Source organism: Streptomyces sp. NPDC020958 (assembly GCF_055562175.1).
Genome location: NZ_JBVHFU010000002.1, coordinates 856,077 through 911,272, shown reverse-complemented (window position 1 = coordinate 911,272; position 55,196 = coordinate 856,077). Strand labels below are relative to the sequence as shown.

Below are 55,196 nucleotides of genomic sequence, written 5' to 3'. Positions count from 1 at the left end.
GGCGGCGGGTTCGGCGGCGGTGGCGGCGGTGGCTTCGGCCCCGGCCGGCAGGCCGCGAAGACCCTGGAGGTCGCCCTGACGGCCCCGGTCAGCGTGACGACGATCGTCCTCGCGGTGGCCCTCGCGGTGGCCGGCGGACTGATCGCGGGCGCGTTCGGAGGCTGGCGCGCGTCACGGCTCCGTCCTGCGGACGCACTGCGGCGCGTCGAGTAGCCGACGTGCCCCGCAAGGGGCGCGGGGAACTGCGCGAACAACCCCCACCGGTCCGCAGCCGACAACCGGCCGCCCCACCCCAGTACCTTCAGGAGCCCCCATGTACGAACTCAGAAACGTCACCAAGCTCTACGCACGCGGCAAGGACCCCGTCCGCGCCCTCGACGGCATCGACCTGACCATCGCCGACGGCGACCGCCTGGTCATCCAGGGCCCCACCGGCGGCGGCAAGTCCACCCTCCTGCAGATGCTCGGCGGCCTGGACCGCCCCACCTCCGGCGAAGTCGTCCTCGACGGCACCGACTTGGCCAAGCTCTCCGAGGCGAAGCTCACCTCGGTCCGCAGCGCGAACATCGGCTTCGTCTTCCAGTCCTTCAACCTGATCCCGACCCTCACCGCCCAGGAGAACGTCGAGACCGCACTCGTCCCCCTCGGCGTCAGGACCAAGGACCGCCGGGAACGCGCCGCCGAGGCGCTCACGTCCGTCGGTCTCGGCGAACGCCTCGGCCACCTCCCCGGCGAGATGTCCGGCGGCCAGCAGCAGCGCGTCGCCATCGCCCGGGCCCTCGTCAAGCAGCCCAAGGTGCTGCTCGCCGACGAGCCGACCGGCAACCTCGACGAGGGCATGCGCGACGAGATCATGGACGTACTGGAGCGCATGTGGAAGGAGCACGGGCTGACCTTCATCATGGTCACCCACGACTCCGCGATCGCGAAGAAGGCCCCGCGCCTCGCGACCATCCGCAAGGGCAGGATCACCGTCAAGGAGAACGCCGGCGCATAACACCGAACACCCGCGTACAACCGCGCGATTGTGTAACGGTGTCCGCCCCGGCCGGTAACAAATCTCTCGCTCGCTTCTTACCGCTCTCTCATCTCTTGAGCCCCCTGATCACCCCCCGGCATACTCCGTGTCCGGGGGGTTGACGTATGTGCGTACGAGACTGCCCCCGACCGGGTGAACGGAGAATTCGCCCGGCACACCGTCTCCCAGGGGGAGTCTTGCGCAGACAAGTGAAAAGAGCCGCGGCGGCCACGGTGGCCACGGCGGCAGCCGTCGCCCTCGCCGCGGGCATGACCAGCCCGGCGTCGGCGAAGCCGGAACAGCGCCCGGCAGCGGCCGTCGCCGCGGCCCGCGCCTCGCTCGCCGGCAAGCAGCACGTCACCCTGATCACCAGTGACCGCGTCACCCTCGACGCCAAGGGCCGCGTGGTCGGCCTGGAGCGGGCGAAGGGGCGCGAGCACATACCGTTCCGGATCAGCAAGGTCGACGGGCACACCCTCGTCGTGCCCGGTGACGCCGTCCGACTGGTGGCCTCCGGAAAGCTGGACCAACGGCTCTTCGACGTCACCGAGTTGAACAAGGCCGCCACCCGCAGGGCGCAGAAGAACGGCCTGAAGGTCATCGTCGGCTACAGCGGTGCCGCCACCACGGCCAAGGCCGACGTCCGGGACGCGGGCACCCTGCGGCACAGCCTCAAGGCGCTCAACGCGGACGCCGTGCAGACCCCGGTCAAGGAAACGCCCGAGCTGTGGGACGCGGTCACCAACGGCGACAAGGCCGCCGCCGGCATCGCGCACGTCTGGCTCGACGGCGTCCGCAAGGCCGCCCTCGACAAGTCCGTGCCGCAGATCGGCGCCCCCGCGGCGTGGGCGGCCGGCTACAACGGCAAGGGCGTGAAGATCGCCGTCCTCGACACCGGTGTGGACACCACCCACCCGGACCTGAAGGACCAGGTGATCGCCTCCAAGAACTTCACCACGGCCGCCGACGCCTCGGACCACTTCGGCCACGGCACGCACGTCGCGTCCATCGCGGCCGGCACCGGCGCCAAGTCGCACGGCAAGTACACGGGTGTCGCACCCGGCGCCAAGATCCTCAACGGCAAGGTCCTCGACGACACCGGCTCCGGTGACGACTCCGGGATCCTCGCCGGCATGGAGTGGGCGGCGGCCGAGGGCGCCGACGTCGTCAACCTCAGCCTCGGCGGCTACGACTCCCCGGAGATCGACCCGCTGGAGGCGGAGGTCAACAAGCTCTCCGCGGAGAAGAACATCCTGTTCGCGATCGCCGCGGGCAACGAGGGCCCCCAGTCGATCGGTTCGCCCGGCAGCGCGGCCGCCGCGCTCACCGTCGGCGCCGTCGACGGCAACGACAAGCTCGCCGACTTCTCCTCCACGGGACCCGCGGCCGACGGCTCCATCAAGCCGGACGTCACCGCCCCGGGCGTCGACATCACCGCCGCCGCGGCCAAGGGCAGCGTCATCGACCAGGAGGTCGGCGAGAACCCGCCCGGCTACCTGACCATCTCCGGGACGTCGATGGCCACCCCGCACGTCGCGGGCGCCGCCGCGATCCTCAAGCAGGAGCACCCCGACTGGGGCTACCAGGAGCTGAAGTCGGCCCTGACCGGCTCCGCGAAGGGCGGCAAGTACACGCCGTTCCAGCAGGGTTCGGGCCGGATCGCCGTCGACAAGGCGATCAAGCAGACCGTGCTCGCCGAGCCGTCGTCGGTCAACTTCGGTGTGCAGCAGTGGCCGCACACCGACGACACCCCGGTCACCAAGCAGCTGACCTACCGCAACGTCGGCACCAAGGACGTCACCCTCAGCCTCACCTCGTCCGCCATCGACCCCAAGGGTGCGGCGGCCCCGGCCGGCTTCTTCACGCTGGGCGCGAGCAAGGTGACCGTCCCGGCGGGCGGCACGGCCTCGGTCGGCGTCACCGTCAACACCAAGCTGGGCGGCACCCTCGACGGCGCCTACTCGGCGTACGTGACGGCGACCGGCGGCGGCCAGAGCGTCCGCACGGCGGCCGCGGTCCAGCGCGAGGTGCAGTCGTACAGCGTCACGGTCAAGCACATCGGACGGGACGGCAAACCGGCCGGGCTCTACAACACGAGTCTGCTGGGCTACTCGGGCCTCGGCAACGGCAGCGGGATCAACGTGCCGGTTTCCGAATCCGGGACCGCCACCTTCCGGGTGCCCAAGGGCACGTACCTGCTCGACGCCTGGATCGCCAAGGACTTCACCACCTTCGACGGCGGCCTCGACTGGCTGGTCCAGCCGAAGCTGAGCGTCACCAAGGACCTCACGGTCACCGTCGACGCCCGCACCACCAAGGCGTCCGACATCACCGTGCCGGACGCGGCGGCCACGTCGAACTTCGCGACGGTCGACTACATGTACGACCCGGCGGGCATCGGCATCGGGGCCGGCTTCGACACCTTCGACAAGATCAGGACCGCTGGTCTGGGACCGGACGTCAGCGGCCTGACGCAGACCTGGAGCGGCCAGTTCGTCAAGGGCGGCGGCGAGGAGTACGACGTCGCCACCAGCGCCCAGGTCAAGAGGTTCCAGGGCGGCAAGGTCCGGCACTTCAAGGCCGGCGAGCTGGCCACGGTGCAGAACACCCTCGGCGCCTCCGTCCCCGGCAAGACCGGATCGGTCAGCCCCTGGGGGGTCGTCGGCGACGACATCGTCATCGGCCTCGGGGTGGAGCAGAAGCTGCCCGCCACCCGCACCTTCCACGTCTCCACCGTCGACGGCGCCCAGTGGGCCTTCGACGCCCAGCAGTACAGCGGACACGACGCGCAGGGTCTGCCGATCGCCGACGCCGGCTACACACAGGACGACATGCAGGCGTACCAGGCGGGCCGGACCTACCGGAACACCTTCAACACCGCCGTCTTCGGGCCGCACCTCACCTCCCAGTACGGCCTGTACCGCGACGGCAACCAGATCTTCGGCGTGATCCCGCTGTTCTCCGACAGCGCGAAGCACCCGGGGTCCTCCGACTTCCTGTCGGTGAACACCACCCTGTACCGCAACGGCACCAAGGTGGGCTCCAACAAGGACCCGCTGTTCGGCGACGGCGTGTTCAACGTGCCGTCCGGTGACGCCGAGTACAGGCTGACCACCTCGGTCATCCGCTCGGTCAAGGTCGCCGCCGCCTCCACCCGGATCGACGCGAGCTGGACCTTCCACTCGAAGAAGCCGGGCAGCAACACCCCGTTGGCCCAGCTCCCCGCCTCCACGGTCCACTTCGGCGCCACGACCGGCCTCGACAGCCGCGTCGCCGCCGGGAAGACGGTCACCTTCCCGGTCACCGTCGAGGGCTCGGCCGCCGGCCGCAACCTGAAGTCCCTGGTGGTCTACGTGTCGTACGACTACGGCAAGACCTGGAAGAAGCTGACGGTCAGCCACGGCAGGATCACCGTCAAGAACCCGGCCAAGGGCAAGGCCATCTCGTTCCACGCCAAGATCGCCGACAAGAAGGGCAACAAGTCGACGATCTCCATCTACAACGCGTACTACGCGAAGTGAGCGCGTCGGTCGCCGAGTAGGACCACAGCGAGCGGCCCGTCGGAAGCGCGGCTTCCGGCGGGCCGTTCCCCCTGTCCCGGCCGGTCAGGCCCGGGGCGCGACCCGGTTCGCGTCCGTGCCCCAGCTGGCCAGCAGCCGCAGTGCCTCCGCCGACGCCGAGCCCGGTTCCGCGTGGTAGGTGACCAGCGCCTGGTCCTGGTCGCCGGCCATCCGGAACGACTCGTAGTGCAGGGACAGCCCGCCCACCAGCGGATGGTGCATCCGCTTCACCCCGTACGACTTCTCCTTGACGTCGTGTGTTGCCCACAGCCGCCGGAACTCCTCGCTCTTCACCGAGAGTTCGCCCACCAGCGCGGACAGCCGGGTGTCGTCCGGATAGCAGCCCGCGTCCATCCGCAGCTGGCACACGATGTCGATGGCCTTCTGCTCCCACTCCACGAACAGATCACGGTAGTCGGGACGCAGGAACGTCAGCCGCGCCCAGTTGCGCTCCGCGGCGGGCAGCTCCGCCCAGTCGCCGAAGACCGCCGCCGCCATCCGGTTCCACGCCAGGATCTCCGAGCGCCGCCCCACGATGTACGCCGGTACGCCCTCCATCGCGTCCAGCAGCTGCGCCAGCGGTGCCCGCACCTGCTGCGGCCGTCCCGACGCCTTCTTCTTGTGCTGCTTGCCCTTGGCGAGGTGGATGAGGTGCGCGTGCTCGGCGTCGGAGAGCCGCAGCGCGCGGGCGATGGAGTCCAGCACCTCCGCCGAAACGTTCCGCCCGTTGCCCTGTTCGAGGCGTGTGTAGTACGCCACCGACACCCCGGCCAGCTGCGCCAGCTCCTCCCGCCTGAGCCCCGGCACCCTGCGGTGCCGCCCGTAGTCCGGCAGTCCCACGTCCGAGGGGCGCAGCCGGGCCCGCCGGGTGCGCAGGAACTCACTGAGCTCGGCCCGCCGGTCCAGGGGCACGGCGGGGGAGGCGGGGGGCAGGGACTGGTCTTCCATACATCCAGTATTCACGGACGTACGCACCGGAACCTGACCCCGCCAGTGGTAGGCACGGCAGACGTACGCAGAGGCGGGGGATGGGTGACGGACGTAGCGTGGTGGAGGCTGGCAGCGTGCCTGGGACGTGACAGGGCACCCGGGCGCGAAGACATCCTTAGGAGAACCCCCCTCATGACCACTGTTGCTGCTTACGCCGCCCCCGCCGCCAAGGCTCCGCTGGAGCGGACCACGATCGAGCGGCGCGCGGTCGGTGAATTCGATGTCCTCATCGACGTCGAGTTCGCCGGTATCTGCCACTCCGACATCCACCAGGCCCGCGAGGGCTGGGGTACGGCGATCTTCCCGATGGTGCCCGGTCACGAGATCGCGGGCGTCGTCTCCGAGGTCGGCCCGGGTGTCACCAAGTACGCGGTGGGCGACCGGGTGGGCGTCGGCTGCATGGTCGACTCCTGCCGCGAGTGCGACAACTGCAAGGCCGGCCTCCAGCAGTACTGCACCGGCGGCGGCCCCACCTTCACGTACAACGGCGTCGGCAAGGACGGGCAGCCCACCTACGGCGGTTACTCGCAGAAGATCGTCGTCGACGAGAACTACGTCGTCCGCATCCCCGACGGCCTCGCGCTCGACGTCGCCGCCCCCCTCCTGTGCGCCGGCATCACCACGTACTCCCCGCTGAAGCACTGGAACGCCGGTCCCGGCAAGAAGGTCGCGGTCGTCGGTCTCGGCGGCCTGGGCCACATGGGCGTGAAGATCGCCGCCGCGCTCGGCGCCGAGGTCACCGTGCTCTCCCAGTCCCTCCGCAAGAAGGACGACGGCCTGAAGCTGGGCGCCACGCACTACCACGCGACCAGCGACCCGAAGACCTTCGAGGACCTCAAGGGCACCTTCGACATCATCCTCAACACCGTCTCGGCGCCGCTGGACTTCGACGCCTACCTGTCGCTGCTGCGCACCGACGGCGCCATGGTGAACGTGGGCATCCCGGAGGAGCCGGTCCAGATCCTCCTCTCCTCCGTCTTCGGCAACCGCCGCAGCCTGAGCAGCTCCGGCATCGGCGGTATCCCGGAGACCCAGGAGATGCTCGACTTCTGCGCCGAGCACAACCTGGGCGCCGAGATCGAGCTCATCCGCGCCGACCAGATCAACGAGGCCTACGAGCGGGTCGTGAACAGCGACGTCCGCTACCGCTTCGTGATCGACACGGCGACCATCTGAGTCAGCGCTCCCGACCGCCGACCGGGCCACCTGGTCGGCGGTCAGTCATGAAGGCAAGGGCCTCGACGGTGCCGGGAGTACGTTGGACAGGAGGAGGTGTCACGATGACCGTGAACCTGAACCACACCATCGTCGCTGCCCATGACAAGCGCGCGTCGGCCAGGTTCCTCGCCGACGTCCTCGGACTGCACGTCAGCCCGGACTACGGCCCGTTCGTCCCGGTCACCCTGCCGAACGGCGTCACCCTCGACTACATGGACGCGCCGGGGAGCATCCCGACGCAGCACTACGCCTTCCTGGTCTCCGAAGACGACTTCGACGAGATCTTCAGCCGCATCCGCGAGGCCGGCCTCGACTACTGGGCTGACCCGTCCCACAGCCGTCCCGGCGAGATCAACACCAACGACGGCGGCCGCGGCACCTACTTCGACGACCCCAACGGCCACCGCCTGGAAATCCTCACCAGGCCCTACGGCGGCGGCTGAGTCCCCCGGCAGCTCAGGCGCGCAGCCCCTTGAGGCCGTCCTGCGCTGCCATGACCAGTTCGATGCCGCGATTGTCGGCGGCGGGTTCGCGCATCTGGTTCGTCACGTAGGCCATCGCCAGCCGTTCGCCCGGGTCCACCCAGACCAGGGCACCGCCCCAGCCGCCCCAGCCCAGGGCGTCGCCGAACAGGCCGTAGCCGAGGCCGTACCGGCACGGCATGCCGAGGACCCGGTCCGTACCCTCGAACTGCACTCGGCGCGCCCGCTCGCAGCCCTCCGGGGACAGCACCCGCACCCCGCCGACGGTTCCTCCGCAGGCGAGCAGGGACTGGACGAGGGCGACCGAGCGGGCGTTGCCGAAGCCGCTCGCCGCCGGGATCTGGGCCCGCCGCCAGGCGATGCTGTTGCCGTCCCGGAGGCGGAGCGCGGTGGCGGCGGAGGGGGACGTCGCGTCGCGGCCCGGCGAACCGGCCGTGTAGTCCTCGTCCCGGCCCGGCGGCGGCACGGTGAGCGCGACCCGCCGGTCGTGCTCCGCGCCCAGCCCGATGTGGAAGTCCGCACCGAGCGGCCCCGCCACCTCGGCGGCGAAGAACTCACCCACGCTCCGCCCGGTGATCCGGCGCACCACCTCACCCACCAGGAACCCCTGGGTGAGCGAGTGGTACCCGGCCGCGGTGCCCGGCTCCCACTGCGGGGCCTGACCGGCGAGCCGCGCCGTGGCGGACGCCCAGTCGTACAGCTCCTCGACCGGTCCCTCCCAGTCGGGCAGGCCGGCGGTGTGCGACAGCAGATGCCGTACCAGCACGTTCTCCTTGCCGGCCGCGGCGAACTCGGGCCAGTGGCGGGCGACCGGCGCGTCCGGGTCCAGTTCGCCCCGGTCGATCAGCACGAGCGCGGACAGCGCGGTCATCGTCTTGGTCACGGAGTACACGTTGACGATCGTGTCCCGTTCCCACGGCCGGGCCCGCCCGCCGTCGGCGAACCCGCCCCACACGTCCACCACGGCCTGCCCGTCCACGAAGACCGCGACGGCACCTCCCGCGTCCCCCGCGTCCAGCAGTCCGGACAGCAGGTCCGGCACAGCGGCGAACAGTTCGTCGTACGAGCCCTGGATGTCGGCCATGCCCGCCATTCAGCACCCTCGGCCGGACCGGGGCAACCTGTTTTTCCCGTCCCGGCGCGGGGTGCGCTTCCTTCGCCGCCGGGACGGTGGAATCGTCCGGAACCCTCGAGTGTTGAGGGGGGTGGTTGACCCAGCTGAGAGAAATTGGAGGGGCCGCGATGGCTGCGCAGACGCAGAGGGCCGTGCTGGCGGGCGGATGCTTCTGGGGGATGCAGGACCTGATCCGCCGGCTCCCGGGCGTGACGGCGACCCGGGTCGGCTACACCGGGGGTGACGTGCCGAACGCGACGTACCGGAACCACGGCACGCACGCGGAGGCCATCGAGATCCTCTTCGATCCCGAGCAGACGGACTACCGCGCGATCCTGGAGTTCTTCTTCCAGATCCACGACCCGAGCACCAGGAACCGCCAGGGCAACGACATCGGACTCAGCTACCGCTCGGCGATCTACTACACGGACGACGAGCAGAAGCGGATCGCCGAGGACACGATCGCGGACGTGGACGCCTCCGGGCTGTGGCCCGGCAAGGTCGTCACCGAGGTCGAGCCGGTGGGGCCGTTCTGGGAGGCGGAGCCCGAGCACCAGGACTACCTGGAGCGTTACCCGGACGGCTACACCTGCCACTTCCCCCGCCCCGGCTGGCGCCTGCCGGCCCGCGCGGAGGGCTGAGCACCCACCCCGCGCACGTGGTGTCCTGACCGGCTGCGACACTTCCGTCATGGACACCACACCGGAGCGGATCAGTGCCCGGACCGCGGCCGCGTGGACGGTCGCGCTCGCGGTCCTCGGCGGTATCACCGGTTTCGTGTGGGAGGGGCCGTTCCTGGCCGTCACCTGCGCCCTCTCCCTCGGGGGCGGTGGCGCTCTGGGGTCGGTCCTGTCCCGTCGGCACATGATCGCGACCATTCGGGAGGGCCAGGGCAGGGCCGCCGCGCTCGGATACGCCGACGGGATCGCCGACATGATGCTGCTCGGGATATCGGCGTACCGGGCCGCCGTCTTCCCGCTGTCGGGACCCGACGCGGTGGACGCGGCCGAGCGCCTGGCCCGCCGCACCGCCGCCTACCGCCTCACGGCCGCCGAGGGGCTGCCCCACGGGATCCGCACGGCCGCCGCCACCGCCCTCGCGGCGATCGACGACCGGCGCGACGACGAGAGCCGGTCCGCCCTGGCGGACCTCATGAAAGCCGTCCGGGAACCGCGCCGGGAGGTGTGAGGCGCACGCCGCTCGCGGCGGGCGTCAGAGGCGGCTGTACTCGTCGATGTCCTCGGTGAACTCCTCGATCGTGTGCGGGGTGAGGGTCGGCCGGGTGTCGCCGATGGCGGTCAGGTAGTCCTCGGTGGTGGCCGCTCGTCCCTGGCGGTGCGCGACCTCGTACTCGAACGCCGCCTGGGCGCCCTTGCGGGCGGCGTACTCGATGTCGGCGGGGGTGAACAGCTCGCTGGCCGCGACCAGCCGGCCGACGTCCACCGAATCGGCCGAGCCCCTGAGATAGCGGGCCCAGATCGCCGCGCGGGCGGTGGGGTCCGGCGGGCCGATGGGAATGACGTAGTCGAACCGGCCCGGTCGCAGGAACGCCGCGTCCAGGGAGCGCACCGAGTTGGTGGCGCAGGCCAGCAGTCGCGCGTCGTGCTCGCGGAAGACGGGGATGAGCTTGAGCAGTTCGTTGGTCACCCCGTGTCCGGGGTCGACCGCCTTCCCGGAGCGCGCCCCGGCGATCTCCTCCACCTCGTCGATGAAGAGCAGCACGGAATCCAGTTCCGCGAGGTCCGCGAAGGCCTCCCGCAGCGCGACGGCCAGTCCCCCGTCCGTGTCGGCCGCCAGCCGGGACGGGAAGAGCTCCACGAACGGCCAGCCGAGCCGCGAGGCCACCGCCTTGGCGAAACTGGTCTTTCCGGTGCCGGGCGGACCGAACAGGATGATCGACTTGGGCGGGGCGACGCCGTAGCGGTCCGCCAGCGCCGGTTCGGTCAGCGGCAGCACCACCCGGCGTTCGACGATCTGCTTCTCCCGTTCCATGCCGGCCATCGCGTCCCAGAGCCCGTCGGGCAGCATGCGGCCGCCCACCGCCGCGAGGACGTCGGCGCCCGCGGCACCGGGCGGTTCCAGCTTCTCGTAGTAGGTCAGGTCGGTCCGGGACCGGTAGCCGGAGTTCTCCAGTGCCTTCGTCCCGGCGGCTCCGGCCGGCAGCAGGGCGCTGACGTGGCGCACCCCCAGACTCCGCAGGCGGCGCTCCAGCTCGGCGAGCAGAGCGCTGCCGATCCCGCGCTCGCGCCATCGTGCGGCGAGCGCCACCAGCAGGATCCAGCCCCGCTTGGCGTGGGCCTGCGCCACGGCCATGCCCACCAGTTGGTCACCGACCACCGCGACCACCGCCGTCTGACCGGCCTTGGCCGCGGCCATCACCTCGGAGACCGGGAACACCCGCTGCTCGTCGGCCTGGCGGCTCTGGTCCCAGATCTGGATGGCCTGGTCGAGATCGTCGTCGTGATAGTCACGCAGATGCCAAGCGGGCATCGGCACCACCTCACCCGGCGCGGGGGTCCCATTGTTCCCCAGGGGGTGCCTCACGGCACGTCGGTGGCCCTCAGCTCCGCAACGTCGCCGGGCTCCCGCCGTTCGCCTCGTAGCCCGCCACCGCCAGCGCGCGGTAGAGGGCGAACTCGGCGGCCGGGTCCGCCGACAGCGTCCACGGCAGGGCCCCCACGTGCCCGTCGACGCGTATCAACTCGTCCATGGCTTCCGACCAGCGCTCGGAGCGCACCAGGAAGAAGACCAGCAGGTGCCGGACATGGGCGAGCATGGGGTCGTCCTGCCGGGCGGCGTGCGCGGCGTGCAGGGCGCCGTGCACCGCCTTGGTGACGACCTCGCTCTGGTAGAAGCTCGCCACCAGGTTGACCTCGGGCAGGTGCTCGAAGACGGCGAACAGCGGCAGCGCGGCCAGCAGCGAGCCCCGCGGGGCACGGGCGGCGGCGGCCTCGGCGAAGGAGTACGCCAGCTCGCGGGAACCGTGCCACTTCTCGCACCAGTAGTGCAGCGCCGCCAGGTGCGCCCCCATGTGCGCGGGCGCGCGGTCCAGGATCTTCAGCCACAGCTTCTCGAACTCGGCCTGCGAGTAGTTCAGCCCGCGGGCCACCGACAGCTCGATGACGTACGGCACCGGGTCACCGGGGGACAGCAGCGCCGCCTGCCCGCAGGCGTCCCTGGCCTCCTCCATGATGATCCGGAAGTCGTCGGTGCCCGGAGTCGACGTCCGCCACGCCTGCTGCACCAGGAACTCGGCGTGCACGGCGGCGCCGCCCGCGTCCTTGGGCTGCTCGGCCCGCCACACCCGCAGCCACTGCCCACCCGGTGTCTCGTGGATGCCGCCGGGCCGCTCCTTGAGCTCCAGTGCCGCCGCGCCGGCGAAGGCCTGGACGCGCTGCCAGCGCACCTCGCCGTCGATCTCCGTGCCCGCGAGCAGCTGTGCGGCGGCTCGGTGGTCCCGGGTGCGCTGCACGACGTCGAGGACGTCGAGCAGGTCCTGGTCGGGACCCGGCATACGGACGTCCAGGTCCTCCTCGCGCACGAAGCCGTAGGCCGCCGGGTCGGCGGCGTCCGGGTGGCTCGGGTGGACCCGCTCGATCATGCCGCGCCGCCGCCGCAGGACGGGGAGCAGCACGAAGCTCAGCAGGAGCGCCGCCATCAGGGCCCAGAGAATCGCCATGCGTCAAGCGAACCAGACGGGGCCGACAATTGGCCAACCCGTGCCGCGGCCTGTGGACAACGCGTGCGGCGCGCGGGAGCACTAGGCTCATGACCCATGAGCGACAGGCACATCAGTCAGCACTTCGAGACACTCGCCATCCACGCGGGCAACACGGCGGACCCCCTCACCGGTGCGGTCGTACCACCGATCTACCAGGTCTCGACCTACAAGCAGGACGGCGTCGGCGGCCTGCGCGGGGGGTACGAGTACAGCCGTAGCGCCAACCCCACCAGGACCGCCCTGGAGGAGAACCTCGCCGCGCTGGAGGGCGGGCGCCGCGGGCTCGCGTTCGCGTCCGGTCTGGCGGCCGAGGACGCCCTGCTGCGCACGCTGCTCAGCCCCGGCGACCACGTGGTCATCCCGAACGACGCCTACGGCGGCACGTTCCGGCTGTTCGCGAAGGTCGTCTCCCGGTGGGGCGTGGAGTGGTCCGTCGCCGACACCAGCGACCCGGCCGCCGTGCGGGCCGCGATCACCCCGAAGACCAAGGCGGTCTGGGTGGAGACCCCCTCCAACCCGCTGCTCGGCATCACCGACATCGCCGCCGTCGCCCAGGTCGCGCACGACGCGGGCGCCCGGCTCGTCGTCGACAACACCTTCGCCACGCCCTACCTCCAGCAGCCGCTCTCGCTCGGCGCGGACGTCGTCGTGCACTCCCTGACGAAGTACATGGGCGGTCACTCGGACGTGGTCGGCGGCGCGCTGATCGTGTCGGACCAGACCCTGGGCGAGGAGCTGGCGTACCACCAGAACGCGATGGGCGCGGTCGCCGGGCCGTTCGACTCCTGGCTGGTGCTGCGCGGCACCAAGACGCTCGCGGTGCGCATGGACCGGCACAGCGAGAACGCCACCAGGATCGCCGACATGCTGAGCCGGCACGCGCGCGTGACGCGCGTCCTCTACCCGGGGCTGCCCGAGCACCCGGGGCACGAGACCGCCGCCAAGCAGATGAAGGCCTTCGGCGGCATGGTGTCCTTCCAGGTCGAGGGCGGCGAGGAGGCGGCCGTCAAGGTCTGCGACCGTGCCAAGGTCTTCACCCTCGGCGAGTCCCTGGGCGGTGTCGAGTCGCTGATCGAGCACCCCGGGCGGATGACGCACGCCTCGGTGGCCGGTTCCGCCCTGGAGGTCCCCGCCGACCTGGTGCGGCTCTCCGTGGGCATCGAGAACGTCGACGACCTGCTGGAAGACCTTCAGCAGGCGCTCGGCTGAGCGGTCACCAGCCGGTGACGGGCGGAGTCGTCGTGGACGGCGGCTGCGCCCACGGGTGGACGGTGGCCGCCCACACGGTGAACGCCACCGCCGCCGCGCACAGCAGCAGCCACAGCAGCCGGCGGGCGCCGCGCCTGCGCCGCAGCAGGCGGCCGCCCCGGCGCAGCACCTCCCCGTAGAGGTCGGGCGGCACCGATGGCGGCGTCTGCTCCATGAGCCTGCGGGCCGCCGCCTCGCGTTCGACACGGTTCACGAGGGTGCCACCTTCGCCCCGAGGACCGTGTGCGCGGTCTTGCCCGGCGGGCGCAGCAGGGTGGTCGTCGCCCGGTCGCACAGGACGCGCACGCGGTCCGCGGGCAGGCCGAGCAGTGCCGCCGTCTGCTCCTCGGCGACCCCCTCGTACAGCCGCAGCACCAGGACCAGGCGTTCCTGCGGGGCGAGGGCGGCCAGGGTACTGCCGGGGTGCGGGCGGGCGCGGCTCAGCGGGCCCCCGTGCTGGTGCCAGGCGGAGTGCGCGAAGCGCAGCGCGAGGTGCTGACGGGCCCGGTCGTAGGGGTCGTCGCCGCGCAGCCGGTCCCAGCAGGCGTACGTGTGCGCGAGCGCGAGGGTCAGCAGGCGCCGCGCGCGCGGGTTGGCGTCCGGGGCCTCGGCGGTCAGCAGGGTCGCGGCATGCAGCAGCCGTCCGGCCGCGCCCGCGACGAACGCCTCGAACTCCCGGGCCCGGCCGGCGTCCTGGGACGCCTGCCGATCACGCACCGTGCCTCCCCCTCTGCGGGGCCCCGGACAGGGGTGCGACGGGACCCGGTCTCATATGAGGCCAGAGCCGTACCCACGGTCAAGAGCCGCGCACCACGCACGCCCGGCGGATGTTCCGGGAACCGGGGCGGGCTGCGGGGTGGGCCCGGCCCGGTCCAGGGGTGGGCCCGGTGGGGTCAGGAGGTCGGCGGGGTGTCCGGGACCGGTGTCACGGACATGCGGGCGGACAGGGCGCTGTTGAAGCGGGTCAGCAGGGCGCAGAACGTCTCGCGTTCCTCCGGCGCCCAGTCCTTCGTCAGCTCCGCCATCAACTGGCGCCGCGACGAACGCACTTCGTCCAGCCGGGACAGCCCGCGCGGGGACAGCTGCAGCACCACGGCCCGCCCGTCCTCGGGGTGCGAGGTGCGCTTGACGAGCCCGGTGTCGACCAGCGGAGCCACCTGCCGGGTGACCGTCGAGGAGTCGATCCCCATGCTCGCGGCGAGCGCCTTGACGCCCATGGGGCCTTCCCTGTCGAGGCGGTTGAGCAGCAGGTACGCGGCGCGGTCCATGGAGTTGCGCACCTGCCCGACGCCGCCGAGCCGGGTCTGTTCGGCACGGCGGGCGAACACCGCCACCTCGTGCTGCAGCGTGTCGAGGAGACCGGTATCACCGACGGTCGTCATGTCCATCGACATTTCAGGTGTTGTGGGCATGGCCGGGGGCTCACTTCATGAAGAGTGCTGGAGTGTGGGGGACAGAGTACGCGGACGGGGGGCGAGCCGTACCGGCGCTGACCGAACCGGTCTCGGAGCTTGGTCACACCCGCCCCTTCGACCGGTGAACTGCGAGACTCGAGTCATGAGCTACGGCACGGCTGACTCCTTGCGCCCCGTCACCCTCGACGACGTGCGCGGCGCCCAGAAGATGCTCACGGGGGTCGCGCGGGCGACCGCGATGGAGGGCAGCAGGCACCTGTCCCAGCTGGTCGGGTCACCGGTGCACCTCAAGTGCGAGAACCTGCAGCGGACGGGTTCGTTCAAGCTGCGCGGCGCCTACGTCCGCATCGCCGGCCTGCTGCCCGAGGAGCGCGCCGCCGGGGTGGTGGCCGCCAGCGCCGGGAACCACGCGCAGGGCGTGGCGCTGGCCTCGTCGCTGCTCGGCGTGCACTCCACGGTGTTCATGCCGGTCGGCGCCCCGCTGCCCAAGATCAGCGCGACCCGGCACTACGGCGCCGAGGTACGGCTGCACGGGCAGGTGGTCGACGAGACGCTGGCCGCCGCCCAGGAGTACGCGGCCGAGACCGGCGCGGTGTTCATCCACCCCTTCGACCACCCCGACATCATCGCCGGTCAGGGCACGGTCGGCCTGGAGATCCTGGACCAGTGCCCGGAGGTCGGCACGATCGTCGTCGGGGTCGGCGGTGGCGGGCTCGCGGCCGGGATCGCCGTCGCGGTGAAGTCCATCAGGCCGGACGTGCGGATCGTCGGCGTGCAGGCGGCGGCCGCGGCCGCGTACCCGCCCTCACTGGCGGCCGGGCACCCGGTGACGGTGGCGAACCCGGCGACGATGGCCGACGGCATCAAGGTCGGGCGGCCCGGCGACGTGCCGTTCGCGATCGTCAGGGACCTGGTCGACGAGGTCCGTACGGTCGGTGAGGACCAGCTCTCCGCCGCGCTGCTGCTGTGCCTGGAGCGGGCCAAGCTGGTCGTGGAGCCGGCCGGCGCCAGTCCGGTGGCCGCGCTGCTGGCCGAGCCGGGTTCCTTCGCGGGACCGGTCGTCGCGGTGCTGTCCGGGGGCAATGTCGACCCGGTGCTGCTGCAGCGGGTGCTGCGGCACGGCATGTCCGCGCAGGGCCGCTACCTGGCCGTACGACTGCGGCTGACGGACCGGCCCGGGGCCCTCGCCACGCTGCTCGGCGTGCTGTCGGCGGCCGACGCCAACGTCCTCGACGTGAGCCACGTCCGGACCGATCCCCGGCTGGGGCTGTCCGAGGCGGAGGTGGAGCTGCACCTGGAGACCAAGGGGCCCGCGCACTGCGCCGAGGTCGGCCGGGCCCTGCGTGAGGCCGGTTACACGGTCATGGACTGAGCATGACCCGGATCACGACGAGGCCCCCGGCGTCGCGTGGACGCCGGGGGCCTCGTCGGTGTGCGTCAGCCCGAGTAGGGCTCCGCCTTCAGGATCCTCACCGAGGCCTTCTTGCCGTTCGGCAGCTCGTACTCCGCGTCCTCGCCCACCTTGTGGCCGATGACACCGGTGCCCAGGGGGGACTGCGGGGAGTACGTCTCGACGTCGGCACTCGCGTACTCGCGCGACGCCAGGAGGAACGTCATGGTGTCGTCCTCGTCGCCGTCGAAGGCGATGGTCACCACCATGCCGGGCGCGACGGCGCCGTCCGCGGACGCCGGCGCCTCGCCGACCTTGGCGTTCTCGAGGAGCTGGGTCAGCTGGCGCACACGGAGCTCCTGCTTGCCCTGCTCCTCCTTGGCCGCGTGGTACCCGCCGTTCTCGCGCAGGTCGCCCTCCTCGCGCGCGGCCGCGATCTTGGCGGCGATCTCCGTGCGCGCAGGACCAGACAGGTACTCCAGCTCGGCCTTGAGCTGGTTGTACGCCTCCTGGGTCAGCCAGGTGACGTTCTCGCTGGTCTGGGTCACAGGTGCTCCTCGTCGGTACTGGGAAATACAAAGCATCGCCCTACCCGGAAGCATGTTCCTTCATGGAAGGGCGAAACCACGAGCCTAACAATTCAACGGCGAAAGGGGGAGGACATAAGCCACCAGAATCACGTCAACGCAGGTCAGCGCCTACGTATTCCGGCTGAACTCAGTCGGCGTGGCAGCCCAGCAGCTCTGCCGTGGTCCCCCGGGCCGTGGTACGGAGCGTGACGATCCGGTCGATCTGGGTCGCCGAACCGGTGAAACGGAAGTCCGCCCGGCCCACCTCGGAGCCGTCCGCCGCCTGGGAGCGCAGCGTGCAGTACCCGGAGGCACCGGCGTCCTTGTGGACCTCCAGATGCACCTTGACCGCGTCGGCGGAGGCGTCGAAGGTGACGACCTGGGCGCTGATCTTGTTCTGCACGACGTAGTGGTAGGCCAGGTAGCCGACGAGGACCAGCAGCAGGGCGCCCAGGACCGCGCCGGCGACCTTGAGCTTGCGGTCGGCGCGCGCGTCCGAGGAGCGGCCGTAGCGGCCCTCGGGCAGCCGCGTGCTCGCGGTACTCATGATCGTCCTCCTGGCCGGAACCACCCCCGGATCCGGCAAGAGCCGGACCCCGGAATTATTCGCCCCCCGATTCGGTCACTATAGAAGCCGCCGAATGCCCCCGAGCTACCGGGGCGCCGACTTACTGAGGATTGAGTCTTGACTGACCAGCTGCGACTGATGGCCGTCCACGCCCACCCCGACGACGAGTCGAGCAAGGGCGCGGCGACCATGGCGAAGTACGTGTCCGAGGGGGTGGACGTGCTGGTCGTGACCTGCACGGGCGGGGAGCGCGGCTCCATCCTCAACCCCAAGCTGCAGGGCGACAAGTACATCGAGGAGCACATCCACGAGGTACGCAAGAAGGAGATGGACGAGGCCCGCGAGATCCTCGGCGTCAAGCAGGAGTGGCTCGGCTTCGTCGACTCCGGCCTGCCCGAGGGCGACCCGCTGCCGCCGCTGCCCGAGGGCTGCTTCGCCCTGGAGGACGTCGACAAGGCGGCCGGCGAGCTGGTCCGCAAGATCCGCGCCTTCCGTCCGCAGGTGATCACCACCTACGACGAGAACGGCGGCTACCCGCACCCCGACCACATCATGACCCACAAGATCTCCATGGTGGCCTTCGAGGGCGCGGCCGACGCCGAGAAGTACCCCGAGGCCGAGTACGGCCCCGTGTACCAGCCGCTGAAGCTCTACTACAACCAGGGCTTCAACCGCCCCCGCACCGAGGCGCTGCACAACGCCCTCCTGGAGCGCGGCATGGAGTCCCCGTACGGGGACTGGCTCAAGCGGTGGAGCGAGTTCGAGCGCGCCGAGCGCACCCTGACCACGCACGTCCCGTGCGCGGACTTCTTCGAGATCCGCGACAAGGCGCTGATCGCACACGCCACCCAGATCGACCCGGACGGCGGCTGGTTCAAGGTGCCGCTGGACCTCCAGAAGGAGGTCTGGCCGACCGAGGAGTACGAGCTCGCGAAGTCCCTCGTCGACACCTCCCTCCCCGAGGACGACCTCTTTGCGGGCATCCGCGACAATGCCTGACATGAGCGCAAGCCTGGCACTGACGCACCTCGTCCCCCTCGCCAAGGAGGTCGACGAGAACAAGGTCACCCCCGGCGTCCTCGGCTTCATCGTCTTCGCGGTGATGGCCCTGGCGGTCTGGGGCCTGATGAAGTCCATGAACAAGCACATGCAGAAGGTCGACTTCAAGGAACCCAGGGAGTCCCCGGCGGCCGGGGCCGACACGGGGACCTCCGCGACCGACACCAAGGGCTGACCCGCGTCACCCCGCACCCGGCACCGGCACCCCCATCACCTCACGGGCGTGCCGGCCGGGCACCATGCCCAGCCGCCAGGCCTGCCAGCCGGACTCCAGGCTCACGCCACGTTCCAGAAGCAGCCCGTACGCCGTGACGTACCCCGTCAGCTTCTCGTCGCGCAGCGGATGCCCGGCACGGGCGAGCTGCGCCAGGTCCTCCTGGGCGACCGCGGTCCCGACCTCGGTCCCGCCGGGCGCCGCGTAGGGGAGCAGGGTGCAGCGCAAGAAACGCGCCCAGTCCTCGCCACGGCGGTCGCCGTACGACGCGAACAGGGCGACCGCCTCGTCGCACAGGTCCAGCGCCTGCCCGGCGCGGGCGTTGCCGGCGTCCACGACGGCCAGCTCCAGACAGGTCCACGCCTCGCCGTGGGCGACGCCGATCCGCTGGAAGTCGGCGCGGGCGTCGACGAGCAGCTGCCGGGCGAAGCCGGAGTTGCGCAGCGAGCCGGTCTGCGCGGCCCGCTGGTCACGGGTGACCCGGGCCGAGTGGTGCCGGGCACAGGCCAGGCCGTACACGTCCCGCATCCGGGAGAACATCGTCCGCGAGCGCTCCAGCTCACGCACCGCCCGGTCCAGGTCGCCCGCCTCCTCCAGAGCCTGGCCCAGGTAGTACACGGTCCACGCCTCACCCCGCGCGTCCTCGTTGTCCCGGTGCCGGTCCGCGGCCGCGCGCAGCCCGTCCACCGCCGGGGACGTGTCACCGGCCACCAGCCGGGCCCGCGCCAGCTGGGTCAGCGCCCAGGCCTCACCACGGGCGTCCCGGGTACGGCCGTAACGGTCCAGCGCCGCCCCCAGCTCCCGCTCCGCCCGCGGCACGTCCCCCAGCCGCAGCGCCAGCTGCCCCAGCTGGAAGTGCGCCCACGCCTCGCCGTGCACCGAACCGCCCTCGCGGTGCAGGACCAGCGAACGGGTGAGCAGGTCCAGGGACTCCGGCAGCCGGGCCCGGTCGCGCTGCACCGCCGCCAGCGCGTGCATCGTCCAGGCCCGGTCGGTGGCCAGCTCGGGGGCGGCCTGGAGGTCCAGCGCCTCCTGGAGCCTGGCCGCCGCCTCGGTCAGCTGGCCCTGGTGGTGCAGGGTGATCCCGAGCGAACACAGCGCGCGGGCCGCGCCGGCGTCGTGGTGCGCCTCCCGGTAGAGGTCGACGACCGAGGCGAGGGTGGTGCGGGCCTTGTCCAGCTCGCCCAGCTGACGGGCCGCGATACCCGTGCGCCACTGCACGGAACGGACCATCAGCCCCTGGTCCACGCTCTGCGCCAGCTCACTGATCTCGCCCAGCCGGTACAGGTCGCCCCGCAGCAGGCAGTAGTCGCACAGGGCGCCCAGCAGGTTCTGCACGGCCCCCTGGTCCACCCCCTCGGCGTGCCGGAGCGCCGCCGTGATGAAACTCGACTCGTCGTCCAGCCAGCGCAGCGCCTCGTCGAGCGAGGTGAAGCCGTGCGGGCTGAACCGGTCCGAACGCGTCGACATGTTGCCGTCGACCAGACGCAGCACGGAGTCCGCGAGCTCCGCGTAGTTCACGATCAGCCGCTCCTGCGCGGCCGTACGGTCGGCCGGCTCCTCCTCGTCCACGAGACGGGCCTGCGCGAACGAGCGGACCAGGTCGTGCAGCCGGTAGCGGCTGCCGCGGACATGGTCGATCAGACCGGCCCCCGCCAGCGCCACCAGCTGACGGGTCGCCTCCGCCTCGTCCGTGGCCAGCAGAGCGGCCGCGGCCGCCGCGCCGAGCGAGGCCCGGCCCGCCAGCGCCAGCCGCCTCAGCAGCCGGCGCCCCGTCTCCGACTGGTCCGTGTAACGCAGCCACAACGCCCGCTCCACCGGTCCCACCGGCCCGTACGCGCCGAGATCCGCGGCCAGCCGGGCCGGTGAACGCGACCCCGGCGGCGCCCCAGACCCCAGCGACGAGCCCGCGATCCGCAGCGCCAGCGGCAACCCGCCGCACAACTCCCGGATCCGCTCCGCCGACTGCGCGTCGTACGGCCCCGCCGCGTCCTGCGCCGCCGCGTCGAGCAACTCCTCCGCGCCCGCCGCGTCCAGCGCGGTCACCGGCAACCGGTGCACCCAGGCCGGCAGATCGGCCGGCAGGTCCAGCTGCTCCCGGGCGGTCACCAGGACCAGGCTGTCGGAACGCTCCGGGACCAGCGTGCGCACCTGCTCGGCATCGCAGGCGTCGTCCAGCACGATCGTCACCGGCAGACCCGCGAGGTGCTGGTGGTACAACTCGCCCAACCGCTTGACCTGCTGGTCCGGTGAGGAACGCTCACGGAACAGCAACTGCTCGCGCGGCGCGCCCAGCCGGTTGAGCAGATGCAGCAGGGCGTCCCTGGTGGACAGCGGCGGCTCGTCCCCGCTGCCCCCGCGCAGATCCACCACCACCGCCCCCCGGAAGAGATCCTTCAACTCGTGGGTGGCCCGCACCGCGAGCGCCGTACGGCCGGAGCCGGGCTCACCGTGCAGGACGACGACCGTCGGACGGGTCTCCGTGGCGGCCCGCGCGGCCTGCGCCCACTGCCGGATCCGCGCCAGCTCCTGCTGCCGGCCGGCGAACGGCCCCGCCGGGGCCGGGAGCTGATCGAACGACTGCTGCAACACCGTTCGCCTGCGGGCCGCCGCGCTCTTGTCCGTGCCGCGCAGCCCCGGACCCTGCTTCTTCGGTCCCGTGGCGGCACTGAGCACCCGCTGCTGGTCGAGGAACGGACGGATGCCGCGCACCTCCAGCGCGGTCAGCCACTGCAGCCGCAACTGCTCGGTCCCCCCGGGCTGCCCGGCCGCACCCGCGCGGTGGTGGGCGGCCGGCAGATGGGAACCGGCGACCTTGACGACGGTGGCGGCGGCGCCGACCACCCCGACGACCACGCCCGCGCCGAACGCCGTACCCGCCCCGGTGCCCAGGGAGAGGTCCGCGACGGTGGCGGCGACCGCCGCGACGGCCGCGACCAGCAGGGGAGTTCCGCCGCCCTCGCGCGCGTAGCGCTGGCCGAAGCTCTGCCGGCCCGCCTCCGTCTCGTCCAGCGCGTCGGTGTACGAGGCGTACTCCTCGGCGGCCGACTGCGCCATGGTCTCCAGGCCGGCGCGTGCGCGGGACAGGAGCAGCTGCCCGTCGACGCGGCCGCCTGAGCGGCGGACCTCCTCCTCCACGGCCCGTACCAGCAGCCGGTCGGCCTCCGCCCGGTGGGCGTCCCGCATGTCCCGTCCCCCTCCTGCGGCAACTCCGTTGCCTACGAGTGTCCTTCGGGGAAGGCGAAGTTGCGAGAGGGCCGGATCGTCCGGGGCCCGTCAGCCCCGGACGACGGGTTCGCTCCCCCGCCCCCTGGACAACGCGAGGAACACGCACGCCACGGCCAGACCCGCCTCCGCCACCGCGCTCGCGAGTGCCTCCACCAGCGCCCGGCCCACCGGCGACGTCGTTATGTCGAACCACGCGTCCAGGACGGCCACCGACGCCGTCGCCGAGGCGGTGAGGCGGGCCCGCGCGTCACCGCGCAGCCCCAGCACCGCCGTCGCCGCGCAGCCGGCCGCCATCAGCACGTCGAGACCGATCCACGCCAGTGACCAGTGGTGCACCTCGGTACTGGCCGGCAACGTCACGGCCAGCACCACCATCCACGGCACGAGCAGCACGGCGGAGGAGCCGAGCAGGATCAGTGCCCACCGCTTCGTCCGTTTCATCAGCCGCGCCCTCGTCGTAGTCACCTCTGCCAACGCGATCGCCCCCCCGCCCTGTTCCGTCAATCGGTTGTCCCGCCCGTGGCGGACCATTCCGCATGCCCCCACGCTAGACCGCAGAGAAAGCTCTGCAAAGAAAATTCGGCAGACATCGGGGACGGCTCAGGGTTCTCAGGGTTACCGTGACCGCATGACCGACGGCACGCCCGAGACGCCCGGGCTGACCAGCCTGGAGCGCACCGCCCTCTACAAGTCCCTCGGCAACCCGCTGCGCCGCCGCATCCTCGACTACCTCGGCCGGCACGGTGAGGCCAACTCCACCGTGCTCGCCCGCGAACTCGGCGAGAGTTCCGGCACCACCAGCTACCACCTGCGCAAACTCGCCGAGCAGCGGCTCATCGAGGAGATCCCGGAGAAGTCGGCGGGCCGCGAGCGCTGGTGGCGGAACCTGCCCTTCAGCCACATCACGCCCGACCCGGCGGCCATGACGCACGAGGAGTACGCCGCGGCCGAACAACTCGCCCTGCTGAAGATCGAGCTGGACACCCGGCTGTTCCGCCGCGCCCACCAGGAGTACCGGGGCCCGGACGGCTGGGCCCAGGTCCAGCGCACCGGCACCTGGATGACCAAGGACGACCTCCACGCCTTCGTCCGCGCCTACCAGGACCTCCTGAACCGCTACGGCCACCCCGACAACGCCGTCCCCGAGGGCGCCCGCCGCGTCGACGTGCGCCTCTACGCGGCCCCGGACGCCGTGGGAGAGTGGGAGAGTGAACCGACTGGCCCATGAGACGTCCCCGTACCTGCTCCAGCACGCCGACAACCCCGTCGACTGGTGGCCCTGGTCGGCCGAGGCCTTCGAAGCGGCGCGGACCGCCAACAGACCCGTCCTGCTGAGCGTCGGGTACAGCTCTTGCCACTGGTGTCATGTGATGGCTCACGAATCCTTCGAGGACCGGGCCACCGCCGACTTCCTGAACGAGCACTTCGTCAGCGTCAAGGTCGATCGTGAGGAGCGGCCCGATGTGGATGCCGTCTACATGGAGGCCGTGCAGGCCGCCACCGGGCAGGGCGGCTGGCCCATGACCGTCTTCCTCACCCCCGACGCCGAACCCTTCTACTTCGGGACCTACTTCCCGCCCGCCCCGCGGCACGGCATGCCCTCCTTCCGGCAGGTGCTGGAAGGCGTGCGGAGCGCCTGGGCCGACCGGCGGGACGAGGTCGCCGAGGTCGCCGGGAAGATCGTCCGTGACCTCGCCCAGCGCGAGATCAGCCACCAGGGCTCCCGGCCGCCCGGCGAGCAGGAACTCGCCCAGGCCCTGCTCGGCCTCACCCGTGAGTACGACCCGCAGCGCGGCGGGTTCGGCGGCGCCCCCAAGTTCCCGCCGTCCATGGTCATCGAGTTCCTGCTGCGCCACCACGCCCGCACCGGTGCCGACGGCGCGCTCCAGATGGCCGCGGACACCTGCGAGCGCATGGCCCGCGGCGGCCTCTACGACCAGCTCGGCGGCGGCTTCGCCCGCTATTCCGTCGACCGCGACTGGGTCGTGCCGCACTTCGAGAAGATGCTCTACGACAATGCCCTGCTGTGCCGGGCGTACGCCCACCTGTGGCGGGCCACCGGATCGGAGCTCGCCCGCCGGGTCGCCCTGGAGACCGCCGACTTCATGGTCCGCGAGCTGCGCACCGGCGAGGGCGGGTTCGCCTCCGCCCTCGACGCCGACAGCGACGACGGGACCGGTAGGCACGTCGAGGGCGCGTACTACGTCTGGACCCCCGCGCAGCTGCGCGAGGTCCTCGGCGACGACGCGGACCTGGCCGCCCAGTACTTCGGCGTCACCGCGGAGGGCACCTTCGAGCACGGGCAGTCCGTTCTGCAACTCCCGCAGCAGGAAGGCGTGTTCGACGCGGAGAAGATCGCGTCCGTGAAGCGGCGGCTGCTCGCGGCGCGCGCCGGGCGCCCCGCCCCCGGCCGGGACGACAAGGTCGTCGCCGCCTGGAACGGCCTCGCCGTCGCCGCGCTCGCCGAGACCGGCGCCTACTTCGACCGCCCCGACCTGGTCGAGGCCGCCGTCGGCGCCGCGGATCTCCTCGTACGACTGCACCTGGACGACCACGCCCGCCTCACCCGCACCAGCCGGGACGGCCGGGCCGGTGCCAACGCGGGTGTGCTGGAGGACTACGGGGACGTCGCCGAAGGGTTCCTCGCCCTCGCGTCCGTGACCGGCGAGGGCGTCTGGCTGGACTTCGCCGGCTTGCTGCTCGACCAGGTCCTGGCCCGCTTCACCGACCCGGAGAACGGCGCCCTGTACGACACCGCGTCGGACGCCGAGCAGCTCATCCGCAGGCCCCAGGACCCGACCGACAACGCCGCCCCCTCCGGCTGGACCGCCGCCGCGGGCGCCCTGCTGGGCTTTGCCGCGCACACCGGCTCCGAGCCCCATCGCACCGCCGCGGAGCGGGCGTTGGGTGTCGTCAGGACGCTCGGGCCGCGGGTGCCGCGGTTCGTCGGCTGGGGGCTCGCCGTCGCCGAGGCGCTGCTCGACGGGCCGCGCGAGGTCGCGGTCGTCGGGCCGGACGCGTCGGACGCGGCCACGGCCGCCCTGCACCGCACCGCGCTGCTCGGCACCGCGCCCGGCGCGGTCGTGGCGGTGGGGGCCGTGGGCAGTGACGAGTTCCCGCTGCTCGCGGACCGGCCGCTGGTCGGCGGTGCGGCGGCCGCGTACGTCTGCCGGAACTTCACCTGTGACGCCCCGACCACCGACCCTGAGCGGCTGCGAGCGGCGCTAGAAGGCGGCTGAAGGCGGCCGGGAGGACTCAGGCGAACTCGGCGAGGGCGCGTGCCACGATGGCCTCCAGCTGCTGGTGGTGCGCGCCCTTCCAGTAGGCGCGCCCGCACTCCTCGCACCGGGCGAAGACGTCGTACGACTTCTGCGTCCCGCCCTTGAGCTGCTCCGCCACCTCGTCCTTGGTCGCCGGGCGGAGCAGGCCGTTGCAGGCCGTGCAGCGGGTCCACGGGCGGAGGGCGGGGGCGAAGCGGGCCAGGACGTCGTGGAGCTGGTCGTCGGGGCTGGTGCTGTAGACGTAGGCGCCGGCCCAGAGTTCGCGGCGGCGCAGCAGGCCCCGGTCGCGGCTGAGCAGCACCCGTCGCTCGGCGGCCGAGCGGGCCGCGAGGGCCGGGTCGCCGATGTCGGTCGACTCGTACGCGGTGTCCACGCCGAGCAGGCGCAGGCGGCGGGCCAGGGTGCCGAGGTGCACGTCGAGGAGGAAGCGCAGCGGGGCGCCGGGGACGGGCTGGGGGCGGCCGACCGGGTGCACGGTCACCCGCTCGCCGTCCGCCGGGATGTGGCCGACGGGGACCTCGACGCCGTCCACCACCAGGGTGCCGACCTCGGTCAGCGGGACGCCCAGGGACTCGATCACGTGGCCGAGGGTGGAGACTCCGTCGACGGCGAGCGGATGGCTGCCGGCGCGGCGGGCGTGCGGGACGAACAAGGCCAGTTCGGGGGCGACTTCGACGTGGATCTCGGCGGCGTTCACGTGGTCAGGATGGCACGCGGGCGGCGGTGACCTCAGTGGTTTTCCGGGGGCAGGCCGTGGCCGATGACGTTCAGGGCGCGGTCGACGAGGGCGTCGAAGTCGGCCTCGTGGCCGTTCTCGGCCCAGTACATCGAGGTCTCCATGAGGCCGCCGATGATCGACATGGCGTAGACCCGGACCTCCAGGCTGTCCGGGTCGCGGCCGGTGCGCTCGCCGATGGCCTGGCAGAGCATGCGACCGGTGGCCGACATGCTCTCCAGCATCCGCGAACGCACCGCGGGGACCTCGGTCATCAGTCTGGTGCGGAGCCGGGAGACCCGCAGGGGCTCCTTCATGCCCAGCTGGACCGCCCGGTGCAGCACGTACCGGAGGGAGTCCGGCCACGGTTCGTCGGCGGGCCGGGTCCGCAGCTCCTCCAGCATGAGCGGGTCGTACTCGTCCGTGAGGACGATGTCCTCCTTGGTCGGGAAGTACCGGAAGACGGTGGACGGCGACACCTCGGCCCGCTCGGCGATCTGCTCGACCGTCGTGGCGTCGTACCCCTGCTCCTCGACCAGCGTGTACGTCGCGGAGCGGATCGCCTCGCGGGTCTTGATCTTCTTGCGTTCGCGCAGTCCGAGCCGGGGGTTGTCGGCGGGGGGGTAGGAGGTGTCTGGTGCCGTCATGCCGGTCATTCTCCGGCATCGACCGTGGTGGGGGCCACGGCCGGGGTGTCGCCCCCTTCGGTACGGCTCACGGCGGTGGGTGCCTCGGGCAGCAGGGCGGCGGCCAGCAGCGCGGTCACGAGCGAGGCGATCCCGCATACCAGCAGGACCAGGCCCATGCCGTGCACGTAGGAGGCGTTCGCGGAGTCGGCCAGCCGGGCCGAGCCGGTCCGCGCGGCGACCAGGTGGGCGGCGACCACCGACTCGCCGGCGGTGTGGCCGAGCGGGGCGGGCAGGCCGGTGGTGTTCAGGCGGTCGCGGAAGGCGCCGGCCAGCAGGCTGCCGAGGAGGGCGATGCCGATGGCGCCGCCGACCTGGCGCTGGGTCATCAGCAGGCCGGAGCCGCTGCCGGCCCGGTCCGCGGGGAGGGCGCCGAGCGCGCCGTCCATCGACGGGACGACGGAGAAGCCGAAACCGAGGCCCGCCGTGGAGAGCCACAGCGCGGTGAAGCCGTAGCCGTCGTGGACGCTCGTACGGCTGCCGAGGAGGGCGGCGAAGGCGAGGACGACCAGGCCCGCGGAGACCACCGCCCGGGCTCCGAAGCGTGCCACGAGGGGCTGGGCGCCACGGGCGGCGACCATCAGGCCGCCCATCATGGGCAGCATGCGCAGGCCGGTGCCGAAGGCGTCGTTGCCGAGGACCGCCTGGAGGTAGGGCGGCAGGACGAACATCAGGCCGGAGAGGACGAACATCACGAGGGTGGCGGCCAGCGCGTTCAGCAGGAAGCCGCGGCGGGTGAGCAGCTCCATGTCGAGCATGGGGCGCTCGACCCGGCGTTCGCGCACCACCAGGGTCCCGATGAGGACCACGTCGAGCGCGAACAGGACGAGGACCAGGGGGTCGCCCCAGCCGCGGTCGGGGGCCTCGATGATGGCGTAGACCAGGACGCCGAGGCCGGTCGCGGTGAGCACGGTCGACAGCGCGTCGACCTTCGGGGAGGCGGGGTCGCTGGTCTCGGGGAGCAGGAAGACGCAGGCGGCGACGCCGATCGCGGCCATCGGCACGTTGACCAGGAAGACCGAACCCCACCAGAAGTGGTCGAGCAGCCAGCCGCCGATGATCGGGCCTAGCGGCAGGCCGAGCGCGGAGGCGGCCGAGACGACGCCGACGGCCCGGGTGCGCTCGCCCGGTCCGAACAGCGAGGGCAGCACGGACATCGCCAGCGGCATCACCAGGGCCGCGCCGACGCCCATCACCGTGCGGGCGGCGACCACCCAGGTCACGTCGTCGGCGACGGCGCCCACCACGGAGCCGACGAGGAAGATCACGAGGCCGGTGACGAGCATCCGGCGGCGGCCGAAGCGGTCGCCGAGCAGGCCGGCCGGGAGCATCAGCGAGGCGAAGACGACGACGTACGCGTCGGCCATCCACTGCTGCTGACCGGTGGTGGCGCCGAGCTGCCCGGCCATGGTCGGCAGCGCCACGTTGAGGATCGTCGTGTCGAAGCCGAGCACCAGCATGCTCGCGACCAGGGCGCCCAGGGCCCACCAGCGGCGGGGGTCGGGACGTGTCTCGTCCAGCGGAGTGACAGTAGGCATGAAATGAGAGTAACTCTCAAAATCTAGTCAGTGTCAATGCATGGTCGGTGTCAGGATGTGAATCCCGGTGTCAGGACAGCAAAAAGGCCACGGCTCGAGAGCCGTGGCCTTGCGGGGAGGGCGGTGGGGCTATGCGTGCTGGTACGCCACCAGCGAGATGCCGACGTAGTGGACGACGAACGCGGCCAGCGTGAGCGAGTGGAAGACCTCGTGGAACCCGAAGTAGCGCGGTGACGGGTTCGGGCGCTTGATGCCGTAGATCACGCCGCCCGCGCTGTAGAGCAGGCCGCCGACGATCACCAGGACCAGCACGGCGATGCCGCCGGTGCGCATGAAGTCGGGCAGGAAGAAGACCGCCGCCCATCCCATCGCTATGTAGCAGGGTGTGTACAGCCAGCGGGGTGCGCCGACCCAGAACACCCGAAAGGCGATGCCCGCGGCCGCCGCGCCCCAGATGCTCCACAGCAGCCACCGGCCCTTCGCCCCCGGCAGCAGGAGCAGGGTCAGGGGGGTGTAGGTGCCCGCGATGATCAGGAAGATGTTCGCGTGGTCGAGTCTGCGCAGGATGCCGTCCATGCGCGGGCTCCAGTCGCCCCGGTGGTACAGCGCGCTGACGCCGAACAGCAGGCAGGCGGTGAGCGCGTAGATCCCGCAGGCGATCCGGCCGCGCGGTGAGTCGGCGAGGGCGGTGAGGACGAGACCCGCGATGAGCGCGGCCGGGAACATGCCCAGATGCAGCCAGCCGCGCAGTTTGGGCTTGACGTGGTGCGACAGGGACGAGAGCGCGGCGGGACCGAGGCCGGCGGCCGGCGGGTCCGTGGGCGCGTCGGGTACGGGCGCAGTCATGGACCAAATCGTACCTACGGGACCGTAGGTTACGCGTCAGTCCCGGCCGGTGCGCTACCAGGAGTGGCCATCATCTCACGCGGCCCTCACGCGTGTGTGGGCGTGTGCAAAAAGATCTCCAGTTGAACTCAACGTGGACGCAAAGAAACGCAGGAAAACACGGAAACCGTGGCCTTCCTCACGTCGCTCATCTGTGACCCCCTCTGGACAGATGGGAGATCGAGTCGGAGGATCAAATGAGTGCAGTCGGCACCGGATGAGCGGCTACGAAGCGTCCGGGTCGCAGCCCCCACGGGGCAACAAGGCCTTCCAGCAAGGCCACAAGATCCAAAATCCCTCATTTAGGAGCAATCGTGGCGCGCGACATCGCGGCTCCCCCCGTCATCCCCACCCACCATCAGGAACTGATCTCGTGGGTCAACGAGATCGCCGAACTGACCCAGCCGGACAGCGTGGTCTGGTGTGACGGATCCGAGGCCGAGTACGAGCGACTGGCAGAGGAGCTCGTGGCGAAGGGCACCTTCAAGAAGCTCGACCCGATCAAGCGCCCCCACTCGTACTACGCGGCCTCCGACCCGACCGATGTCGCCCGGGTCGAGGACCGCACGTTCATCTGCTCCGAGCAGGAGAAGGACGCGGGCCCGACCAACCACTGGAAGGATCCCGCCGAGATGCGCGAGATCTTCTCAGGGGAGAAGGGTCTGTTCCGCGGCTCGATGAAGGGCCGGACGATGTACGTCGTCCCGTTCTGCATGGGCCCGCTCGGCTCCCCGCTCTCCGCGCTCGGCGTCGAGATCACCGACTCCGCGTACGTCGCGGTCTCCATGCGCACGATGACGCGCATGGGCCAGGCGGTCCTCGACGAACTCGGCGACGACGGCTTCTTCGTGAAGGCCGTGCACACCCTCGGCGCCCCGCTGGAGCCGGGCCAGGCCGACGTCCCGTGGCCGTGCAACAGCACCAAGTACATCTCGCACTTCCCCGAGTCGCGCGAGATCTGGTCCTACGGCTCCGGCTACGGCGGCAACGCCCTGCTCGGCAAGAAGTGCTACGCCCTGCGCATCGCCTCCGTCATGGCGCGCGACGAGGGCTGGCTGGCCGAGCACATGCTGATCCTCAAGCTCACCCCTCCCCAGGGCGAGTCCAAGTACGTCGCCGCCGCCTTCCCGAGCGCCTGCGGCAAGACCAACCTCGCCATGCTGGAGCCCACCGTCTCCGGCTGGACCGTGGAGACGATCGGTGACGACATCGCCTGGATGCGGTTCGGCGAGGACGGCCGTCTCTACGCGATCAACCCCGAAGCCGGCTTCTTCGGCGTCGCGCCCGGCACCGGTGAGCACACCAACGCCAACGCGATGAAGACGCTGTGGGGCAACGCGGTCTTCACGAACGTCGCGCTCACCGACGACGACGACGTCTGGTGGGAGGGCATGACGGAGGAGCTCCCGGCCCACCTGACCGACTGGAAGGGCAACGACTGGACGCCGGACTCCGAGACCCCGGCCGCCCACCCCAACGCCCGCTTCACCGTGCCCGCCGCGCAGTGCCCGATCATCGCGCCGGAGTGGGAGGACCCCAAGGGCGTGCCGATCTCGGCGATCCTCTTCGGCGGCCGCCGTGCCAGCGCGGTCCCGCTGGTGACGGAGTCCTTCGACTGGAACCACGGCGTCTTCCTCGGCGCCAACGTGGCCTCCGAGAAGACCGCCGCCGCCGAGGGCAAGGTCGGCGAACTGCGCCGCGACCCGTTCGCGATGCTGCCGTTCTGCGGCTACAACATGGGCGACTACATGGCCCACTGGATCGACGTGGCCAAGGACAAGGACCAGTCCAAACTGCCGAAGATCTACTACGTCAACTGGTTCCGCAAGGACGACGAGGGCAAGTTCGTCTGGCCCGGCTTCGGCGAGAACTCCCGGGTCCTGAAGTGGATCGTGGAGCGGCTGGACGGCAAGGCGGACGGTGTGGAGACGCCGATCGGCGTGCTGCCCACCCGGGACGCCCTCGACACCGACGGGCTCGACCTGTCCGACAGCGACCTCGACTTCCTGCTGACCGTCGACAAGGAGGTCTGGCGCGAGGAGGCCTCGCTGGTACCGGACCACCTCAACACCTTCGGCGAGCACACCCCGAAGGAGCTGTGGGACGAGTACCGGGCGCTGGTCGAGCGCCTGGGCTGAGCAGTCCCTGCCAAAGACTCCGCGGCCGGTCCGGATGCCCTGACCAGCGATCGTCACGACCGGCCGCGGTGTGAACCGGCGAGGCCGCGCACAACGGCGTGTGCGGCCGACAGGCCTGCCGCCACCCGCCTTCGTCCGCCCCGACGGAGGCGGAGGCGGCAGGCCTTCGCCTGTTTCCTCGGCCGCCCCTCTCCTGGCCGAGGTGGACCTGCCGCCGACCGTGACGGACCGCCTGACCGAACTGAGGGACCTGCACACGGCGTTGGTGTCCGTCCAGCGTGCCGAAGTCCTCGCGCCCCTTGCTCAACTGCGCCGAGGGCGTCGGGAAGTCCGGCAGCGGCGGTCCGGCGAGGGCGAGGTGGCAACCCGGTCCGCGCGCCGCTGTCTGTGCGCGCGGACCGGGGCCGTTCGAGGGGGGCGGTACGGGGGTCAGCCCGCCGTCGTGAATTCCGCCGCCGCCGTGTGCGCGTCCATGCGCTCCGCCGCGAGGATCGCCGCCGCGGTGTCGGCCCGGGAGGCGGCGACCACCAGGGCGCGGCCCGCCAGTGCGTGGGCGCGCTCGTGGAGTGCGGCGGGCCGCCGGTCCGCCGTCCGGGCCGTGCGGACCGGGGTGCGTCCGCCCCGCAGTCGGGTCACCTGCTCGGCCAGCCGGGTCGCGGCGGCGTCGAGGTCGGTGGACGGCGTGAGGGAGCGCAGCTCGTCCGTGACGGCGAGCAGTGCCGCGAGGTGTCCCGCGAGCTGGATGTCCAGCTCCTCCTCGCGTGTGCGGTGCGGGAAGTCCGAGGGGGCGTCGGCCATCGTGCTGTGCACCGACTTGCTGCGGATCGGCTCATACATGGGAGATGGCCTCCTGTGTCCTGTCAGGAAGCCATCCTAGCTTAGATCTCGTCTAAAGTTGACCCGGTTCACGGACGGTGGTCCGGCGGCTACGGCTGGCCGTACCCGTCCAGGAACCGTCCGATCCTGGTGATCGCGTCCCGCAGGTCGCCGACCGACGGCAGGGTCACCACCCGGAAGTGGTCCGGCTCCGGCCAGTTGAATCCGCTGCCCTGGACGACCATGATCTTCTCCCGCCGCAGCAGGTCCAGGACCATCTGCCGGTCGTCCTTGATCTTGAAGACCTGCGGGTCGAGGCGCGGGAAGAGGTACAGCGCGCCCTTGGGGCGCACGCAGCTCACGCCCGGGATCTGGGTGAGCAGGTCGTAGGCGAGGTCCACCTGCTCCTTCAGCCGCCCGCCCGGCAGGACCAGGTCCTTGATGGACTGCCGGCCGCTGAGCGCGGCCACCACCCCGTGCTGCCCCGGCATGTTGGCGCACAGCCGCATGTTCGCGAGGATCGTCAGCCCCTCCAGGTAGGAGTCGGCGTGCGCGCGGGGCCCGGAGACGGACATCCAGCCGACCCGGTAGCCCGCCACCCGGTACGCCTTGGACATGCCGTTGAAGGTGAGCGTGAGCAGGTCGGGGGCGACGGCGGCGGTCGGCGTGTGGGTGGCGCCGTCGTAGAGGATCTTGTCGTAGATCTCGTCCGAGCAGACCAGCAGGTTGTGCCGGCGGGCGATGTCGGTCAGGCCCTTCAGCATCGCCTCGTCGTACACCGCGCCCGTCGGGTTGTTCGGGTTGATGATGACGATCGCCCGGGTGCGGTCGGTGACCTTGCGCTCGATGTCGGCGAGGTCCGGCATCCAGTCCGCCTGCTCGTCGCAGCGGTAGTGCACGGCCGTGCCACCGGAGAGCGAGACGGCGGCGGTCCACAGCGGGTAGTCCGGCGCCGGTACGAGCACCTCGTCGCCGTCGTCGAGCAGCCCCTGCATCGCCATCACGATCAGCTCGGAGACGCCGTTGCCGATGAAGACGTGCTCGACGTCGGTCTCGATGCCGATGGTCTGGTTGTGCATGACGACCGCCCGGCGGGCGGCCAGCAGGCCCTTGGCGTCGCCGTAGCCGTGCGCGGTGGAGACGTTGCGGAGGATGTCCTCCAGGATCTCCGGCGGGCACTCGAAGCCGAAGGCGGCCGGGTTCCCGGTGTTCAGCTTGAGGATGCGGTGTCCCGCCGCCTCGAGCCGCATCGCCTCCTCGAGAACCGGGCCGCGGATCTCGTAACAGACATTGGCGAGCTTGGTCGACTGGATCACCTGCATGCCGGTGAGCTTACGGCCCGGTAACGCCCGCCGTGCCGTGTTTCCCACCACGTGAGACACGGACGAGGGACAGGGAGGGCACCTGGGGGAGGCGGCGCTTTGGCCCGTTATCGCCGGTAGCTGTCTCAAAGCGGCCTCCTCTCCCTACAATCCGCGTCCATGCCGAGACCTGCCGAACACGACGAGACCGGGGCGCCCAGCGTCTACCAGCCCCAGGGCGAGCCGGCGCCGGTGTACGAGGAGTACCGGGACCCGGCGTCCGCGCACGGCTGGCTCAACGCCTACGACGAGACGCGCGAGCTGCCCAGGATCGCGTCGGCCGCACCGCCGCCGGGCCGGGCGGAGCGGCGCCGGGCGGCGGCCGGTCGGCGGCCGCGGAACAGGGCGGTGGCCGTCGGGGCGATCGGCGCCGCGTCCGTGGCCGCGCTGCTCGCGGGCGTCGCCCTGACCTCGTCCTCCGACGGAACGCAGGGCGAACAGGACCGTACGGAGCGTGCCCCGGCCGCGTCGTCCGCCCCGGCGCGGCAGGCGAGCCCGGCGGCCACGTCCGCCGCGCCGTCGCCGGAGTCGGCCGCGCCCGCCGCGGTGGCGCCGTCGGCCGGAGCCGTCACGTCGGCGGCGGGAGCGCCCGCGGCCACCGCGGCGCCCTCGGCCACGGTCCCCACGCCGGGCGCCGGCACCACCACCCCCGGCGCGAGTTCCGCGCCCACGCCGACCGCCACCGGTGCGACCCCGACCGCGTCCCCCTCTTACGGGGGGCACGGGTGGGGCCACGGAAGGGGCGGCGGCCGGTCCCACTGAGGCGCGACCGGGGCCCGGCCCGCGGTGTGCGTACCGCTTGCCCGGGCCGTTGTCACGGGCGGAAATCCGCCACGGCCGTTCCGGAAACGACTCCTTGCCCCCGCGTGCGCGTGCATTGAGAATGCGCATGACAAAAAAGCGGGTGGCTGGAAGATCTCCGGTCACCTCGTCGTACAGAGGGGACCCCACATGAACAAGCCTCTCGTCGCCGCGCTCGCCTCCCTGGCCATCACCGGGATCGGCACGGCACCCGCGGTCGCCACCCCCCGGCAGGCCGCGGCGGTGACCGTCAACTTCGCCGGCACCGTCTCGCTCAGCAACTGCTCCGGCTCCGTCATCCGCTTCCCGAACTCCGTGGACAGCGACCCGGCCCTAGTCCTCACCAACGGCCACTGCCTGGAGACCGGCTTCCCCGACCCCGGCGAGGTCATCACCGGCCAGTCCTCCAGCCGTACCTTCGGCCTGCTCAACTCCTCCGGCACGAAGGTGGCCACGCTCCGCGCCAACCAGGTCGTCTACTCGACGATGACCGACACGGACGTCACGATCTACCGCACCACCACGACGTACGCGGCGATCAAGAGCTCCTACGGCATCAGCCCGCTGACCGTCAGCAGCACCCACCCCGTCGCCGGCACCGCCATCAAGGTCGTCTCCGGGTACTGGAAGACGATCTACAGCTGCAACATCGACGGGTTCGTGTACCGGCTGAAGGAGGGCGACTGGACCTGGAAGGACTCGGTCCGCTACACCTCCGCGTGCAACACGATCGGGGGGACCTCCGGGTCGCCGGTGATCGACACCAGCACCGGGCAGGTCGTCGCCGTCAACAACACCGGCAACGAGGACGGGGAGCGGTGCACCGTCGACAACCCGTGCGAGGTGGACGCGAACGGGACGGTGACGGTCCGCCAGGGGATCAACTACGCCGAGGAGACGTACAACATCCCGGCGTGCTTCACGACGGGGAACGTGCTGAACCTGAGTGCGAGTGCGTGCACCCTGCCCAAGCCGTAGGGGTTGTCCTTCGGCGCGGGTGGGTGGGGGCTGGGCGCGCAGTTCCCCGCGCCCCTACGGGGCGCTACAGCTGGGTGCGTCGGATTGCTCGGCCCGCCAGCGCGTCCGTACGGCGGCCGTCCTCGATCACGAAGCGGCCGTCGATCAGGACGTGGGGGATGCCCGTCGGCAGGTGGCGCGGGTTCTCGAACGTCGAGCCCGCCGCCACCGTCCGTGGGTCGAAGAGGACGACGTCGGCCCGGTAGCCCTCGCGGATCAGGCCGCGGTCCGGCAGGCGCAGCCGGGCCGCGGGGCGGGACGTGAGGTGGGCGACGCACTCCTCCAGGGAGAGGACGCCCAGCTCCCGCACGTAGTGGCCGAGGTAGTGCGGGAACGTGCCGTACGCCCGGGGATGGGGCTTGGCGCCCTGGAGGATGCCGTCCGAGCCGCCGGTGTGGGCCCGGTGGCGCATGATCGTGCGGACGTTCTCCTCGTGGCCGACGTGCTGGAGCACGGAAGGGGCCAGCCGGTCCGCCAGGAGCAGGTGGCGGGCCGTCACCCAGGGGCTCTCGCCGCGTCGCCGCGCCGACTCCTCGACCGTGCGGCCGACGAACTCCGCCAGCCCGGGATCGGCGACGCCCGAGATTTCGATCGTGTCCCACTCGACGGGCACGCCGTGGCAGCCGTCGGAGCCGATGTCCTCCAGGTGGTGGCGGATCCGTTCGGACGTGTCGTCGTCCGCCAGCCGGGCCAGGGCCGCCTCCGGACCGCCCTCGTTCGCCCAGCCCGGCAGCAGTGCCGCGAGGGTCGTGCTGCCGGGGGTGTACGGGTAGGTGTCCAGGGTGATGTCGGCGCCTGCGGCGAGGGCCTCGTCGAGGAGGGACAGCAGCTCAGGTGCCCGGCCCTCGTTCACGCCGAAGTTCATGGTGGCGTGGGCCAGATGGAGCGGGCAGTCCGCCTCCCGGGCCAGGGCCACCGTCTCCGCGTACGCCTCCAGCGCGCCCGCGCCGTACGAGCGGTGGTGCGGGCAGTAGTAGCCGCCGTACTCCGCCACCACCCGGCACAGCGCGGTCAGTTCGGCGTCCGGGGCGTACATGCCCGGGGTGTAGGTGAGCCCGGAGGACAGGCCGACCGCGCCCTGTTCCAGGCCCTCGGCGACCAGCCGGCGCATCCGGTCCAGTTCGGCGGGGGTCGCCGCGCGGTCCTCCCAGCCGACGACGAGCGCCCGGACCGTGCCCTGGGGGACCAGGTACGCCGCGTTCACGGCGATCCCCCGGTCGAGGCGGTCCAGGTACTCGCCCACGGACCGCCAGTCGAAGTCGAGGTCGTCGCCGTGGCCGTGCCAGCCGGCGATCGCCCGGCGGACCTCCGCCAGGGTGCGGTCGTCGACCGGGGCGTACGACAGCCCGTCCTGGCCGAGCACCTCCAGGGTCACCCCCTGCGCGGCCTTGGCGCTGTGGTCGGGGTCGCGCAGCAGGGCCAGATCGCTGTGCGCGTGCATGTCGACGAACCCGGGGGACAGCACCAGGCCCTCCGCGTCCAGCTCGCGCACCGCGCGGGGACGCTGGCAGCCGGCCGCCGCGGCCTCCTTGACGATCGACACGATCCTGCCGTCGTCGACGACCACGTCCGCGCGGTAGGAGGGCTCGCCGCTGCCGTCGACGACGTCCGCGTCCCGGATGACCAGATCCTCCACGGCCCCTCCTAGAAGAACGTACGGATGTAGTCGACGACCGTCCCGTCCGCCTCGGCGACCGGGATCAGCTGCCACTTGTCGAACGAGGTGCAGGGGTGGGACAGGCCGAGCCCGATCCAGTCCCCGACCTCCAGGTCCGCCTCCGGGGTGGTCTCCAGCCAGGTGTGCTGGTCGGACAGCGCGGTCACCGTGATGCCCGTCGCCGGGCGCTGGACACCGCCCCGGCGGACCACCCGGGCGGACGGGAGGTGGAGGTCGTGGGCGGCGTCCCGCTTGCCCGCGTTGGCGAAGGCCTGCCCGGCGGAGGGGCGGGAGACGACCTGCGCCCAGAGCCGGAAGGCCGGTTCCAGCGCGCCCTCCTCGGGGACGCGGTTGAAGGGGGTGAGCTCGCGGTAGTGGCCGTCGTCGTGCGAGACGTACGCGCCCGAGCGGAGCAACTTCAGCACCGGGAGGGAGAGTTCCGGGATCTCCGCGAAGACCTCCGCCACCACGTCGAACCAGGCGCTGCCGCCCGCGCTGACCACGATCTCCGAGAGCCCCGCGAACCGGCCCGCCGCGTCGAAGCCGGCGGCGAGCGCGACCAGGCGGCGCACATAGGCGCGCACCCGGTCCGGGTCCGCCCGCGGGACCTCGCCCTCGTAGCCGGCCACCCCCACCAGCCGCAGCGTGCCGGTCGCGGCCACCGCGTCGGCGACCGCCGCGCACTCCTGGGCCGTGCGCGCGCCGGTACGGGCCCCCTCCCCGGCGGCCAGTTCGACGACGACGTCCACGCGACGCCCGGCCCCCCGCAGCGCCGCGTCCATCAGCTCGACCCCGCGCACGGAGTCGACGTAGCAGACGAAGCCGAACTCCTCGTCCCGGGCCAGCTCCGCGGCGATCCAGCGGAGCGCCGGGGCGTCCACGAGTTCGTTGGCGAGGAAGACACGGCGGGTGCCGAAGGCCCGCGCCACCCGCACCTGGTGCGGCATGGCCAGGGTGATGCCCCACGCCCCGCGCTCGACCTGGCGGCGGAACAGCTGGGGTGCCATGGAGGTCTTGCCGTGCGGCGCGAAGGCGAGGCCGTGCCGTGCCGTGTACGACTCCATGAGCGCGAGATTGTGCTCCAGGTGCTCGGCGGACAGCGCCAGTACCGGGGTCGTGAAGCCGTCGGAGAAGAGGTTGCGGCGCTGGGCGGCCAGCTCGCCGACGGTGCGGCCCTCGGCGTCCGGCGGGAGGCCCTTGAAGCGGTGGTCGACGCGTTCCTCCGCGAGCCGGGCGAGTGCGTCGGTGCCGGTGTCGAGGGACACGGTGCCTCCCTGATCAGATGGTTGCATTCTGCAGGTTGCATTCTCCGCAACGCTCATTGCATATATCGCTCGTCGCTGTCTAACATCCACGCCGACGCCGGGTCAACGGAGCCCGCGGCGCCCCGAGACGACCCGAGACGACGAGGAGCCCCACCATCGTGAAGGCCACGGACGCCGTCGATGCCGTTGACGCCGTCGACGTCGTGGATGTCGTCGCGCTCGGCGAGTCCATGGTCACCTTCCTGCCCGGCCGGCCGGGGCGGCTCGCGGACGTGCCGTCCTTCGACCGTGCCATCGGCGGCGCCGAGTCCAACGTGGCCTGCACGCTGGCCGCCGCCGGACACACCGTGCGGTGGGTCAGCCGGGTCGGCGCGGACGGGTTCGGCGAGCATCTCGTGGCGACGGTCGCGTCGCACGGCGTCGACGTCTCCCACGTGGGCCGTGACCCGGTGCGCCCGACCGGGGTGTACTTCCGCACGGCGGGGGACCGGGCCACGGACGCGCACGAGGTGGCCTACTACCGGGCCGGGTCGGCCGCGTCCGCGATGTCGGTGCGGACGGTGGACCCGGCCGCGGTGCGTGCGGGCCGGGTCCTGCACCTGTCGGGGATCACGGCCGCGCTGTCTCAGGAGTGCCTGGGACTGCTGCGCGAACTGACCGCTCCCGCCGAGGGACGCCCGCTCGTGTCGTTCGACGTCAACTACCGGCCGAGCCTGTGGACCGGGTCCGACGGCGCGCGGGTACTGCTGGAACTGGCGAGCCGGGCCGACATCGTCTTCGTCGGCGAGGACGAGGCGGAGCAGGCGTGGGGGGTGACGGGCGGACCGGAGGCCGTCCGGGGACTGCTGCCGGAGCCGGAGGCGCTGGTGGTGAAGCAGGGAGGCGCGGGGGCGACGGCATTCGTGTCGGCCGCGGGTGGGCGGGGGGCTGTCGCGCAGTTCCCCGCGCCCCTTGAGGGACGCCGTGCCGACCGTTTCTCCTCGGGGAGAGGCACCCTGGCAGCGCCGGCCGGCGTGCCCACCCCCCGGCCCCAGCCCTCCGGCACCTTCGAACCCGCCCCCACCGTCGACGTCGTGGCCGCCGTCGGCGCAGGGGACGCCTTCGCCGCCGGCTTTCTCTCCGGCACCCTGCGCGGACTGCCCGTACGGCAAAGACTCCGGCTCGGTCACCTCTTCGCCGCCGCCACCCTCACCAGCCCCGCCGACCTCGCCCCGCCCCCCGACCGCGACACCACCGACCGGCTGACCGCTCTCGGCGCCCCCGCCTGGGGGACACTTCGACTCGGCCCCGGCTGGACGCGAGCAGCAGCGGCCGAGGAGGAGGGACGCACCCCATGAGCCAGACCGTCGACCGAGCGCTCAGCATCCTGCCCCTGCTGGCGGAGGGCCCCGCCGACCTCGGCCAGGTCGCCGACCGCCTCGGCGTGCACAAGTCGACCGCGCTGCGGCTGCTGCGCACCCTCCACGAACACGGCCTGGTCTACCGCCAGTCCGACCAGCGCTACCGCCTCGGCGCCCGCCTCTTCGCGCTCGCCCAGGAGGCCATGGAGAACCTCGACGTCCGCGAGATCGCCCACCCCCACCTGGCCCGCCTCAACGACGCCTGCGGACACACCGTGCACCTCGCCGTCCTGGAGGAGGGCGAGGTCCTCTACATCGACAAGGTCGAGAGCCGCTACCCGGTGCGCATGTACTCCCGGATCGGCAAGCCGGTCGCCGTCACCGTCGCCGCCGTGGCGAAGCTGCTCCTCGCCGACCTGCCCGAGCCGGAGCGGCGGGCCCTCGCCGACCGGCTCGACTACCCCATGTACACGGCCCGTTCGACACCGAACGCGGAGGCGTTCCTCAGGGAGCTCGCCAAGGTGCGCGAACAGGGCTGGGCCACCGACCTCGGCGGCCACGAGGAGTCCATCAACTGCGTGGCCGCACCGGTGCGCGGCGCCGACGGGCGCGTCGTCGCCGCGCTGTCGGTCTCCGCGCCCAACGTCGTCGTCACCGCCGACGAACTCCTCACCCTGCTCCCGCAGGTCCGCCGTACGGCGGACGCGATCAGCGGCGAGTACTCAGGCAGGACCCCGATCAAGGAAGCCGGCAACCGATGACCGAGAAGACCGCCCTCACCCCGAAGACCCACACCACCCCGCCCGCGAAGTTCTCGCACGGCGTCCGCAAGGGCAACCTCCTCCAGGTCGCCGGCCAGGTCGGCTTCCTGCCCGCGAAGGAGGGCAGGCCCCCGACCCCGGCCGGCCCGACCCTGCGCGAGCAGACCCTGCAGACCCTCGCCAACGTCAAGGCGATCCTGGAGGAGGGCGGCGCCTGCTGGGACGACGTGATGATGATGCGCGTCTACCTGACGGACGTCGGCCACTTCGCCGAGCTGAACGAGATCTACGACCGCTACTTCGACGAACAGGGCCTCACCCAGGCCTACCCGGCGCGCACGACGGTGTACGTCGGCCTGCCCGCGGGACTGCTGATCGAGATCGACGCGCTGGCCGTGCTCGACTCACCGGACCCGGCGTCCTGACGGCCTGTTCGGGTAGGCGTCTCATAACGAAGTTGGGGTCGACTGTGTCCGGCACAGGTTCTTCGACCATACTGCCCGCTGTGGAGCAGCGCATAGGAGCCAACAGCCAGCCCCTGGAGGGTGCCGGATTCGACCCGGCCTTCATCCCCGGGCTCACCTCACCGGCGCCCGCCCGTCCGCAGGACGCGGAGCCGCAGGACGCGAGGGCGAGGGCCGTCGAGGCGGCGGACGCCGAGGTCGGCGAGGCCGGGGCCGGCACCGGCGTCGAGTCGGCCGCACCGGCCGCGGAAGCCGGGGAAGCGGCCGAGGAGGCCGCGGCCGAGGACGGCGAGGGGGCCGAGGCGGCCGCCGACGGGCCCGTCTTCGAGGCCGCCGACCGCCGTGCGCGGATAGTGGCCGACGCGACCGGTGTGCGGCTGAGCCTCGACGAGGAGAAGTGCGAGTTCCGCTGGGACGAGATCGGCGCGGTCGAGACCGAGACGCCGCGCTTCGGCAAGCGGTTCACGATCACCGTCCACACCCCGGACCGCCGCTGGTACCCCATCGAGATCGAGGCGACGTCCCGCTCCCGCTTCCAGGAGTGGGAGGCGCAGCTGGACGCCGTCCTGGACGCGTACTTCGAGGACGGCGGGGAAGCCACCGACGCCGAGTCCGACTGAGCGTCGGCCGGCCCGACGGCCTCCCTGCCGAAGGGCCGGACAAAAGCGCCGCACTATAGCCCACCCGGAGCCCCGGGGCCCGGCCCTTCCCGAAGTGCACTCGCCGGCGTGACCTCCGCCTGTCCCTCCTCGGCCCGCCACGGCACCGTGGACCCACGGCCGAGAGGAGGGCTCGCTGATCATGGGCGGACCGGCGCCGAGCGGGGGCTGCCACCTGCCGGTCGAGACGACCAGCTTCGTCGACCGGCGGGACGAACAGGCCGCCGGCCGTGAGCTGCTGGCGAAGGCCCGCCTCGTCACGCTCACCGGCCCCGGCGGCGTGGGCAAGACCCGGCTCGCCACGCACATCGCGGCCCGGGTCGCCCGCGCCTTCCCCGACGGCGTCCGCCATGTCGCCCTCGCCGGCCTGCGCGACCCGGAACTCGTCCCGCTGGCCGCGGCCGACGCCCTCGGACTGCACGACCACTCCGCCCGGCCGCCCCTGGACGCGCTGGTGGCGCGGCTGCGCGACCGCCGCCTGCTGTTCGTCGTGGACAACTGCGAGCACCTGCTCGCCGCCTGCGCCGGTCTCGCCGCCGCCCTGCTGCACGGGACCACCGCCGTCCGGGTCCTCGCCACCAGCCGGCACCGCCTCGGGCTCACCGAGGAACACCTCCTGGAGGTGCGGCCGCTGGCGGTCCCCGACCCGGACGGCGACCTCTCGGCGCCCGGCTCCCACCCCGCCCTCGCCCTCTTCGCGGACCGTGCCGCCGCCGTACTCCCCGGCTTCCGGCTCACCCCCGCCAACCGGGCCGCCGTCGCCCGGCTGTGCCGTCGCCTCGACGGGCTGTCCCTCGCCTGGAGCGGACCCACTCCTCGCCGTGCGCCTCGCACAGCCGCAGGGCCCGCTCGCAGACGGCGACGGCCCGCTCGGCGTCGCCGAACTCGTCGCCGAGGGGCTCGGCAACCAGCAGATCGCCGACCGCCTGGTGATCGCCCGCCGTACCGCCGAGGGCCATGTGGAACGCATCCTCGGCAAGCTCGGCTTCCGCAACCGCAGCCAGATCGCCGCCTGGGTGACCGCCCGGCGCTGACGCAATGGAGACCCGATGAGCAGCACCACGAGCGCCCGCCCCGCCGCGGCCCAGGGGCGGTTCGACCACCGGATGGCCGTGTTCGGCTCGGACGACGCGTTCCTCGCGGCGGCCCTGCCGTTCCTCGCCGAGGGCCTGGCCGCGCCGGACGAGCCGCCGCCGGTCGCCATCGCCGCACCGTCCCACCTGGCCGTCCTGCGCGACGCACTCGGCACCGACGCCAAGGACGTCGGTTTCATCGACCACACCGACTGGTACACCGGCACGGCCGCCAACGCCGTGGCACAGGGCGTCGGTTTCCTCGCGGCGAACGCCGGACCCGGCGGCCGCGTCCACCTGCTCATGGAGCCCGACTGGGCGGGACGCGCGGGCCGTTCGGTCCGGGAGAGCGCCGAGTGGATCCGCTACGAGTCCCTCGCCAACCTGCTGTTCGCCCCCTTCGCCACCACGGCCATGTGCGCGTACGACACCCGGACGGCCGGCGACGCCGTGGTCGACGCGGCCCGCCGTGCCCACCCCGGCACCGGGGTGTACGAGCAACCGGAGGTACTGGTGAAGGAGTTGGACGCCGTGCCGTTGGCGCCGTCCCCGCGGTCGGCCGTCCGGCTGACGGCGGTGGAGGGGGTGCGGGACTGGGCCGCCGGGCAGGGGCTCGCGCCCGCGGAGGCGGAGCTGTTCACCCGGGCGGTGGCCGAGGCGGCCGAGGCGCACGGACCCGTCATCGAGTTTCTCGCCTGGGGCGAGGCCCCGGGCTGCGTCTGCGAGCTGCGGCTGTGCCGGGCCGTGGCGGATCCGCTGGCCGGGTTCGTGCCGCCGGGCGGCGGGGACCCGGAGGCCGGGCAGGGTCTGTGGTTCACCCGCCAGGTGTGCGCGTACGTCGACGTGCGGGACGGGGTGATGGGCGACGGGGCGAGGATCCGCGTCCAGTACGCGTGAGCGGGACGCCGTACGCGCGTACTGCCGAGGCTCCCCGTACGCGGTTACCCGATCAGGTATTCCTCCCCCTGTGCGGGGAGCCGGTCACCGGCACGCTGGAGGGCATGCTGCAACCCTTCGGTGGCCGGCTCCCGGACACCGGCCCCCCGTACGCCGCGTATCCGCAGCCACCGACCCGGGCCGGTCATCTGAGTGTCGAGTACGAGCCTCGTCCGACGGCGGCGGGTGACGCGCGGGCGGCGGTGCGGCGGCAGCTGGAGGAGTGGGGGCTGGCCGACCAGGACGACGTGGCGTACGTGTGCGAGCTGTTGGCCGGCGAGCTGGCGGCGAACGCGCTGTGCCATGCGGCGAGCCGGTTCCGGCTCACCCTGTCGGCCTCGCACGGACTGCTGCGCTGCGAGGTCGCCGACGAGGACCGCCGCCCGCCGCGGGTCCTGGACGCGGGCCTCGCGGAGGGCGGCAGGGGGATGTACCTGGTGGACGCGCTCGCCCGGCGCTGGGGCTGCCACCAGGACGGGCCGGGCAAGACCGTGTGGTTCGAGCTCGGCACCTGCGGGTGCGACGGCTGCGGTCGGCGGCAGCCGTAGCGCCCCGCGGCCCCGGTCCCGGCGGCGTGTCCGGCCGCCGGGACCCCGCAGCGGTTACGGCAGGGCGTGCACGTGGGCGCCCACCGAGGACGACCACGCGTTCCCGGCGGACGCGTCCCAGTTGGTCGACCAGGTCATCGCACCGCGCAGGCCGGGGTAGGCCGTCGACGGCTTGAACGAGCCGCAGTTGGTGAGCTTGGTCAGGCAGTCGAGGGCGTTGTCGACGACGGTGGGCGACACGTAGCCGCTGCCCGCCGCGCTGGTCGACGCCGGCAGGCCGAGGCCCACCTGGGACGGGGCGAGCCCGCCCTGGAGCTGGATGCAGGCCAGCGCGGTGAGGAAGTCCACCGAGCCCTGGCTGTACACCTTGCCGTCGCAGCCCAGCATCGAACCGCTGTTGTAGTACTGCATGTTGACGACCGTGAGGATGTCCTTGATGTTCAGGGCCGTCTGGAAGTACCCGTTGGACGTCGACTGCATGTCGATCGTCTGCGGGGCCATCGTGATGATCAGCGAGGAGCCCGCCTTCGACGACAGCGAGCGCAGCGCCTGGCTCATGTAGGTCGCGTTGATGCCGTTCTCCAGGTCGATGTCGACGCCGTCGAACCCGTACGTCTGCATCAGCGCGTACACGGAGTTGGCGAAGTTCGTCGCGGAGGCCGAGTCGCTCACCGAGATCGTGCCGTTCTGGCCGCCGATCGAGATGATGACCTTCTTGCCGGCCGCATGCTTGGCCCTGATGTCGGCCTTGAACTGGTCGACGGTGTAGCCGCCGAGCCCGGCCGAGTCGAGGGTGAAGCTCACCGCGCCCGGTGTGCTGGTCGCGTCCGCGAAGGCGACGGCGATGATGTCGTACGAGGACGGCACGTCCGAGATCTTCTGGACGGTGGCGCCGTTGTTGAAGTTCTGCCAGTAGCCCGTGACGGCGTGCTTGGGCAGGGCGCCGCCGCCCCCCGTGCCGGTCGCGGTGGTCGTCGCCGTCACCGCCGACGACTTGGCCGACTCACCCGCCGAGTTGGTCGCGCTGACCTGGAACGAGTACGACGTCGAGGCCGCGAGCCCGGTGACCGTCGCCGAGGCGCCGGTGACCGCCGAGACCTTGGTGCCGTTCTGGTAGACGTTGTAGCCGGTCGCGCCCGACACCGCGCTCCAGGAGAGGGAGGCGGAGGACGAGGTCGTACCCGAGACCGCGAGGCCGGTGGGGGTCGCGGGGACGGTCGGGGCCGGGTCGGAGCCGCCTCCGCCGTCGGGGCCGTAGACCGAGACGTCGTCGGCGTAGTAGGCGGCCTGGCCGTACCAGCCGTGCGTCCAGACCGTCACCGAGGTGGTCGAGGCGCCGGTGGTGAAGGTCGTCGACAGCTGCGTCCAGGTCGTGTTCGGGGTCCAGGTCGACACGTCCGTGGTGCCGGTGCCGGTCACCCCGAGGTAGGTGTAGGAGCCCTGCACCCACGCGCTGAGCGTGTAGGTCGAGTTGGCCTTCACCGCCACCGTCTGGCTGCACTGGGCGTAGTCCTGCCCGGCCGGGGTCGCCTTCAGCGCGGCGCTGCCCGAGTGGACGGGGGAGGAGACCGTCGTGCCGCTGCCCGCGGAGCAGGTCCAGTTGGACAGACCCGACTCGAAGCCGGGGTTCTTCGCGTTGTTGACGTCGGCGGCGGAGGCGGGGGAGGCGGTCAGGCCCGCCATCGCGAGGGCCGTGGCGAGGGTGGCCACGGCCGACCAGGTGCGGTTGCGTCGCCGTCCGGTGCCGGGGGACGCCGGGCGGGGGATGAGTCTGGGCATGACAACAAGTTGGTCCAGACCAATTCTCCTGTCAATAGGTCCAGACCAAATTCGCACCGCCTCAGGCCCCGGTCATATGCTCAACCTGTCCCGATTTGGAGCCGGTTGTGTGGTCACAGATCCCAGACAGCTGCACAAACGCTGTTCTCCGGCCACAGAGGCGTGGTTACAGTGCTGAGGTAGTCACGCAATGAAGTCGTCCCGGCTCTCTGGAGTAACACCGGTGAGCCGCCGGGGTGTGAAGAGCGGGGAGCTGCGCGTGCCAACTGCCATTGCCGTGACCAGCGCCGACATGGCGCTGCCGGTGCAGGACGAACGGACCATGCCCGCGGTCGTCCTGAAGGACCTCGACAAGCGCCCGCTCGAACAGACCCTCGCCGAGTTCGTGGCCCTCATCGAGCAGTACGGACATGTGGTCGTCGTGTACTCAGGGGCCGTACCGGACGCCGTCACCCGGCGCCTGCACACCCTGCGCTCCCTCCTGGAGAGCGACCGGATCGCGCTCTTCCGTCCGGACCTGCCGCCCCTCGGCATCGCCGTGCTGGCCCGGCAGTTGCGGCAGCTCGCCACCTGCGACCTCAGCCCCGGCGTGCTCGCCTCGGCCGGCCGGCTGCTCACCCACTACCTCCACTCCGGCGCCGTCCTCGGCTCGGTCGCCAAGCTGGACCGGGTCCCGGTCACCCTCAAGGCGCACGCCAAGTCCTGGATGCCCGGCACCCAGTTCGCGGTCGTCGCGCACCCCGAACCCCAGCTGGTCCGCGTCGGCCCGGACGCCGTGCTGGGCGGACCCGAGTTCAGCACCTGGCTGCTCGTCGCCAGGGGCCAGTTGCAGTCGGACTGGATCGGCGGCCTCGCCCCGTCCTGGGGCGCGCACGGCCTGCGGGAGACCCCGCTGCCCGCCGAGTCGGCCGAGTGGTGGGGGACCGGCCGGCTGATCGAGTTCACCAGCTACCTCGCCGACCTGTCGGTCCTCTACCAACTGGTCACCTCCGTACGGCAGACCAGCTGTCACTGGTGCGGCGTCGACGTCATCGGCGACCGCTGCGTCTTCTGCTCCGCCACCCCGCCCGTCTACGATCCGCCCGCGCCCCGCGCCCTGGAACAGCGCACGCCCGCCTGACGGCCGGGGCGGCGACCGCCCCGGACGAACCCGTACCGCCCACCGCACGGTTCCCCCACTTCCTCCGCTTCCCCGATGAGGTCGCACGGTCCATGAACTCCCGTCAGCGCCGCGGCGTGATACTCCTGATCCTGTCGGTGCTCTGCGCCCTCGGCGCGTTCGCCGGCGTGCTCTCCGTCATCGACGACGTGAAGTCGCAGGTCGGCCCCGAGGTCACCGCGTACAAGGTCCGGTCGGACGTCAAGCCGTACACGACACTGACCGCGGGACAGTTCCAGAAGGTCGAGATGCCCAAGCGGTGGCTCTCCGCCAACGCCGTCACCAGTCTCGGCGAGATCCAGGGCAAGATCGCGGTCACCACGTTGAAGAAGGGCTCCCTGCTCCAGACCGACATGGTCGTCGACCAGCCCGAGCTGAAACCGGGCGAGCAGGAGGTCGCCATCATGATCGACGCGGCCACCGGCGTGGCCGGCAAGATCACCCCGGGCGCCCTGGTCAACGTCTACGCCACCTTCCAGGGCAAGCAGGCCAGCGCCCCCGACCAGTCGAAGATCATCGTGACCAACGCCCGGGTCCTGGACGTCGGCGCCCAGCTCAGCTACGTCGACCCCGACAACCGCAACCAGCAGCCCACCGACGCCGTCCCCATCACCTTCGCGCTGTCCACGCTCGACGCCCAGCGCCTCACCTACGCGGAGTCCTTCGCCCAGCGGGTCCGGCTCGCCCTGGTCGCCCCCGGCACCACGACCAGCGTGCCGGACAAGGACCGTACGTACGAACTCGCGACGGACAAGTGAGAGGCGCCTCGCATGCCCATCAGGATCCTCCCCGCCGTCGGTGACGCGGACGCCGCCCGGCCCCTGGTCGCCCTGCTCAGCCAGCTCCCGGACGCCGAACCGCTGTCCCCCGTCGTGGACTCCACCCAGCTCGTGGACCTGCTCGCCCGGTTCGCCGCCGAGTCGGTCGACGAACTCCCCGAGGTCGTCGTCGTCCACGAACGCATCGGCCCGGTCCCGGCCCTGGAACTGATCCGCGAGGTCGCGCTCCGCTTCCCCGCCGTGGGCGTCGTCCTCGTCACCACCGACACCAGCCCCGGCCTGTTCGCCGCCGCGATGGACTCCGGCGCCCGCGGCCTGGTCGGACTCCCGCTGAGCTACGAGGAACTGGCGGGCCGCGTGCAGGCCGTCGCCCAGTGGTCCACGGGCGTACGCCGGCACCTCGGCCACGGCGCCGACGTCCTCGCCGGAGTCGGCGGCACCGTCGTCACCGTCAGCGGCGCGAAGGGCGGCACCGGCGCGACCCTGGTCGCCGTCCAGATCGCCCTCGCCGCGCAGGCCTCCGGCCACCCCACCGCCCTGGTCGACCTCGACCTCCAGACCGGGGACATCGCCTCCTACCTGGACGTCCAGTTCCGCCGCTCGGTCGCCGACCTCGCCGCGGTGGGCGACATCTCCCCGCGCGTCATGGCCGAGGCCGTCTTCCGCCACGACTCCGGGCTGGCGCTGCTGCTGGCGCCCGCCGAGGGCGAACGCGGCGAGGAGGTGACCGACCGCGCCGCCCGCCAGATCCTCAGCGCCCTGCGCTCCCGCTACGAGGTGGTGGTCGTCGACTGCGGCGCCCAGCTCGGCGGGGCCGGGGCGGCGGCCGTGGAGACCGCGGACCTCGCCCTGCTGGTCACCACGCCGGACGTGGTCGCCGTACGCGCGGCCAAGCGCACGGTCCGGATGTGGGACCGGCTGCAGATCCGCAAGGCCGAGGAGACCACGGTGGTGGTGAACCGCTACACGAGGGCCACCGAGATCCAGCCGGCCCTGATCCAGCGGATCACCGGGACGGCGGTCGCGGGCACCCCGGTCCCCGCCAACTTCAAGGAACTCCAGGGGGCGGTGGACGCCGGGCGGATGCACGAACTGGACGCGCGGAGCACGGTACGGCAGGCGCTGTGGGCGCTGGCGGGGGAGCTGGGGCTGGTGCGGACGGGGGAGCGGACGGTGCCGCGCAGGGCGTCCGTGGGGTTGCGCCGACGGAAGGAACTGCCGTGAGGGGGCGTGGGGGTCGTCGGTCGGGTGCCGGTGCGTGGGGGCCGGTCACGCAGTTCCCCGCGCCCCTGAAGGGGCGCTCACGGTGGCGCCCTGCTTGCAGGGGCGCGGGGAACTGCGCGAGCAACCCCCACCGGGCCGCACCCGACCGAGCACGCGATGGCGGCCAGGTCTCCATCGAACTGCTCGGCATGACGCCGGTCATCATCCTCACCCTCGTCCTCGTCTGGCAGGCCGTCCTCACCGGCTACGCCTTCACCCTGGCCGGGAACGCCGCCGACGAGGGCGCCCGCGCCGGCACGGCCGTGCCGCGCGGCGAACGCTTCGGCGTCTGCCAGGCCGCCGCCCTGAAGGACCTCTCCAGCGCCTGGCGGGAGGGCGCCACGGTGGACCGCTGCGACGGCACCGGCACCGTCGTCGCGGACGTCTCCCTGCGCGTCCCGGTCCTGTTCCCCGGCACGATCGACTTCCCGGTCACCGTGCACGGCCACGCCGGCACGGTGGAGGAGGTGAAGCGCTGATGAACCCCCCTCCGAACCCCCCTCCGAACCGCCCCCCGACCCCCCCTCCGAACCGCCGTCGGCAGCCCCGCGACCGCGGCCAGGTCGCCGTCGAGTACCTCGGCTTCGTCCCGATCCTCCTCGTCGTCGCCCTGGCCGGCATCCAGCTCGGCGCCGTCGCCTACGCCGCCGAACAGGCCGGCACGGCGGCCCGGGCCGGTGCCCGCGCCGCCTCGCTGCAACAGGACGTCGGCGCCGCCTGCGCCGGCGCGGTCAGCGGCGGGATCGACGTGCGCTGCGCCTCCTCCGGCGGCGGCGACTCCGTCACCGTCACCGCCACCGTCCACATCCCGAAGATCGTCTGGGACCTGGGCAACGCCACCAAGTCCGCCACGATGCCCGTCGACCACGGAACGAGGAGCACGGCACCATGAGCCTGCGGGCACGCATCAACTCCCCCGAGGAGAACGGCAGCCGGGGCGAGGACGGCCACCTGGTCGCCTCGTACCGGGCCAAGCTCCTGGAGGAGATCGACCTCGCGGAGATGAGCGCGCTGGCCGCCGCCGAGCGCCGGGCCCGTCTCGAACGCGTCCTCGGTCACATCATCAGCCGCGAGGGCCCCGTCCTCTCCACCGTGGAACGCTCCCAGCTGATCCGCCGCGTGGTCGACGAGGCACTCGGGCTCGGCATCCTGGAGCCGCTCCTCGAAGACGCGTCGATCACCGAGATCATGGTGAACGGCCCCGACGCGATCTTCGTGGAACGCGGCGGCCGGGTGGAGCAGCTGCCGTTGCGCTTCGTCTCGGCGGACCAGCTGATGCAGACCATCGAACGGATCGTCTCGACGGTCAACCGCCGGGTCGACGAGTCCAACCCCATGGTCGACGCCCGCCTGCCCTCCGGCGAACGCGTCAACGTCATCATCCCGCCGCTCTCGCTCACCGGCCCCACCCTCACCATCCGCCGCTTCCCGCGCTCCTTCACCCTCCAGGAGCTGATCGGTTTCGGCTCGCTCGACGAGCACATGGTGTTCCTGCTGGCGGGCCTGGTGCAGGCGAAGTTCAACATCATCGTCTCCGGCGCCACCGGCACCGGCAAGACGACCCTCCTCAACGCCCTCTCCGGCCTCATCCCCGCCCACGAACGCATCATCACCATCGAGGACTCCGCCGAACTCCAGCTCCAGCAGTCGCACGTGGTCCGCCTGGAGTCCCGGCCCGCGAACGTCGAGGGCAAGGGCCAGGTCACCATCCGCGACCTCGTCCGCAACTCGCTGCGCATGCGCCCCGACCGGATCGTGGTCGGCGAGGTCCGCGGCGGCGAGTCCCTCGACATGCTCCAGGCCATGTCCACCGGCCACGACGGGTCCCTCGCCACGGTCCACGCCAACAGCGCCGAGGACGCCCTGACCCGGCTCCAGACGCTGGCCTCCATGTCGGACGTCGAGGTCCCCTTCGTCGCCCTGCACGACCAGATCAACAGCGCCGTCGACGTCATCGTCCAGCTCACCCGGTTCGCCGACGGCGCCCGCCGGATCACCGAGATCGCTGTGCTCGACAGCCACGGCAGCGAGCCGTACCGGCTGGCGACCGTGGCCCGTTTCGACGCCCGGCCCATGACCCACGACGGCCGGGTCCACGGCGCCTTCCAGTACTTCCCGCTCCCGCGCCGCACCGCCGACCGCCTCTACATGGCGAGCCAGCCGATCCCGCAGGCCTTCGGCGTGGCCCAGCACCTCGACCAGCTCACCACCCGAGAAGCGAGGTAGCCCCATGCCTCTGCACGACCTCGTCACCCTCACCACCGGGGTCACGCTGCTGGCGTGCCTGCTGGCCGTGGTGGGCCTGCACAGCTACGCCTCCGGCCGGGCCCAGCGCGCCGCCCTGGTGGACCGCCTCTCCGGCACCGGTCAGGTGCCGCTGTCCGGCCGCAGGCGCCGCTTCCGCACCCTCGACCGCCGGCTGCGCGGCACCGGGATCGGCCGCCGCCTCGAACTCCGCCTGGCGGCCACCGGCCTGGACGTGACGCCCGGCGAGTTCTTCGCCTACATGATGGCGGCCGTCGTGGCCCTCTGGCTCATCGGCCAGGCCGCCCTCGCCCCCTTCTTCGGCCCGATCGCCGGCCTGCTCGGGGTCTTCGCCGCCGTCCAGTTCCTCAACTGGCAGCGCCAGAAACGCATCGAACGGTTCATCGGCCAACTCCCCGAACTGGCCCGCATCCTCGCCAACGCCACCCACGCCGGCCTCGCCCTGCGCACCGCGATCGGCATGGCGGCGGAGGAACTGGAGGCCCCGGCGGGCGAGGAACTGGGCAAGGTCGCCGACCAGTTGGCGATCGGGCACTCCCTGGACGACGCGCTCGGCGAACTGGCCGAACGCCTCCCCTCCCGTGAACTGGTCGTCCTCGTCACCACCCTCGTCCTCTCCAACAGGGCGGGCGGCCAGGTGGTGTCCGCCCTGCGCAACCTCACCGAGACCCTGGAGGAACGCAAGGAGACCCGCCGCGAGATCCGCACCCAGCTGTCCCAGGTGACGATGACGTCGTACGCCGTCCCCGTCCTCGGCATCGGCGCCCTGTTCCTGATGAACGGGGTCAAGAGCGGCACGCTGGACCGCATGACGGGCTCCGCGCTCGGCCAGGGAGCGGTCGTCGTCGCCTTCGGCCTGTACGCGGTCGGCTTCGTCCTGATCCGGCGCCTGAGCCGGATCGACGTGTAGGGGGTCGGGAAGATGGCACTGCTCCTGGCCCTCCTGATGGCCCTCGGCGTCTACGGGGTGTTCGCGGGCGTCCGCATGTACCGCGCGGAGGTCAAGCTCCCGACCGACCTCGCGACAGCCCTGGAGGTCGGCGCCACCCGCACCGGCGCCGCCAACTCCCTCATCGACCGCATGGGCATGCGCTACGCCCCCGCGGTCCTCCGCCTGATGGGGCCGCGGCTGGTCGCCAAGTACCGGCGCAAGATCGACCTGGCGGGCAACCCCGGCGGCCTCACCATCGACCGCTACGCGGCCCGCCGCGCGGTCTACGGCGCGCTCGGCGGGACCGGCTTCCTGGTGTTCCTCCTGCGCGGCCAGTACCTGATCGCCCTGGTCCTGCTCCTGTTCGGCGCGTTCTGGACCGAGGTCGGCATCTGGTCGGCGATCCGTGTCCGCAAGGACGTCATCGAACGCACCCTGCCGGACTTCCTGGACGTCCTCGCGGTGGTGGTGGGCGCGGGCCTCGGCTTCCGCCAGGCGCTGGACCGGGTCGCCACGCACTACGAGGGGCCGTGGGCGGACGAACTGCGCATCACCCTGCGTCAGATGGACCTGGGGATGAGCCGCCGCCAGGCCTTCACGGAGCTGCGCAGGCGGAACGACTCGGAACAGGTCGCGATGTTCGTGACGGCGCTCCAACAGGGCGAGGAACTGGGCGCACCGATCGTGGACACCCTGGTCGCGCTGGCCAAGGACATGCGCCGTACGGACGCCCAGAACGCCCGCCGCAAGGCGGCCCGGGCGGTCCCGAAGGCGACGCTGATGATCACCACGTTCATGGTCCCGGCGACGATGCTCCTGCTCGCGACGGGCCTGCTGCTGGGCTCGGGCATCAACTTCGGGTCGGTCACGGGGAAGTAGACGGGGGTGACGACGACCGTGCCGCCGAGGGAGGCAGACGAGCGGGCCGAGCGGGGTGGGAGCGGTGAGGTCGGCGAGCGGGCCGAGCGGGGCGGGCGTGGTGAGGTCGGCGAGCGGGCCCACTGGGGCCGGAGCGGTGAGATCGGCGAGCGGGGGACGAAGGTCGAGGTCCGTGCGCTCCAGGCGATGTGCCGGCAGGTCTTCGGCTTCCGGCTCGCGATGATCGCTGTGGCCACCCCCGCGGCCCTCCTCAACGTCACCCCCGGCCTGGGCGCCCGCCTGGTCGGCTCGGCCGTGGTCGTCACCTTCATGGTCTCGTACGTCCTGTTCCGGGACTGGCAGCGCTTCGGCCCCCTCCTGCTGCGCCACCCCGCCCTGCTGGCCGCCGACGCCCTCTTCGGCTCCCTCCTCCTGGTCTCGGCCGGTCCCGACACCACCCTCGCGTACGTCAGCGTCTGCACCCCGCTCCTCGCCGGCCTCCTCTACAGCTGGCGCGGAGCGGCCGTGTTCGCGTCGCTCGAATCCCTGATCCTGCTGCTCGTCCAGGCGACCCTGCGGCACCACACGATCGTGGCCGAGTCCCTCCTGCTGCCCGGCCTCTGCGTCATCACCGGCGCGATGGGCTCGACCCTGCGCACCCTGATGCTCCGCTTCGGCACCGCCACCGAGGCGCTGGCCGAGACCAGGGCCCGGCTGGCCGCGGCGGAGGCGGTGAGCGCCGAACGCGTGCGGCTGGCCCGCGAGATGCACGACTCGGTGACCAAGACCCTGTACGGCGTCGCCCTGATCGCGGACGGCCTCGCGCAGTCGGCGGCCGCGTCCCCGGACCGCCTGGACCCGGCGCTGATCAGTCAGCAGGCGGAACTGGTGGCGAACGCGGCCCGCAGCGCGGCCGCCCAGTCCCGTGACCTCCTGACGGACCTGCGCGCACAGCCGGACGGCGCGACCCCCGACGTCCTGCCTCAACTCAGCTCCCTCGTATCCGACTTCACCGCCCGTACGGCCCTCCGCGCGACATACGTCGGCCCGGCCACTCCCGTACCGCTCCCCGCCGCCACCTCCCGCGAGCTGCTGAGCATCACGGCGGAGGCGCTGGAGAACGCGCACCGCCACGCGCGCGCCACCCGGGTCGCCGTACGCGCCGAGACGACCGCGACCCACCTGCTGCTCACCATCCACGACGACGGCCGGGGACTCCCCGCGGACCTGGCGGTCGAAGACCTGGGCCGCGCCGGGCACTTCGGCCTGCTCGGGATGACGGAACGGGCGGCGTCGGTGGGTGCCCGCATCGAGCTGTCCGCGGACCGGGGCACACAGGTCCGAGTGGAGCTCCCCCTGCCATGACGGAGACGAGAGGAGGCCCTCCGATGCCGCAGCACCCCTTCCCGGAGCACGCGGAACCCCCGCCGCCTGCCCTGCGCGTCCTGGTGGCCGACGACAACCCGGTGATCCGCGCGGGCCTCACGGCGGTCCTCTCCGCACCGGACGACCTCACGGTGGTGGCCGAGGCCGAGGACGGCCGCACGGCCTACGAGGCGGCCCTGCGCCACCGCCCCGACGTCATCCTCCTCGACGTCCGCATGCCGGGCGTCGACGGCATGGCGGCACTGCCCCACCTGGTCGGGCTCGCACCGGTCATGATGCTGACGTACAGCGACGAGACGGCCCTCGTCCAGGAGGCCGTACGCCTCGGCGCCGCCGGCTACCTGGTCCACGGCGAGTTCACCACCGCCCAGCTGACCCAGGCGGTCCGGGACGTGGGCGCGGGCCGACCGCACTTCACCCCTACGGCGACGAAGGCGTTGCTGGCGCACATCAGGAACGCTGCGACTGCACACCCTCAAGAAGAACTGACCGAGCCTCGGGAGAATCTCTTTCCCCAAAAGCCTTCGCACATGCAACCAGATGTGAGACAGTCTACTCAATCCCGCTTTCAACTGAGCGGCAGGGAGGCGGAGATCATGGACCTCATCGCGACCGGCATGGACAACCGGCAGATCGCCGCCGTCTGCTTCATCAGCGAGAAGACGGTCAAGAACCACATCAACCGCATCTTCGCCAAGCTCCACACCACCACCCGCGCCCAGGCGACGGCCAAGTGGCTGGGGGTGAGTTGAGGATGAACTGGGTCCGGATTTGGGTCCTGAGACCCTCCGTCGAAGGGTATGTTCCGCCGTACGGTGCCACGATCGGTACCGAACCCGGAGGGGAGCACCATGAGCGACCTGATGCTGAGGATGCTTGTTGCGATGCAGCGGCGCGCAAACGACCGGGGGCAGACCGCGGTCGAATACCTGGGAATCATTGCGGTGGTGGTGGCGATCGTGCTGGCGGTCACGGGCACCAGCATCGGTCAGACGATCCTCACCAAGATCACCGCGCAAATCAACAAGATCACGTGACACG

55 protein-coding genes and 1 pseudogene (2 of these 56 cut by a window edge) are annotated in these 55,196 nt (G+C 71.9%); 36 read left to right on the top strand and 20 right to left on the bottom strand.

The features are described from left to right. The 3 genes from ACZ3KP_RS09950 to ACZ3KP_RS09940 all read left to right on the top strand — a co-directional run. On the top strand, positions 1 to 213 hold the final stretch of the coding sequence (locus tag ACZ3KP_RS09950; protein ID WP_467497923.1) for an ABC transporter permease. It extends 1,263 nt beyond the left edge of the window; only the last 213 of its 1,476 coding nucleotides appear in the window; its start codon lies beyond the left edge, outside the window; the stop codon is at positions 211 to 213. Positions 214 to 313: 100 nt separating this feature from the next. Continuing rightward, positions 314 to 997 carry an ABC transporter ATP-binding protein gene (locus ACZ3KP_RS09945; RefSeq protein ID WP_358978614.1) on the top strand — a complete coding sequence of 228 codons (684 nt, stop codon included), beginning with the start codon at positions 314 to 316 and terminating at the stop codon, positions 995 to 997. 230 nt (positions 998 to 1,227) lie between these two features. Further along, positions 1,228 to 4,539 (top strand): S8 family peptidase, encoded by a 3,312-nt coding sequence (locus ACZ3KP_RS09940; protein ID WP_467497921.1) that lies wholly within the window; start codon positions 1,228 to 1,230, stop codon positions 4,537 to 4,539. 84 nt (positions 4,540 to 4,623) lie between these two features. On the opposite strand, the gene ACZ3KP_RS09935 is transcribed toward ACZ3KP_RS09940, so the two are convergent. After that, complete coding sequence (locus tag ACZ3KP_RS09935; protein WP_467497919.1) at positions 4,624 to 5,526, bottom strand: helix-turn-helix domain-containing protein; 903 nt, start codon at positions 5,524 to 5,526, stop codon at positions 4,624 to 4,626. A 174-nt stretch (positions 5,527 to 5,700) separates the two neighbouring features. Here ACZ3KP_RS09935 and ACZ3KP_RS09930 point away from each other — a divergent pair, with 174 nt between their 5' ends. Further along, a complete protein-coding gene (locus ACZ3KP_RS09930; protein ID WP_358978608.1) occupies positions 5,701 to 6,744 on the top strand; it encodes an NAD(P)-dependent alcohol dehydrogenase in 1,044 nt (347 codons plus the stop codon). Between the two features lie 104 nt (positions 6,745 to 6,848). Then, positions 6,849 to 7,229 carry a VOC family protein gene (locus tag ACZ3KP_RS09925; protein ID WP_467497917.1) on the top strand — a complete coding sequence of 127 codons (381 nt, stop codon included), beginning with the start codon at positions 6,849 to 6,851 and terminating at the stop codon, positions 7,227 to 7,229. A gap of 13 nt (positions 7,230 to 7,242) precedes the next feature. On the opposite strand, the gene ACZ3KP_RS09920 is transcribed toward ACZ3KP_RS09925, so the two are convergent. Beyond that, positions 7,243 to 8,352 (bottom strand): serine hydrolase domain-containing protein, encoded by a 1,110-nt coding sequence (locus ACZ3KP_RS09920; RefSeq protein WP_467497915.1) that lies wholly within the window; start codon positions 8,350 to 8,352, stop codon positions 7,243 to 7,245. Between the two features lie 158 nt (positions 8,353 to 8,510). On the opposite strand from ACZ3KP_RS09920, the gene msrA reads away from it, so the two are divergent. After that, entirely contained in the window at positions 8,511 to 9,023 is a 513-nt protein-coding gene (gene msrA / locus ACZ3KP_RS09915) for a peptide-methionine (S)-S-oxide reductase MsrA (RefSeq protein WP_358978602.1), read from the top strand. Between the two features lie 49 nt (positions 9,024 to 9,072). After that, a complete protein-coding gene (locus ACZ3KP_RS09910; protein WP_467497913.1) occupies positions 9,073 to 9,570 on the top strand; it encodes a hypothetical protein in 498 nt (165 codons plus the stop codon). Between the two features lie 24 nt (positions 9,571 to 9,594). Here ACZ3KP_RS09910 and ACZ3KP_RS09905 read toward each other — a convergent pair whose 3' ends face one another. Together ACZ3KP_RS09905 and ACZ3KP_RS09900 are read right to left on the bottom strand one after the other, a co-directional pair. Further along, complete coding sequence (locus ACZ3KP_RS09905) at positions 9,595 to 10,872, bottom strand: ATP-binding protein (RefSeq protein ID WP_467497911.1); 1,278 nt, start codon at positions 10,870 to 10,872, stop codon at positions 9,595 to 9,597. A 70-nt stretch (positions 10,873 to 10,942) separates the two neighbouring features. Then, positions 10,943 to 12,061 (bottom strand): hypothetical protein, encoded by a 1,119-nt coding sequence (locus tag ACZ3KP_RS09900; protein WP_467497909.1) that lies wholly within the window; start codon positions 12,059 to 12,061, stop codon positions 10,943 to 10,945. Positions 12,062 to 12,157: 96 nt separating this feature from the next. Between ACZ3KP_RS09900 and ACZ3KP_RS09895 the strand changes: the two genes are divergently transcribed. Then, a complete protein-coding gene (locus tag ACZ3KP_RS09895) occupies positions 12,158 to 13,312 on the top strand; it encodes a cystathionine gamma-synthase (protein ID WP_358978594.1) in 1,155 nt (384 codons plus the stop codon). Between the two features lie 4 nt (positions 13,313 to 13,316). Here the strand turns inward: ACZ3KP_RS09895 and ACZ3KP_RS09890 are convergent, their stop codons facing one another. The 3 genes from ACZ3KP_RS09890 to ACZ3KP_RS09880 form a co-directional block, all read right to left on the bottom strand. Further along, positions 13,317 to 13,565: a hypothetical protein gene (locus ACZ3KP_RS09890; RefSeq protein ID WP_467497906.1), complete on the bottom strand. Its 249-nt coding sequence runs from the start codon at positions 13,563 to 13,565 to the stop codon at positions 13,317 to 13,319. Beyond that, positions 13,562 to 14,068: a sigma factor-like helix-turn-helix DNA-binding protein gene (locus tag ACZ3KP_RS09885; protein ID WP_467497905.1), complete on the bottom strand. Its 507-nt coding sequence runs from the start codon at positions 14,066 to 14,068 to the stop codon at positions 13,562 to 13,564. Before ACZ3KP_RS09885 ends, ACZ3KP_RS09890 begins: the two co-directional genes overlap by 4 nt. 176 nt (positions 14,069 to 14,244) lie before the next feature. Next, positions 14,245 to 14,745 carry a MarR family winged helix-turn-helix transcriptional regulator gene (locus ACZ3KP_RS09880; RefSeq protein WP_467497903.1) on the bottom strand — a complete coding sequence of 167 codons (501 nt, stop codon included), beginning with the start codon at positions 14,743 to 14,745 and terminating at the stop codon, positions 14,245 to 14,247. Between the two features lie 163 nt (positions 14,746 to 14,908). On the opposite strand from ACZ3KP_RS09880, the gene ilvA reads away from it, so the two are divergent. After that, positions 14,909 to 16,138, top strand: a complete 1,230-nt coding sequence (gene ilvA / locus ACZ3KP_RS09875) for a threonine ammonia-lyase (RefSeq protein ID WP_467497901.1) — start codon at positions 14,909 to 14,911, stop codon at positions 16,136 to 16,138. Positions 16,139 to 16,203: 65 nt separating this feature from the next. On the opposite strand, the gene greA is transcribed toward ilvA, so the two are convergent. Then, positions 16,204 to 16,704, bottom strand: coding sequence for a transcription elongation factor GreA (gene greA, locus ACZ3KP_RS09870; RefSeq protein WP_132891242.1), 501 nt, complete (start codon positions 16,702 to 16,704; stop codon positions 16,204 to 16,206). Positions 16,705 to 16,873: 169 nt separating this feature from the next. Further along, positions 16,874 to 17,272: a DUF4307 domain-containing protein gene (locus tag ACZ3KP_RS09865; RefSeq protein ID WP_467497899.1), complete on the bottom strand. Its 399-nt coding sequence runs from the start codon at positions 17,270 to 17,272 to the stop codon at positions 16,874 to 16,876. Positions 17,273 to 17,410: 138 nt separating this feature from the next. Between ACZ3KP_RS09865 and mca the strand changes: the two genes are divergently transcribed. Further along, positions 17,411 to 18,292, top strand: coding sequence for a mycothiol conjugate amidase Mca (mca, locus tag ACZ3KP_RS09860; RefSeq protein ID WP_467497897.1), 882 nt, complete (start codon positions 17,411 to 17,413; stop codon positions 18,290 to 18,292). Then, positions 18,285 to 18,527, top strand: coding sequence for a hypothetical protein (locus ACZ3KP_RS09855; RefSeq protein WP_467497895.1), 243 nt, complete (start codon positions 18,285 to 18,287; stop codon positions 18,525 to 18,527). The genes mca and ACZ3KP_RS09855 overlap by 8 nt, the downstream gene beginning before the upstream one ends. Before the next feature lie 6 nt (positions 18,528 to 18,533). Here the strand turns inward: ACZ3KP_RS09855 and ACZ3KP_RS09850 are convergent, their stop codons facing one another. Both ACZ3KP_RS09850 and ACZ3KP_RS09845 read right to left on the bottom strand, forming a co-directional pair. After that, positions 18,534 to 21,752, bottom strand: a complete 3,219-nt coding sequence (locus tag ACZ3KP_RS09850) for a tetratricopeptide repeat protein (protein ID WP_467497893.1) — start codon at positions 21,750 to 21,752, stop codon at positions 18,534 to 18,536. A gap of 90 nt (positions 21,753 to 21,842) precedes the next feature. After that, positions 21,843 to 22,235 (bottom strand): hypothetical protein, encoded by a 393-nt coding sequence (locus ACZ3KP_RS09845; RefSeq protein ID WP_467497891.1) that lies wholly within the window; start codon positions 22,233 to 22,235, stop codon positions 21,843 to 21,845. 187 nt (positions 22,236 to 22,422) lie between these two features. Here ACZ3KP_RS09845 and ACZ3KP_RS09840 point away from each other — a divergent pair, with 187 nt between their 5' ends. Both ACZ3KP_RS09840 and ACZ3KP_RS09835 read left to right on the top strand, forming a co-directional pair. Next, complete coding sequence (locus ACZ3KP_RS09840; RefSeq protein ID WP_467497890.1) at positions 22,423 to 23,022, top strand: ArsR/SmtB family transcription factor; 600 nt, start codon at positions 22,423 to 22,425, stop codon at positions 23,020 to 23,022. Beyond that, the gene (locus ACZ3KP_RS09835; protein ID WP_467497888.1) at positions 23,003 to 25,033 is read left to right on the top strand and encodes a thioredoxin domain-containing protein; all 2,031 of its coding nucleotides are present in this window, start codon (positions 23,003 to 23,005) and stop codon (positions 25,031 to 25,033) included. The genes ACZ3KP_RS09840 and ACZ3KP_RS09835 overlap by 20 nt, the downstream gene beginning before the upstream one ends. Before the next feature lie 16 nt (positions 25,034 to 25,049). On the opposite strand, the gene ACZ3KP_RS09830 is transcribed toward ACZ3KP_RS09835, so the two are convergent. From ACZ3KP_RS09830 to trhA, 4 genes are all read right to left on the bottom strand, one after another. Then, complete coding sequence (locus ACZ3KP_RS09830; protein WP_358978572.1) at positions 25,050 to 25,772, bottom strand: Mut7-C RNAse domain-containing protein; 723 nt, start codon at positions 25,770 to 25,772, stop codon at positions 25,050 to 25,052. 32 nt (positions 25,773 to 25,804) lie between these two features. Beyond that, positions 25,805 to 26,446: a TetR/AcrR family transcriptional regulator gene (locus tag ACZ3KP_RS09825; protein WP_467497886.1), complete on the bottom strand. Its 642-nt coding sequence runs from the start codon at positions 26,444 to 26,446 to the stop codon at positions 25,805 to 25,807. Then, the gene (locus ACZ3KP_RS09820; RefSeq protein WP_467497884.1) at positions 26,443 to 28,014 is read right to left on the bottom strand and encodes an MFS transporter; all 1,572 of its coding nucleotides are present in this window, start codon (positions 28,012 to 28,014) and stop codon (positions 26,443 to 26,445) included. Before ACZ3KP_RS09820 ends, ACZ3KP_RS09825 begins: the two co-directional genes overlap by 4 nt. Positions 28,015 to 28,143: 129 nt before the next feature. Continuing rightward, a complete protein-coding gene (trhA, locus tag ACZ3KP_RS09815; protein WP_467497882.1) occupies positions 28,144 to 28,860 on the bottom strand; it encodes a PAQR family membrane homeostasis protein TrhA in 717 nt (238 codons plus the stop codon). A 353-nt stretch (positions 28,861 to 29,213) separates the two neighbouring features. Between trhA and ACZ3KP_RS09810 the strand changes: the two genes are divergently transcribed. Continuing rightward, the gene (locus ACZ3KP_RS09810) at positions 29,214 to 31,037 is read left to right on the top strand and encodes a phosphoenolpyruvate carboxykinase (GTP) (RefSeq protein ID WP_358978564.1); all 1,824 of its coding nucleotides are present in this window, start codon (positions 29,214 to 29,216) and stop codon (positions 31,035 to 31,037) included. Between the two features lie 429 nt (positions 31,038 to 31,466). On the opposite strand, the gene ACZ3KP_RS09805 is transcribed toward ACZ3KP_RS09810, so the two are convergent. Next, complete coding sequence (locus ACZ3KP_RS09805) at positions 31,467 to 31,874, bottom strand: SCO4983 family protein (protein WP_360563888.1); 408 nt, start codon at positions 31,872 to 31,874, stop codon at positions 31,467 to 31,469. Positions 31,875 to 31,963: 89 nt separating this feature from the next. After that, positions 31,964 to 33,175 carry a pyridoxal phosphate-dependent aminotransferase gene (locus ACZ3KP_RS09800; protein WP_467497880.1) on the bottom strand — a complete coding sequence of 404 codons (1,212 nt, stop codon included), beginning with the start codon at positions 33,173 to 33,175 and terminating at the stop codon, positions 31,964 to 31,966. 159 nt (positions 33,176 to 33,334) lie between these two features. Between ACZ3KP_RS09800 and ACZ3KP_RS09795 the strand changes: the two genes are divergently transcribed. Both ACZ3KP_RS09795 and ACZ3KP_RS09790 read left to right on the top strand, forming a co-directional pair. After that, positions 33,335 to 33,976, top strand: coding sequence for a hypothetical protein (locus ACZ3KP_RS09795; protein WP_467497878.1), 642 nt, complete (start codon positions 33,335 to 33,337; stop codon positions 33,974 to 33,976). Positions 33,977 to 34,165: 189 nt separating this feature from the next. After that, the gene (locus ACZ3KP_RS09790) at positions 34,166 to 34,993 is read left to right on the top strand and encodes a trypsin-like serine peptidase (protein WP_467497876.1); all 828 of its coding nucleotides are present in this window, start codon (positions 34,166 to 34,168) and stop codon (positions 34,991 to 34,993) included. A 64-nt stretch (positions 34,994 to 35,057) separates the two neighbouring features. Here ACZ3KP_RS09790 and ACZ3KP_RS09785 read toward each other — a convergent pair whose 3' ends face one another. Together ACZ3KP_RS09785 and ACZ3KP_RS09780 are read right to left on the bottom strand one after the other, a co-directional pair. Next, positions 35,058 to 36,668, bottom strand: a complete 1,611-nt coding sequence (locus tag ACZ3KP_RS09785) for an N-acyl-D-amino-acid deacylase family protein (RefSeq protein WP_467497874.1) — start codon at positions 36,666 to 36,668, stop codon at positions 35,058 to 35,060. Positions 36,669 to 36,676: 8 nt separating this feature from the next. After that, positions 36,677 to 37,981, bottom strand: coding sequence for an alanine racemase (locus ACZ3KP_RS09780; protein ID WP_467497873.1), 1,305 nt, complete (start codon positions 37,979 to 37,981; stop codon positions 36,677 to 36,679). Positions 37,982 to 38,184: 203 nt separating this feature from the next. Here ACZ3KP_RS09780 and ACZ3KP_RS09775 point away from each other — a divergent pair, with 203 nt between their 5' ends. From ACZ3KP_RS09775 to ACZ3KP_RS09740, 8 genes and pseudogenes are all read left to right on the top strand, one after another. Then, the gene (locus ACZ3KP_RS09775; RefSeq protein WP_467498087.1) at positions 38,185 to 39,291 is read left to right on the top strand and encodes a sugar kinase; all 1,107 of its coding nucleotides are present in this window, start codon (positions 38,185 to 38,187) and stop codon (positions 39,289 to 39,291) included. Then, complete coding sequence (locus ACZ3KP_RS09770; protein WP_358978549.1) at positions 39,288 to 40,055, top strand: IclR family transcriptional regulator; 768 nt, start codon at positions 39,288 to 39,290, stop codon at positions 40,053 to 40,055. Before ACZ3KP_RS09775 ends, ACZ3KP_RS09770 begins: the two co-directional genes overlap by 4 nt. After that, positions 40,052 to 40,480 carry a RidA family protein gene (locus ACZ3KP_RS09765; protein WP_467497871.1) on the top strand — a complete coding sequence of 143 codons (429 nt, stop codon included), beginning with the start codon at positions 40,052 to 40,054 and terminating at the stop codon, positions 40,478 to 40,480. Before ACZ3KP_RS09770 ends, ACZ3KP_RS09765 begins: the two co-directional genes overlap by 4 nt. Positions 40,481 to 40,560: 80 nt before the next feature. Further along, entirely contained in the window at positions 40,561 to 41,139 is a 579-nt protein-coding gene (locus tag ACZ3KP_RS09760; RefSeq protein ID WP_467497869.1) for a hypothetical protein, read from the top strand. A gap of 181 nt (positions 41,140 to 41,320) precedes the next feature. Then, positions 41,321 to 41,977 (top strand): annotated as a pseudogene (locus ACZ3KP_RS09755) (ATP-binding protein); the annotation flags it as partial. Between the two features lie 22 nt (positions 41,978 to 41,999). Beyond that, positions 42,000 to 42,212, top strand: a complete 213-nt coding sequence (locus tag ACZ3KP_RS09750) for a LuxR C-terminal-related transcriptional regulator (protein WP_467497867.1) — start codon at positions 42,000 to 42,002, stop codon at positions 42,210 to 42,212. A gap of 15 nt (positions 42,213 to 42,227) precedes the next feature. Further along, entirely contained in the window at positions 42,228 to 43,148 is a 921-nt protein-coding gene (locus ACZ3KP_RS09745; RefSeq protein WP_467497865.1) for an anti-sigma factor RsbA family regulatory protein, read from the top strand. Positions 43,149 to 43,252: 104 nt separating this feature from the next. Then, positions 43,253 to 43,735 (top strand): ATP-binding protein, encoded by a 483-nt coding sequence (locus ACZ3KP_RS09740; RefSeq protein ID WP_467498085.1) that lies wholly within the window; start codon positions 43,253 to 43,255, stop codon positions 43,733 to 43,735. Between the two features lie 54 nt (positions 43,736 to 43,789). On the opposite strand, the gene ACZ3KP_RS09735 is transcribed toward ACZ3KP_RS09740, so the two are convergent. Next, on the bottom strand, positions 43,790 to 45,514 hold the full coding sequence (locus tag ACZ3KP_RS09735; RefSeq protein ID WP_467497863.1) for a chitinase: 1,725 nt from the start codon (positions 45,512 to 45,514) through the stop codon (positions 43,790 to 43,792). 190 nt (positions 45,515 to 45,704) lie between these two features. Between ACZ3KP_RS09735 and ACZ3KP_RS09730 the strand changes: the two genes are divergently transcribed. The 12 genes from ACZ3KP_RS09730 to ACZ3KP_RS09675 all read left to right on the top strand — a co-directional run. After that, positions 45,705 to 46,634 carry a hypothetical protein gene (locus ACZ3KP_RS09730; RefSeq protein ID WP_467497861.1) on the top strand — a complete coding sequence of 310 codons (930 nt, stop codon included), beginning with the start codon at positions 45,705 to 45,707 and terminating at the stop codon, positions 46,632 to 46,634. Positions 46,635 to 46,726: 92 nt separating this feature from the next. Continuing rightward, complete coding sequence (gene cpaB, locus ACZ3KP_RS09725; protein ID WP_360566473.1) at positions 46,727 to 47,431, top strand: Flp pilus assembly protein CpaB; 705 nt, start codon at positions 46,727 to 46,729, stop codon at positions 47,429 to 47,431. Positions 47,432 to 47,443: 12 nt separating this feature from the next. Beyond that, positions 47,444 to 48,676 (top strand): AAA family ATPase, encoded by a 1,233-nt coding sequence (locus tag ACZ3KP_RS09720; RefSeq protein WP_467497859.1) that lies wholly within the window; start codon positions 47,444 to 47,446, stop codon positions 48,674 to 48,676. A gap of 188 nt (positions 48,677 to 48,864) precedes the next feature. Beyond that, positions 48,865 to 49,194, top strand: coding sequence for a pilus assembly protein (locus ACZ3KP_RS09715; RefSeq protein ID WP_358978529.1), 330 nt, complete (start codon positions 48,865 to 48,867; stop codon positions 49,192 to 49,194). Then, positions 49,194 to 49,607: a TadE/TadG family type IV pilus assembly protein gene (locus ACZ3KP_RS09710; protein WP_467497857.1), complete on the top strand. Its 414-nt coding sequence runs from the start codon at positions 49,194 to 49,196 to the stop codon at positions 49,605 to 49,607. The genes ACZ3KP_RS09715 and ACZ3KP_RS09710 overlap by 1 nt, the downstream gene beginning before the upstream one ends. Continuing rightward, positions 49,604 to 50,941, top strand: coding sequence for a CpaF family protein (locus ACZ3KP_RS09705; RefSeq protein WP_358978525.1), 1,338 nt, complete (start codon positions 49,604 to 49,606; stop codon positions 50,939 to 50,941). The genes ACZ3KP_RS09710 and ACZ3KP_RS09705 overlap by 4 nt, the downstream gene beginning before the upstream one ends. 4 nt (positions 50,942 to 50,945) lie before the next feature. Beyond that, entirely contained in the window at positions 50,946 to 51,890 is a 945-nt protein-coding gene (locus ACZ3KP_RS09700) for a type II secretion system F family protein (RefSeq protein WP_358978523.1), read from the top strand. Positions 51,891 to 51,902: 12 nt separating this feature from the next. Beyond that, positions 51,903 to 52,790 carry a DUF5936 domain-containing protein gene (locus tag ACZ3KP_RS09695; RefSeq protein WP_467497855.1) on the top strand — a complete coding sequence of 296 codons (888 nt, stop codon included), beginning with the start codon at positions 51,903 to 51,905 and terminating at the stop codon, positions 52,788 to 52,790. A 6-nt stretch (positions 52,791 to 52,796) separates the two neighbouring features. Then, positions 52,797 to 54,134: a histidine kinase gene (locus tag ACZ3KP_RS09690; RefSeq protein WP_467497853.1), complete on the top strand. Its 1,338-nt coding sequence runs from the start codon at positions 52,797 to 52,799 to the stop codon at positions 54,132 to 54,134. 23 nt (positions 54,135 to 54,157) lie between these two features. After that, the gene (locus ACZ3KP_RS09685; protein WP_467497851.1) at positions 54,158 to 54,907 is read left to right on the top strand and encodes a response regulator; all 750 of its coding nucleotides are present in this window, start codon (positions 54,158 to 54,160) and stop codon (positions 54,905 to 54,907) included. A 99-nt stretch (positions 54,908 to 55,006) separates the two neighbouring features. Beyond that, the gene (locus ACZ3KP_RS09680) at positions 55,007 to 55,192 is read left to right on the top strand and encodes a hypothetical protein (RefSeq protein WP_358978518.1); all 186 of its coding nucleotides are present in this window, start codon (positions 55,007 to 55,009) and stop codon (positions 55,190 to 55,192) included. Then, positions 55,189 to 55,196 carry the 5' portion of a pilus assembly protein TadG-related protein gene (locus tag ACZ3KP_RS09675; RefSeq protein ID WP_467497849.1) on the top strand. Its footprint extends 577 nt past the window's final position, so the window shows 8 of its 585 coding nt (coding positions 1-8); its start codon is at positions 55,189 to 55,191; its stop codon lies off the right edge, out of view. The genes ACZ3KP_RS09680 and ACZ3KP_RS09675 overlap by 4 nt, the downstream gene beginning before the upstream one ends.

Bases quoted from the DNA above. Each gene is read 5' to 3' on its own strand.
- ACZ3KP_RS09945 (WP_358978614.1), top strand. From the start codon at position 314: ATGTACGAACTCAGAAACGTCACCAAGCTCTACGCACGCGGCAAGGAC.
- ACZ3KP_RS09935 (WP_467497919.1), bottom strand. From the start codon at position 5,526: ATGGAAGACCAGTCCCTGCCCCCCGCCTCCCCCGCCGTGCCCCTGGAC.
- ACZ3KP_RS09930 (WP_358978608.1), top strand. From the start codon at position 5,701: ATGACCACTGTTGCTGCTTACGCCGCCCCCGCCGCCAAGGCTCCGCTG.
- ACZ3KP_RS09925 (WP_467497917.1), top strand. From the start codon at position 6,849: ATGACCGTGAACCTGAACCACACCATCGTCGCTGCCCATGACAAGCGC.
- ACZ3KP_RS09920 (WP_467497915.1), bottom strand. From the start codon at position 8,352: ATGGCCGACATCCAGGGCTCGTACGACGAACTGTTCGCCGCTGTGCCG.
- msrA (WP_358978602.1), top strand. From the start codon at position 8,511: ATGGCTGCGCAGACGCAGAGGGCCGTGCTGGCGGGCGGATGCTTCTGG.
- ACZ3KP_RS09910 (WP_467497913.1), top strand. From the start codon at position 9,073: ATGGACACCACACCGGAGCGGATCAGTGCCCGGACCGCGGCCGCGTGG.
- ACZ3KP_RS09905 (WP_467497911.1), bottom strand. From the start codon at position 10,872: ATGCCCGCTTGGCATCTGCGTGACTATCACGACGACGATCTCGACCAG.
- ACZ3KP_RS09900 (WP_467497909.1), bottom strand. From the start codon at position 12,061: ATGGCGATTCTCTGGGCCCTGATGGCGGCGCTCCTGCTGAGCTTCGTG.
- ACZ3KP_RS09895 (WP_358978594.1), top strand. From the start codon at position 12,158: ATGAGCGACAGGCACATCAGTCAGCACTTCGAGACACTCGCCATCCAC.
- ACZ3KP_RS09880 (WP_467497903.1), bottom strand. From the start codon at position 14,745: ATGTCGATGGACATGACGACCGTCGGTGATACCGGTCTCCTCGACACG.
- ilvA (WP_467497901.1), top strand. From the start codon at position 14,909: ATGAGCTACGGCACGGCTGACTCCTTGCGCCCCGTCACCCTCGACGAC.
- ACZ3KP_RS09865 (WP_467497899.1), bottom strand. From the start codon at position 17,272: ATGAGTACCGCGAGCACGCGGCTGCCCGAGGGCCGCTACGGCCGCTCC.
- ACZ3KP_RS09855 (WP_467497895.1), top strand. From the start codon at position 18,285: ATGCCTGACATGAGCGCAAGCCTGGCACTGACGCACCTCGTCCCCCTC.
- ACZ3KP_RS09850 (WP_467497893.1), bottom strand. From the start codon at position 21,752: ATGCGGGACGCCCACCGGGCGGAGGCCGACCGGCTGCTGGTACGGGCC.
- ACZ3KP_RS09845 (WP_467497891.1), bottom strand. From the start codon at position 22,235: ATGAAACGGACGAAGCGGTGGGCACTGATCCTGCTCGGCTCCTCCGCC.
- ACZ3KP_RS09840 (WP_467497890.1), top strand. From the start codon at position 22,423: ATGACCGACGGCACGCCCGAGACGCCCGGGCTGACCAGCCTGGAGCGC.
- ACZ3KP_RS09825 (WP_467497886.1), bottom strand. From the start codon at position 26,446: ATGACCGGCATGACGGCACCAGACACCTCCTACCCCCCCGCCGACAAC.
- ACZ3KP_RS09820 (WP_467497884.1), bottom strand. From the start codon at position 28,014: ATGCCTACTGTCACTCCGCTGGACGAGACACGTCCCGACCCCCGCCGC.
- trhA (WP_467497882.1), bottom strand. From the start codon at position 28,860: ATGACTGCGCCCGTACCCGACGCGCCCACGGACCCGCCGGCCGCCGGC.
- ACZ3KP_RS09805 (WP_360563888.1), bottom strand. From the start codon at position 31,874: ATGTATGAGCCGATCCGCAGCAAGTCGGTGCACAGCACGATGGCCGAC.
- ACZ3KP_RS09800 (WP_467497880.1), bottom strand. From the start codon at position 33,175: ATGCAGGTGATCCAGTCGACCAAGCTCGCCAATGTCTGTTACGAGATC.
- ACZ3KP_RS09795 (WP_467497878.1), top strand. From the start codon at position 33,335: ATGCCGAGACCTGCCGAACACGACGAGACCGGGGCGCCCAGCGTCTAC.
- ACZ3KP_RS09790 (WP_467497876.1), top strand. From the start codon at position 34,166: ATGAACAAGCCTCTCGTCGCCGCGCTCGCCTCCCTGGCCATCACCGGG.
- ACZ3KP_RS09780 (WP_467497873.1), bottom strand. From the start codon at position 37,981: ATGCAACCATCTGATCAGGGAGGCACCGTGTCCCTCGACACCGGCACC.
- ACZ3KP_RS09775 (WP_467498087.1), top strand. From the start codon at position 38,185: ATGGTCACCTTCCTGCCCGGCCGGCCGGGGCGGCTCGCGGACGTGCCG.
- ACZ3KP_RS09770 (WP_358978549.1), top strand. From the start codon at position 39,288: ATGAGCCAGACCGTCGACCGAGCGCTCAGCATCCTGCCCCTGCTGGCG.
- ACZ3KP_RS09765 (WP_467497871.1), top strand. From the start codon at position 40,052: ATGACCGAGAAGACCGCCCTCACCCCGAAGACCCACACCACCCCGCCC.
- ACZ3KP_RS09745 (WP_467497865.1), top strand. From the start codon at position 42,228: ATGAGCAGCACCACGAGCGCCCGCCCCGCCGCGGCCCAGGGGCGGTTC.
- ACZ3KP_RS09740 (WP_467498085.1), top strand. From the start codon at position 43,253: ATGCTGCAACCCTTCGGTGGCCGGCTCCCGGACACCGGCCCCCCGTAC.
- ACZ3KP_RS09735 (WP_467497863.1), bottom strand. From the start codon at position 45,514: ATGCCCAGACTCATCCCCCGCCCGGCGTCCCCCGGCACCGGACGGCGA.
- ACZ3KP_RS09730 (WP_467497861.1), top strand. From the start codon at position 45,705: ATGAAGTCGTCCCGGCTCTCTGGAGTAACACCGGTGAGCCGCCGGGGT.
- cpaB (WP_360566473.1), top strand. From the start codon at position 46,727: ATGAACTCCCGTCAGCGCCGCGGCGTGATACTCCTGATCCTGTCGGTG.
- ACZ3KP_RS09720 (WP_467497859.1), top strand. From the start codon at position 47,444: ATGCCCATCAGGATCCTCCCCGCCGTCGGTGACGCGGACGCCGCCCGG.
- ACZ3KP_RS09715 (WP_358978529.1), top strand. From the start codon at position 48,865: ATGACGCCGGTCATCATCCTCACCCTCGTCCTCGTCTGGCAGGCCGTC.
- ACZ3KP_RS09710 (WP_467497857.1), top strand. From the start codon at position 49,194: ATGAACCCCCCTCCGAACCCCCCTCCGAACCGCCCCCCGACCCCCCCT.
- ACZ3KP_RS09705 (WP_358978525.1), top strand. From the start codon at position 49,604: ATGAGCCTGCGGGCACGCATCAACTCCCCCGAGGAGAACGGCAGCCGG.
- ACZ3KP_RS09700 (WP_358978523.1), top strand. From the start codon at position 50,946: ATGCCTCTGCACGACCTCGTCACCCTCACCACCGGGGTCACGCTGCTG.
- ACZ3KP_RS09695 (WP_467497855.1), top strand. From the start codon at position 51,903: ATGGCACTGCTCCTGGCCCTCCTGATGGCCCTCGGCGTCTACGGGGTG.
- ACZ3KP_RS09685 (WP_467497851.1), top strand. From the start codon at position 54,158: ATGCCGCAGCACCCCTTCCCGGAGCACGCGGAACCCCCGCCGCCTGCC.
- ACZ3KP_RS09680 (WP_358978518.1), top strand. From the start codon at position 55,007: ATGAGCGACCTGATGCTGAGGATGCTTGTTGCGATGCAGCGGCGCGCA.